The organism is Gardnerella sp. KA00771 (assembly GCF_049244045.1).
GTDB lineage: Bacteria > Actinomycetota > Actinomycetes > Actinomycetales > Bifidobacteriaceae > Bifidobacterium > Bifidobacterium swidsinskii.
In genome coordinates this window covers 1095756-1153426 of the sequence record NZ_CP058368.1, presented here as the reverse complement: position 1 = coordinate 1153426, position 57671 = coordinate 1095756, and the positions used below count along the sequence as shown (strand labels likewise).

Genomic DNA, 57671 nt, shown 5'->3' with positions numbered 1-57671 from the left:
GCATACGTAATCATTCCTCATTGCAGGGTAGTATTGAGCAAACGTATTGAAAATATTGAATGTAGTGAAGAAGATATTTATGGTGGAAAGTAATCAGCAATATGCGAAGCATAAATCTAATATGCGCATAAGTTAGGTTAGTATTCTTGTTATTTCGGCTGTATGCCTAACTGTGTGTGCAATATCGCAAAATTTTGCTGATTTTACTTTAGAACATTCTAAGGCGTATCATCAGGCGTATAATCGCGAATATCATCACGAATATCATCAAAATCCAATAATTCAAACAACTAATTCTGCTTCTTCTGCATCTTTTATTCAGTCAAGTAATGTAGCGCGTTACGTTCTTTCTTCTATTCGAAGCGCAAGATCTAGGCTTTACGATGATCGCAGCACGTATTTTAATGGCGTTCCTTTGCAAGATTACGTGAGCCGCTACGGTCTTACTAAAGAAGCGTATGTTAATAATATTCAGTAGGATTCTGCAAATGAAGAGGATGCTTTCCGTCGCGCGCAAGAAACCGCCAGCATGGGCAGTTTGGCCATTTGGGCCCAGATGGTGTGAGCGAGCCTGATTACACTGGCCGAAAAGCGTGGGGTGAAAATTTAAGTTGGGGTGTGGATCTTGCTGGTTCTATGCAATTGTGGATTCAAGATGAAGAGTCGGCTTTGCGCGCAACCGGCGGAAGTTTTAACGAAGATAATGGTCATTTGTATCAGATTTTGAATCCTAGCAATATTTCTTTCGGTTACGGAGAGGCTTCGGGCGGCCCTTATGGTGTTGTTGGAGCGTTGACACTGTCGGAATATAACGGTGATATTGATTATCTGGATGGCAAGATTGGCCCAGAATCTCCCGAAGAGCAAAAAAAGCGTGCTGAAGAGGAGCGAAAGAAGAAGGAAGAGCAGAAGCGTAAAGACGAGGAAGCTAAGAAGAAAAAAGCTTTGGCTAAAAAGAAGCATTTGAAGCATAAGCATCATAAAAAGTTAGCGAAAGCTATGAAGAAAAATGCTTCAACGTATAAATTTATTGTGATTATTTCTGCGATTTTAAGCGTGCTTGTTTTGTGCACTATTGCAGTGGTGGCTTGGATTTTCTTAAGACGAAGAATGATTTCTAAAAATAGAAAATAATAAGCCTGCAAACGTTTATTAAGCGTCTGCAGGCTTCTATTTTTGACTTATTCGCGACTTATTTGCGATTTATTTGCGATTTATTCGCAACTTACCAAATGTGCACGCGCTCAGCAGGGTCGAGCCACATCTCGTCGCCTTCTTTAACGTCGAAAGCATCGTAGAACAAGTCTACGTTTCGAGCAATGCCGTTAGTGCGGCATTCGGCTGGGGAGTGCGGGTCGATTTGAAGCAGCTGTTCCGCAATTTCATTACGAGCCTTGGAACGCCATACCAACGCGTAGCTTAAGAAGAATCGTTGCAAAGCAGTGAAACCATCAATTTTAGGAGCGTTCAGCAAAGTTTCGCGAATCGCATCTTCACTTCCGTCAATTTCATGCCCTTCACTCTTTTGCAAAGCGAAAGCGTATGCTTTAAGCGCAATAGTTACGCCGCTTAAATCGCCAATATTCTCGCCGATTGTTAAAGCACCGTTTACGTGAGGCATCGCATTGCGCTCTTCTTTGCTCTTTAAGTGAGAGTACTTAACAATCAGCTGCGTTGGTGTAAAAGCATTGTATTGTTCAATAAGCTTCTTAGTGCGCTCAGCAAAGTTAGCTTTGTCTTCTTCAGTCCACCAATTGTTAAGCACGCCGTCGCCGTCGTATTCGCAACCCTGATCGTCAAAACCGTGGCCGATTTCATGACCAATCACGGCACCAATAGCGCCGTAATTTGCTGCGTCTGGAGCGCTTGGGTTAAAGAATGGTGGTTGCAAAATAGCAGCTGGGAACACGATTACGTTCAGCAGAGGATCGTAGTAAGCGTTCACAGTTTGCGGAGTCATCTGCCATTCTTCGCGATCCACAGGATTTCCGGCTTTTGCAGTATTTTTACCAAAGCCAAATCGATAAACTTCGCGCATATTATCAACTAAGTCAGCGTCTTCCTTAATATTTAGCGCAGAGTAGTCAACCCAATGGTTTGTGTAACCAATATTTGGCTCAAATTTACTAATCTTTTCCAAAGCCTTCGCTTTAGTTTCCTCACCAAGCCAGGTGCTGTGCGAAATCGACTCACGGTAAGCGTTAATAAGATTGTCAACTAAGCCTTGCATATATTCCTTAGAAGACTCAGGGAAATGCAATCGCACGTATTCGCGTCCAACTTCCTCACCACAAGCATCGTCAACAACTCCGACTGCTCGCTTCCAACGGTCGCGCTGCTTTGTGGCACCAGAAAGCACCTTGCCGTAGAAGTCGAATCGCGCTTGTGCAAAATCTTCACTAAGTAAGCTTGCCCAGCGCAAAATCACGTGCACGCGCGCCCAAAGCTTTAAATCTTCTAAGTCGGCTTCTTGCCAAATCTTATTCAAACCTTCCATAAAGCTTGGCTCGTGAACTACAACTTTGTTAAAAGCTTCACGAAGATTGATTGGTTGATGTTCTGCTTCTTCTGAGTTATCGTACGCTTTTTGTGCAGCATCTAAGAAGGCGTCGAGATTCAGCGCTTCAAGATTTTTTGCCAAATCAGCATAATTGCAAGGATTATAAGTTTTTTGAGAATCGCGAGTTGCTACGTTATCCCAATGGTAGCTCGCTATTTTAGTTTCAACATTCAAGAAACGCTCGGCTTGCGCTTGTGTAGTAGTTGCGTCTCCGTAGCCTGCTAAGCGCAGCAAAGAAGCTACCATTTTTACATATTCAGTGCGAATTGGAGCGTAGTTATCTTCGCGATAGTATGCTTCGTCTGGCAAGCCCAATCCCGATTGCTCAATATGCATAATATTCGTCTTAGGATCTTTAGGGTCTCCGTAAACGCCAAAATAAAACATTGCATCTGGACCGCCGTACGGATTAAGCGCGCCAATAGTGCGAACCAAATCTTCCTTAGTTTCTGCTGAATCCACAGCGTCTAAATCGCCCTTAATTGGCGTAATTCCAGCTTTTTCAATAGATGCGGTATCCAAATAGTTACGGTATAAGGTTTGCGACTTTTTGGCTGGGCAATTTTCGTTTTCTAAAATATCTCGAATTTGCTTTTCTGCATCTTCTGCAAGCTTGTGGAAAGCACCATACATTGGTTTGTCTTCTGGGAGAGTGTAAGTGTCAATCCAAGGACCGTTTATGTAACGGAACAAGTCGTCTTGTGGACGAATAACCGACGAGAAGGAGGCTGGGTCAAAATCTACAGCAGAAATTTCCTTCTGCGATTCCTTATTATTACTATTATTATTGTTGTTAGACATGTGATTAGCTTACAAGTATTAAGCGACACTATTGGTTAGTATTTTCGCTATATTTTGCTTTATTTTCGTGCCTGCGCGTTAGTCTTGAAGCATGATTGAACTTAAAACTCCATCTGAAATTGAAGCGATGAAGCCTGCAGGTCGCTTCGTCGGTAGTATTCTTAAAGACTTGAAAGCAATGACCAAAGTTGGCACGAATCTTCTTGAGATTGATGATTTCGTTCGCCAGCGTATTATGAGCCGCAAAGGTGCGTCTTCTTGCTATGTTGATTACGCTCCTGATTTTGGTACAGGTCCTTTTGCGCACTATATTTGCACGTCTGTAAACGATGCTGTTCTTCACGGAGTTCCTTTTGATTATAACCTTAAAGACGGCGATTTGTTGACTCTTGATTTGGCAATTAACGTAGACGGCTGGGTTGGAGATTCCGCTATTAGTTTCGTTGTTGGAAAGCATGCAGATCCTGAGGATTTGCGCTTGATTAAGTGCACTGAGGAAGCTTTGGAGGCTGGCATTAACATGGCTCAGCCTGGCAACCGTCTTGGCGATATTTCTGCAGCTGTTGGTTGCGTTGCTCACGAGTACGGCTACAGCGTAAATCTTGAGTTTGGCGGTCACGGAGTCGGTCATATTATGCATGGCGATCCGCACGTTCCTAACGATGGCACTGCTCACCACGGCTACAAGCTTCGCCCAGGTTTAGTTATTGCAATTGAGCCATGGTTCTTAAAGACTACTGACGAAATTTACCAGGATCCTAAGGATGGTTGGACTCTTCGCTCTGCTGATGGTTCTCGCGGTGCTCACAGCGAGCACACGATTGCAATTACGGAAAACGGTCCTGAGATTTTGACCGTGCGCTAAACTTATCAATAGTTGATTTTGTAAGTATTTTGCGAGTAGTAATTGCGTAAAACAGGTATGTAAAGAGGTACTTTAAGTAAATGGCGGAATTTGATTTTTCCCAAGCATTAAATGATGTTGAAGCAAAGTATTCTTCGATTTCTAAAGCACTAGACGTCGATTCGTTGAAGGCTACGATTGCTGATTTAGAAAAGCAGGCTGCAGAGCCTGGACTTTGGGATGATTCTGAGCATGCTCAGCAGGTTACGAGTAAGCTTTCCGCGGCTCAGTCTCAGTTGAAGCGTTTGCAAGCTGTAGATCAGCGCATTGAAGATACTAAGACTTTAATTGAGCTTGGCCAAGAAGAAGGCGATGCTGATTCTATGAGCGAGGCTCAAGAAGAGCTTGGAAATATTGCTCACGAGTTGGACGATATGGAGGTTCAGACTCTTCTTGACGGCGAATATGATGCTCGTTCTGCAGTTGTTACGATTCGCTCTGGTGCGGGCGGCGTGGATGCTGCTGATTTTGCTCAAATGCTTCTTCGTATGTACTTGCGCTGGGCTGAGCGAAACGGTTACAAAACTAAGATGATGGACACGTCTTATGCGGAAGAAGCTGGTATTAAATCCGCTACTTTCCAAGTGGATGCCCCGTACGCGTATGGTCGTCTTTCTGTAGAAGGCGGTACTCACAGAATGGTTCGTATTTCGCCATTCGATAATCAAGGCCGTCGACAGACTGGCTTTAGCGCAGTGGAAGTAATCCCTTTGGTTGAAGCTACAGATCATATTGATATTCCAGATTCGGATATTCGCGTGGATACTTTCCAGGCTTCAGGGCCAGGAGGTCAGGGCGTGAACACTACGTATTCTGCTGTTCGTATTACGCATTTGCCAACCGGCTTGGTTGTTTCTATGCAAGATGAGCGAAGTCAGATTCAGAACCGCGCCGCTGCAATGGCAGTTTTGCAATCGCGTTTGCTTGTGCTTAAGCATGCTGAGGAAGCTGCAAAAAAGAAGGAACTTGCTGGAGATATTAAGGCAAGTTGGGGAGATCAAATGCGCTCTTACGTGCTTCACCCTTATCAGATGGTGAAGGATTTGCGCACTGGTTACGAAACTTCACAAACTCAAGCTGTTTTTGACGGCGATATTGACGGTTTTATTGAAGCTGGCATTCGTTGGCGTCACGAGCAGCGAGTTGCAGCTCAAAAAGAAGCTGAAGCAGAATCTTAAATAAAACTAAAGCTAGAACTAAAAACCAACAATTACACATAATCTTCGGAAGGAATTGAAACAATGTCGCTGATTTCATTAGATCATGTGTCAAAAATATATCCTCGAGGTACACGTCCTGCATTAGACGATGTGTCTTTGCATGTAGATCGCGGAGATTTTGTGTTTCTTGTTGGCGCTTCCGGTTCTGGTAAAACTACATTGCTTAGTTTGCTGCTTCGTGAAGAAGAAGCAAATGGTGGGGAAATTCACGTAGCTGGTAACGATTTGCGCAGACTTTCTAACCGACAAGTGCCGCAGTATCGTAGATCTCTTGGCTTTATTTTCCAGGATTATAAGCTGCTTAATAATAAAACAGTTTACCAAAATGTTGCTTTTGCTTTGGAAGTGATTGGCACGAGTCGGTCTACGATTCGTTCACTTGTTCCTCGTGTTCTTGAAACGGTTGGTTTGACTGGTAAAGAAAATAATTACCCACACGAGCTTTCTGGCGGTGAGGCGCAGCGAGTTGCAATTGCTCGCGCATACGTCAATCACCCTCAAATTATTCTTGCAGATGAGCCTACTGGTAATTTGGATCCAACTACTTCTCTTGGAATTATGGAAGTTTTGGATGCTATTAACCGAACTGGCACAACGATTGTTATGGCTACGCATAATGAGGAAATTGTGAACTCAATGCGTAAGCGAGTTGTGGAGCTTCATGCTGGAAAAATTGTGCGTGATGAGCGTGAAGGATCATATGATTCTGCATTGTATTTCCCAGATAGTGAAGTTGAGCATAATTCTAAAGCACAACAAACTGTTGAAAATTCTCAAGATCAATCAGATCGCGATGCTCAAAAGTCAATTGCTCAATCTGAGCATACTGAACGTCATAAGAGGCTTTCTAAAAAAGCTCAACGTGCTGCTCAGGCGCGTGAAGTTGTTGACATGGTAACGCAATCGTTGAAGAGTGACACTTCAGAAAATGAAGGAATCGCACGTTTGGCTCAGTCTGTTCATTCTGGCAGAACTGGTCGTTACGGCGAAGTGTTCCAGTCTTTGGAAACAACGATGACTTGGGGACGAGGATTGATTTCTTCAAACGATAATGAAGATGTTGAAGAGAATGATTCAGAAGTTGAGATTTCGGAAGATAATAAAGAATCCTCTGAAGTTGCCGGAAATTCTGAAACTGCAGAAACTGCTAATACTACTGAGACTACTGAGACTACTGATAATCACGAAACTGCAGAAACTAATGAATCTCACGAATCTCACGAAACTGCTGAAACTAATGAATCTACTGAATCTACTGAAAACTCTGAAGTGAGCGAAGAATCACAATCCGAAACCGGCGATGAGTTGCAGTCAGAAGCAGAAAGTAAGTTACAATCCGATGTTGAATCTGAGCGTAAATCTCAGCTTCCTCCTATGCCTCCAGCTCCGCCTAAGCCACCTGTTGCAGCTGAAAATACTAATAATGAGAACATTAGTGTTGACGATAGCAATAATGACATTAATAAAACTGAAGGAGCAGAGTAATGCGTTTACGATTTATTTTTTCCGAAACTTGCATTAGTTTGCGTCGTAATGTTTCGATGATTCTTTCGGTTATGCTTGTAACGTTCATTTCTTTCCTTTTTATTGGTGTTTCAGTGCTTATGCAAGCGCAGATTACCAAGGCAAAAGGTGACTGGTATGACAAAGTAGAAGTGGTTGCCTGGCTGTGCCCGGATGGAACTAGCCAATCTCCTTCTTGTGCTTCTGGAAAAGCACCTACTGATGCCGAAATTGTAAAATTGGAGCATATTATTCACCAAGAATTAGGCGATGATGTTTCAAATATCACTTATGTTAGCCGCAATGAATTTTATAAAAACACATTCTTAAAGCAATATCCTAACGGAATGTATCAAGGACGTACTTTAACTGCGGCAGACATGCAAGATTCGTTGCGCTTGAAGCTTACTAATCCTATGAAATATCAGGTTGTCTCAGAAGTTCTTTCTGGACGCGATGGTGTGGAAGAAGTTGTTGATCAGCGTCAGATTTTTGATCCTGTTTTCAGTGTGCTTAATCGCGCTACTGTTGTGACAATTGTGCTTGCAGCAGTTATGGTTGTTGTAGCGATTATGCTTACTGGCACTACGATTCGAATGTCTGCTGCTAGCCGTCGTCAAGAAACCGAAATTATGCGCTTAGTTGGTGCCTCTAACTGGACTATTCGTATGCCGTTTCTTCTTGAAGGAGCGTTCGCGTCGTTTGTGGGTTCTTTACTTGCTGGTGCTGCGCTAAGTTTAGTAGTTAAAGTTTTTGTAACTGATTGGCTTGCGCAGAATGTGCGTTGGATGCCATTTGTTACTCAAACAACTGTGTGGCTATGCGTTCCAATACTTGTAGCTGGTGCAGTAGTGTTATCTATAGTTGCTTCTGCTATTGCTTTGAGGCGATACTTAAAAGCTTAAAATGCAAAATAATAGGTGCGTAATTATTTGCGTTATTTTCGCATGAGCATTGTGAAAGTAATATTTTAGAAGATTTGAAGTAGAAACTCGCGTGATTCCTTGCATTACGGTATAATTCGCAATAGTGATGTTGAAAGGGAAGTGATATGAGCGAAGATCGACATAGCATGTATGCAATTCGACGCACTCACACTGTAGTGAGTTTAATAGTTGCTATTTCAATGATGTTTGCTGGTGTTGCTGGTGCATTATTTAATGCGTCTACAGCAAGTGCTGTCAACATGAAGGAATATAGGCGCAAAATACAACGAAACGAGAATTTGAAGCACCAACTTGCTGGTGTAAGTAAACAACTTGCAAATAAGATCATTGAATTGAATGATTTAAATGAGCATAAAATTCCAAATCAAATACGAGCTGCTCAACAAGCAGAAGAGCAAGCTTCTCAGGCGCGCAGTCTTGTAGAATCAACGCAGCAGCGTCTAGAGTCTGCACAAAAAGATAAGCGTGATTTGGAAGAGAAAATTAAAAAAACTGGTGAAGATTTTGATGATGCTAAGGCTGCTGTAGCACAGCTTGCTCGTAAGAGTTTCCATGGTTCTCAGGCATCTAATGTTATGGATATTGTGACTAAATCAACTACTACAGAACAGTTTGTTGGAAAGTTACAATCCGAGGCTGCTGTTGCTAGAAGTGAAGCAAATGCTGCTAATGATGCTGCTATTAAGTTGAATACTTCTATGAATCGTCGTCAGCGTTTGGCTGCTATTGAAGCAGAAATAACCAAGTTAAAGCAGCAGGCGGATGTTCAAGCGCAAAGTGCTCAAATCGCTGCGAAAGCCGCCAATGATCGCAAAAAGTCCTTGCAAAGTTTGCGAGATCATGGTGAAGAGATTCGTAAGCAGCTGGAAGGTCAAAAGAGTAGTTTGACTTCTCAGTCTGCGCGTGAGGCTGCAGAAATTATAGCAATGAAATCGGCCATCGATGCTCAAGCGCGTGCTCTTGCTAATAAGTCATTCGCTAAAGCTGATCCGAATGCTGGTAATCGCCAGCAATTGAATGGAAGCTCTGGAAAGAATGTTTACCTTCCTCCGATGCAACTTTCTAATGGTGCTGCTAATGGTATGAATTATACTGTTCCTGGAAATTGCGCAGAAGGTTCTAAGTTCTGCTACGGGCATAATACTGGAAACACTGTTGGTGGTTCTGCTTATCCTGCTCGTCAATGCACGTTATGGGCTTATTTGCGTCGTTCGCAACTTGGTCTGCCAGTTGGCTCCTACATGGGTAATGGTGCTGAGTGGGCGAATACTGGTCGTAGGTTTGGATATTTAGTTAATAGAATTCCACATGTTGGTGCTGTTATGGTGTTTGCTCGCGGTCAACGCGTCGGCAACTGGAATGCTGATTGGCAATATGGACATGTTGCGGTTGTGGAACGTGTGAATGCTGATGGATCAGTTCTTATTTCTGAAGGTGGAACTGGTTTTTCGACATTCCCTGCTTATGAAACTATTTATAATCCAGGCGATTACGAGTATGTGCATTATTAAATATAAGCACTTCAAAGTTTTCAATTTGTTGAAATTGAAAACTTTGTAAGTTTACGACTTATTGTTCTTGCCATAAGATAGTAGTATCTTATGGCAAGTTTCTTTTGTGTGTGATGTGTACTGGAGGGGAATTATGGCAAATAAGCCTGCGCAAGATGGCACTGTTACTGTGGCACAAAACCGTAAAGCGCATCATGATTATGTAATTGAAGATTGTTATGAAGCAGGTCTTGCTCTTACTGGTACTGAAGTTAAGTCACTTCGCGAAGGGCGTGCTTCTTTAGCTGAATCATTTGTGAATATTGATCGTCGTGGTGAAATGTGGCTTGAAGGAGCAAATATTCCTGAATATTTAAACGGCACATGGAATAATCATGCTCCTAAGCGCAAGCGTAAGCTTCTGCTTCACGCTGCTGAGATTGCTAAGCTTTCTAGGCAAACTGAGGCGAAAGGCTACACTGTTGTGCCTTTGCGTTTGTATTTTAAGGGAAGCTACGTAAAAGTAGAAATTGCTTTAGCGCGCGGTAAAAAGGAATTTGATAAGCGTCAGGCTTTGCGTGAGGAGCAAGATAAGCGAGAGGCTTTGCGTGAAATGCGTTACCGTAATCTGCGTTCTCGTAGTATTGATTAAGAGTTGACGCTTCTTTTTTATGCGTTTGTGAAACACTTGCTTGCTTCGCACGTGATAAAAAGTGAGGCAATGCGACACGCACATATTATACATTATTGCGAATAATATGCAGTTTTTGTTTATGAAAAGCATAATTATTGTGCAGATGTACCGCATGAGTATCTTTGTATATTCAATAATCGTATAAAAGGCTGTTGAATTTGTAGGGTTATCGTGTATAGTTATACACATTAATGCAAATTATAGATTCTTAGTACATACATGAGGAGAAGAACTATGTTTAAATCTATGAAGCCTGTTGCTATTGTTGCATCTTTAGTAATGATTGGCAGTATTGCTGCATGTGGACCTGCTGATTCTAAAGAAGCAGACCCTGATGTTGCTCGTAGCTATGATGTAAGTCATGTGCAAAAAGATGATGCTGTTGCAGCCTTGGTACCAGCACCAGTTGCAAAAACAGGAGAGTTAACTGTTGGTGTAAACGTAAGTTATGCCCCTGCAGAATTCTTTGCTGCAGACGGTAAAACTCCTGTAGGTTACGAAATTGATTTTTCGAAGGCTCTTGCAAAGGTCATGGGCTTAAAAGCAAAAATTATGCATGCTCAGTTTGACTCAATTATTCCAGCAATAGGAAGCAAATATAATGTCGGTATTTCTGGTTTTACAGTAAATGCTGAACGTATGAAGTCTGTAGACTTTATTACTTATGCAAACGCAGGTTTGTCTTTTGAAGTGCGTAAGGGAAATCCTACTAAAGTAGATCCAAAGAACCTTTGTGGCAAGAAAGTAACTTTGGAAACTGGAACTGTTGGCGAACCTATTATGGAAGAAGCAAAGAAACAGTGCGCAGCTAAAGGAAATAAGCCTCTTGAAATCATGAGCTTCAAGGAGCAAACTGACGCAACTACCGCACTTCTTTCCGGTCGCGCTGATGTTATGTATGCAGATACTCCTGTTGCAGGTTACGCTTCAATTAAGAATCCTGGAAAGCTTGAAATTTTGGAAAACAGCAAGGATTCTGAACCAATGGGAGCGGCTGTTAAAAAGGGTGATGCAGCGATGCTGAAGGCTGTAAAAGCTGGCATTGATAAGCTTATGAAATCCGGCGTCTACAAGGATATCTTGAAGAAGTGGGGCGTTGAAGATGTTGCTATTGAAAAGTCTGTAGTTAATCCAAAACTATAAAACTTTAGCTATGAAACTTTAGCTATCAAATAATTGAATAATTATCTAAAATGATATTGTTAATCTGAGTCGTGATTGAATTCTCGGCTCAGATTGTTTCTTTACTTTGCTGTTTTTGTATAAACGTACTTATTGGAGCATATTTTGAATTCTTTAATTGGTAACTCTGCTAAGAGCAAGTCCGGAGTAACTAACTCTGAACGTATTTTGCCAGTAAAAAAGCCAGGACCTATTATTGCCGGAGTCATTGTAGCTGTAATAGCATGTTCGCTTCTTTACAGTATTATTACTAACCCTCGTTTTGAATGGCAAGTAGTCGGAATATATTTAATAAGCGATAACGTGCTTTCTGGTATTGGCTGGACGTTACTTCTTACGCTAATTGCTATGGTAATTTCAATCGTGTTTGCTGTAGGCTTAGCGATGATGCGCAAGTCAGTTAATCCTGTGCTTCGTGGCGTAAGTTGGTTCTTTATTTGGTTTTTCCGTGGTACTCCTGTTTATACGCAGCTTGTATTTTGGGGCATGTTTGCAGTGCTTGTGCCGAGAATTAGTATTGGCATTCCTTTTACTTCTGTAGAATTTTGGTCTATTGATTCTAATGTAATTATGACTTCTCTTACTGCTGCTGTAGTTGGTTTGTCTTTGAATGAATCCGCTTATTTGTCGGAAATCGTTCGAGCAGGATTGGAAGCCGTTGATAGTGGACAAGTTGAAGCTGCTAAGGCTCTTGGAATGGGTAGAGCTTTAACTATGAGGCGTGTAATTCTTCCTCAAGCAATGCGTATTATTGTTCCTCCGCTTGGTAACGAAACAATCGGTATGCTAAAAACGACTTCGTTAGTTCTTGCAGTTCCGTTTACTCTTGAATTGCAATTTGCTACAAATGCTATTGCTAACCGTATCTATAAACCAATTCCGCTTCTTCTTGTTGCGAGTATTTGGTATTTGATTATTACTTCCATTTTGATGGTTTTGCAATACATGCTCGAGAAGCATTTTGCTAAAGGTTTTGAAGCAAGAGATATTGTAAAGCATGCTCAACTTAATACTGATTCTGATCAGCGCGGCGATCAATCATTAGATGCTAAACGGAAAAATGTTAAAGGACGAAATGATGCTGCTATGCTCGGATTTAATGCTTAAATAAGCGCATAATAGCTTAAATTTTAATATTTTTCTTTGTAAACTTTAAATTTTGCATGAAACAAACAAATTGGATGTGAATAAATGGTAGAAGCAAAATCTAATCTTCCTGCGGTTGCTATTAGCGATGTGCAAAAATCTTTCGGTCAATTGCATGTACTTAACGGTATTAATATGACAGTGAACCCAGGTAGTGTAACAGTTATTTTGGGTCCGTCCGGTTCAGGAAAATCGACATTATTGCGTTTAATTAATCAACTAGAAACTTTGACTGCAGGAAGTATAAGTATTTATGGCGAGCGCATCGGTGTAAAGCAAGTAATGCATAAAGGTGAGAGATGTCTGCAGGCTCTTAACGACAAAGAAATTGCTCAACAGCGTGCGAAGCTTGGCATGGTATTCCAGCGTTTTAATTTATTCCCTCATATGACGGCTTTAGAAAACGTTATGGAAGCTCCTATTCATGTTATGCATATGGAAGCTCAAGAAGCGCGCGATTTAGCTATTGAAGAACTAAAGCGAGTTGGCATGGATGAGCGTATGAACCATTATCCTGCAGAACTTTCAGGCGGTCAGCAGCAGCGCGTTGCAATTGCTCGCGCTCTTGCTATGAAACCGGAAATTATGCTATTTGACGAGCCAACATCTGCGCTAGATCCAGAGCTTGTAGGTGAAGTGTTAACCGTTATGCGAAATCTTGCTAAAGATGGCATGACTATGATTGTAGTAACTCACGAAATTGGTTTTGCGCGTGAGGTTGCAGATCAGGTTGTGTTTATGGATGGCGGTGTCATAGTTGAGCAGGGTAGTGCAGATATTATTACTAGTCCGCAAACTGATCGTTTTAAAGATTTCCTAAATCACGTATTGTAATTTACGTAAGAAATGTATCTTATTTATGTAGTTTTGCGTAGTTTTTGTGTGCTTCTCTGGCGTGCACTCGCTCGCATAACGTACAATAGAAGATTATGTGTGGCATTGTAGGATACGCAGGTTTTGGAAAAGTTTGTGCAAAACCTTTAGAAGTTTGTTTAGGTGGGTTAGAGCGTCTAGAATATCGCGGATATGACTCTTCGGGCGTAGCTTTAGTTGCTCCTGGGATGAAATGTGCGACTGTGCGAAAGAAAGCTGGTCGTTTATCTGTTCTTCGCAACGATATTGATGCAAATCCTATGCCTGAGGCGAGTGCAGCTATTGGTCATACTCGTTGGGCTACTAATGGTGCTCCTTGTGACATTAATGCGCATCCTCATATTAGTGCAGATGGCAAAATCGCGCTTATTCATAATGGCATTATTGAAAATGCTGTTGTATTAAAAGAGCAGCTTCACGAAGAAGGATACGAATTTTCTTCTCAAACAGATACTGAAGTTGCTGCAAAATTACTTGGTAAAATTGCGAATGATATTGTAGACGAAACTGGCAAGCCGGATTTATTTACAGCTCTTCGTCGTACTGCAAAAATGTTAAAAGGAGCTTTCACATTACTTGCTGTTGACGTTCGTCAGCCAGGTATTGTGGCTGCTGTTCGTCACGATTCGCCGTTGGTTGTAGGTCTTGGAGACGGTGAATATTTCCTTGGCTCTGACGTTGCAGCTTTTGTAGCTTATACGGATCGCGTTTTGGAAGTTGGTCAAGATCAAGCTGTGTGCATTGGAGATGTAGATGGCAGCGGCAAAGCATCTTTGCTTCTAACTGATTTTGACAATAATATTGTTGAAAATCCTACTTGTTTTACAGTTGACTGGGATGCGTCTGCTGTAGAAAAAGGCGGTTGGGATTCCTTTATGGATAAGGAAATTCATGAGGATCCGCATGCTGTCGCTGACACTTTGCGCGGGCGTTTTGACGCTCAGGGAAATATTGTTCTTGACGAAGTTCATATTAGCCAAGACGTGTTGCGCGCAATTGACAAAATTATTGTTGTTGCTTGCGGAACTGCAAGTTATGCCGGATTGGTTGCAAAATATGCTATTGAGCATTGGGTTCGTGTGCCTGTAGAAGTTGAATTAGCGCACGAGTTTCGCTACCGTGACCCTATTTTGACGCATCGAACATTGGTGGTTGCAATATCGCAGTCTGGCGAAACAATGGACACTCTTATGGCTTTGCGTCACGCGCGCGAGCAGGGAAGTAGGGTTCTTGCAATTTGCAATACGCAAGGTTCTAGCATTCCGCGCGAATCTGATGCAGTTCTTTACACGCATGCAGGTCCCGAAATAGCAGTTGCATCTACTAAAGCTTTTGTTGCGCAAATAGTTGCAGCTTATATGCTTGGTCTGTTTTTGGCGCAAGTAAAAGGCACTATGTATCGCGACGAAATTCAGCAAATCGTTGCGCAATTAAAAGAGATGCCGGATAAAATTCAGCATGTACTTGATACACAATCTGAATCAATTATGAAAGCTGCTGAGCATACTCTGGAAGCTAAATCTTTCCTTTTCTTAGGTCGACATGTTGGCTATCCTGTTGCGCTAGAAGGTGCGTTGAAGCTTAAGGAAATTGCGTATACCTTTACTGAAGGTTTTGCTGCAGGTGAGCTTAAGCACGGTCCTATTGCGCTTGTAGATGAAGGTGAGCCGGTAGTTGTGATTGTGCCATCTTCTCGCGGTCGTGATGTGCTTCATGCGAAAGTTATTTCTGGAATTGAAGAAGTTAAAGCGCGCGGAGCTTTCACTATAGCTGTTGCAGAAGAGGGTGATCCAGATGCTTCTCGCTATGCAGATATTGTGTTCTGGCGTCCTAAATGTGCAACTTTGCTAAGTCCTCTTGTAGATGTAGTTGCATTGCAATTATTTGCAATGGATATGGCAAAGTTAAAAGGTTATGATGTTGATAAGCCTCGTAATCTTGCAAAGTCTGTAACTGTTGAGTAAGCGCATAACAACGTTGAGTAACACAAAGTAACGGATGGCAAATCTTATGTCTGCATTTGCAAGAATTTTGCAACAACGCAATCATTTTGGACGCTTGCTTTTTTCGATACTTTGTGTTTTTTCTTTGCTATTTTCTTGCGGATGCGGAACTAAAGATTCTAGAACTCAAATTAGTGTTTGGTCTTGGGAACCAAGCATGAAACGACTTGCTGAAGAATTTGAACTACATAATCCGGATGTTCACGTAACTGTAAAGGATACTAGCGGATATAGCAATCTTAATAGCGCTATTCAAGATGGCTATGGTATGCCAGATGTTGTTCAATTAGAATATTTTGCTCTTCCGCAATATGCGGTAAGTGGACAGCTTTTAGATATTACTGATCGTGTGAAAAATACTCGCACTTTCTATACTCCTGGAACATGGTCTTCTGTGCAACTTGGTGGACGTGTTTACGGTTTACCAATGGATTCTGGCCCAATGGCTTGGTTTTATAATGATGACGTATTTAAGCAGGCTGGTGTAGATGCCACAAAAATACACACTTGGGAAGATTACCGTCATGCTGCTCGTAAGCTTAAAGATATCGGTGTGTATATTGCAGCAGACTCAGGTGACGCAAGTTTTTATAACGCTATGATTTGGCTTGCAGGTGGACACCCGTTTATGACTTCTCATGATGGGAAAACAGTTACTGTTAGATTGAGTAAAGATAAGGGTACTGAAGAGTTCACAAAGTTCTGGCAATCAATGATTGATGAAGGATTGATTGACATTAGAACTAGAACTTGGAGTCAACGTTGGAAGAACGGTGTTGGAGCTGGCAAGATTGCTTCTGTTTTCTCAGGAGCCTGGATGCCGTCTTTGCTGCTGGAAAATGTGCCTGGAACTGCAGGATTATGGAAGGTAACGAATGTGCCAACTATGCACGGAGAAAAGCGTAATGCAGAAATGGGCGGTTCTTCGTTATCTGTGCTTAAATCGAGTCGTAAGCCTGAAGCAGCAATGCGATTTGTGAATTTTGTATGCCATGATATGCATGGAATTCGTACTCGTGTCAATGGTGGAGCGTTTCCTGCAGATGTTGTTACGCTTAGAGATAAGTCATTTTTAGATAGAGCTACTATTCGTGATTCACGAGGCATTGATATACCTTATTTTGGCGGTCAGAAGTTTAATCGTGTATTTGCAGATGCTGCTAATCGCGTGGATACGGGATACAGGTATTTACCTTTTGAAGTGTACTCGCGAAGTGATTTTAGAGCAACTATGGGTCAAGCATATGACTGGAGTGTTAAATCTTTAGCTAGATTAAACGTGCAAGCCATGATTGATGCTGGTGTTACTCAAGATGATGGAAGTAAATTGTGGCTTCCAGATGATCCTGGTAAACGTATTTCTTTAAAAGATGGTCTTTTATTGTGGGAAAAAGATCTTCAAGAATATGGTTACAATCAAGGATTTGTAGTTAGATAATTTCGTAACTTATTACAATTAAGTGATTTCGTAAAAGCAGCTTAATTTTGCGTAAAAGTAAGATTATTAACAAAAGTAGTATAAATACAATAGGATAGTATACATACACATACAATACGTGCGCACGTGATTGCAGATTAACTTAATTAATCCGTAAATGCCAATATAGGAAGTAGACACACATGTTATTAGCAGTAGACATTGGTAATACGAATATTGTGCTGGGTTTTTTGGAAAATAACCGAATTGTTGGCACTTATCGTATGACAACAAAGTCTAATCATACATCAGACGAGTATGGCATTATGATTGCGCAATTTTTGCATTTAAGCGGATTTACAATAAACGATGTTGAAGATGTTATCGTTGCTTCTGTTGTGCCGAAAGTTATGCATTCATTCCGCGCTAGTATTATCAAATTTCTTCATATTGATCCTATGATTGTAGGGCCTGGTGTTAAAACCGGTATGAATATTCGTATTGATGAGCCAAGAACTCTTGGCGCGGATTGTTTAGCTGATTGCGTTGGTGCGTTTAGTGAGTATGGAGGATCTGTACTAGTTATTGATTTTGGTACGGCAACAACTTACAACTATATAGATAAAAGTGGTGCTATTACTTGCGGACTTATTTGCACAGGTATTCGTACTGCAGCTGCGGCACTTTGGGATAACACGGCTCAGCTTCCAGAAGTGGAAATAGCTAGACCGCAGTCTGTTCTTGCAAAATCTACTAAACTCGCAATGCAAGCTGGATTATATTACAGCTTCTTGGGTGGAATTGAGCGCACAATAGAACAGTTTAAGACGGAGATTGGTGAGCCGTTTAAGGTAATTGCTACTGGCGGATTGGGTAGATTGTTTGAAAAAGACGTGAAAACGATTGACTTTTACGATCCTGACTTGATTTTCAAAGGTATGGCTGAAATTTATAAGCGCAACCTGCGGTAATGTAATGCGAATTTGCTGTTGCGGATATTCGTCATAGCGATTTCGTTTGTTGCGGCGATTTGTTATAAAAATTTGCTGTATAAATTTGTTATTAGTAAGTTGTTATACCAATTTTTCGCATTTGGGCGTATACTATGAATAGTTATGTGTAAAGATTGCGTTCGCCGGTGAACTTTCTTTGATGCGCACTTGTTTTTTGTGTACCGCTTATACGCCGGTAGGGGATTTGCTCACATGAGAGGAAGATTGATGAAGGAGAGAAGGAGAGATTGTATTCTCTCGACAATTGGTGCCGTTTCATGCGTAGTTTCTATGATTTTAAGCGTAACTGTGTTGCCTGCGATAGCTTATGCCAACGTAACGAAGAATCCATTGTTTGCTGCTGTTTTGGCTGCTGCTGCCGAGAATAATAGGGGTCAAAATAAGTCGGGTGAAGGTGGAGCTGGTAAAGAAGTTAAAGGGGATAAGGCTAAAGAGGTAGATAAAAAAGAAGGTAAGAGAAATGATGGGGCAGCTAATGGGGAAGCTAATGGGGAAGCTGGTAATGAATCTAATGGGGGGGGGTCTGTAGATAACAGCAATGCTGGCAAAGATGCCAGTAAAATTGCTGGAAAAGGTGCTGGCAAAGATGCCAGTAAAGATGCTGTAAAATCTGGTAAATCTGACAAAAATGCTGACAAAGCTTCTAAAAAAGATAGCAAAGACGCTAACAAAGCTAAGGGCAAAGATCGCAGCACTGGTGATGGTGAGAAATTAAGCCTAGAAGAAGTTAAAAAGCTTCCTGCTTGCGTGGTTCATTATCTTCCAGACAACTTCCCTGATACAGTTCTATTCCGCCCTAAATCTGGTTCTGGAAATGCGTGTGCTATTAGTGCTGATGGGCTATCTAGTAATTTTAATAGTATTCGAAAAGCAATTTCAAATCTCAATAATGATGGCACTGGCTCAGTTGATTTTTATGGTGCAGAAGTGTATGCGTATGGGAGTCTGTCCAAGAAAGGTGTGGGTCTTTTTTCAGGGAAAAATATTAGTAGCATTGGTAACATTGACAAGTTTGATGTAAGTAACGTTACAGACATGTCTTATCTATTTAAGGATTCCTCATTAACTGATTTTAGTTTTTTGAGCGGTTGGGATGTGAGCAAGGTTACGAATATGGAGGGCATGTTCGAGGGGTGCACTGGTTTAGAAGATATTAGCGGTTTGGCTAATTGGAAGGTTGACAATGTTACGAATATGGAGGGCATGTTCGAGGGGTGCACTAGTCTGAAATCTCTTAAAGGGTTGGAAGATTGGGATGTGAGCAATGTTAGAAGTATGTCTGGAATGTTCGCGTCTGTTATTAAGGACCAAGATCAACATGATGCTTTGAATCCAGTAGTCGGGTATGCAGGTGAGATGGCGATTGCTTCGGTTAAATCTTTAAGTAAGTGGAAGACTGGCAATGTTAAGAACATGAACAGAATGTTTGAGGGTTGCACCAAGATAACAGATTTTGACGGTTTGAAAAGCTGGAATACTGAAAACGTTTCAGCAATGATCGGTATGTTCGAATACTGCAAGAGTATGAGTTCGCTTGGATTTTTGAGTGGTTGGGATGTTAGAAATGTTACAGATATGAGGGCAATGTTTGCGCTGTGCAGCAACATTGGAAGTACTGAAGGCTTGGGAGAGTGGAATGTTAGTAACGTTAAAAAAATGGATGACATGTTTGTATATTGCTCTAAGCTTAAAAATATCGAAGATTTAGCTAATTGGAATACAAAAGATAAGAGCAGTACAAGCGCATTAACTAGCACGTTTAGAATGTTCTCTAATTGCAGTTTTCTTACTAAACTTGATCCTTTGAAAGATTGGGATGTTAGCAGTGTTGAGAACATGAGCAGCATGTTTAACACTTGCGGCAGTCTTACTAGTCTTGATCCTTTGAAAGATTGGGATGTTAGCAGTGTTGAGAAGATGAGCGACATGTTCAGTAATTGTGGTAGTTTAACTAGTCTTCAACCTTTGAGCAGCTGGAATGTTGGCAGTGTTACGGACATGAGCAGCATGTTTAGCTATTGTACTAACTTGAGTAATCTTAGCGGTCTAGAAAAGTGGAATGTTGGCAGTGTTACGGACATGAGCAGCATGTTTAACAATTGTACTAACTTGAGTAATCTTAAAAGTCTAGAAAAGTGGAATGTTGGCAGTGTTAAGAACATGAGCAGCATGTTCTCCAATTGCTACTTTGAGCATATAAACCATGAAGGTGATGTAGTAGAAATAACAGGGTTGGCTGATATAAGTGCATTGAGCGGCTGGAATGTTGGCAGTGTAACGAATATGTTTAGCATGTTCAGTGGTTGTACTCGCTTGGGTAATCTTAAAGGTCTAGAAGGGTGGAATGTTAGCAATGTTACGGATATGTCTAGCATGTTTTCTGATTGCAAAAAACTTACCGGCGCTGCGGATTTAAGCAAGTGGGATATTTCAAAAGTTACGAATCTTAGTTCGATGTTTTCCAATGCAGGAGCAGAAAGTGGCGACAGTCTTATATTAGATTTCAGCAATAAGAACTTTACAAAACCTACTAATTCTGAGTCTACTACTGTTTCTGTTGATGGTATGTTTGGTGGTTTTAAAGGCACGTTGATTGCGAATAATTTGCAGTCTAGTGGTTTTGAGAATAATCCTGAGGATGATCCTATCAAAAGTCATTTTGCTGATGGCGAAATATTCTCCCTCGATGAGAATGGTCACAGCGATAATATAGTCGTAACTAATAATGTTACGATTTTAGATACAATTTCAAACAATGATGATCTTAAAAATATTGCATACTACATTCCTGTTAAAGCCAAGCTAATGGAGCCTGGCGATATAAAAAATGACAATATGACATGTGATTGCAATAGAGATTCGGGTGGCACTACTTATACTTACTATATTCCTGCACTGTATAATTCGAGTAATTTAGAGAAGAAACAGGATGAAAAATCGCAGGATTATGCGTACAGAATTGTAAAAAATAGTTTCGCTTCAAAGTTTAGAAGTGCTATAGATTCTCAATCGGGCGAAGTTATTGGTGGTGAGGAACCTGGTGGTGAACCTGGTGGTGATGAACCTGGCGGAGATGAACCTGGTGAAGGTGAAGGTGGCGATAAATCAGGTGGTGATACTGATACTGGCTCGCGTAGTGCAACGTTGAAATCGCGTGTAAAGAAACTGCGATCCGCAAGGAAATTGCGATCTGTAAGAGATGGCGATGATGAAGATGAAAATCCTGAACCTGAGCCTGACGAAAAACAGGGTAATACTTATAAAATCATGTTTAAGAAGTCAAGCGAAGGTGGTTGCACTTGGACAGAACTTGGCGATGGTGATGGTGCTGTGCCTGTTAGTAATCCAATTTCGCCTTTAGTGTTCTTTACTACGACGTACTATTTGGAGACATTTGTTCAGCCAGTGCCTTTGCCGCATACTGGCGGCCAGTCGGCTATTATGTTCACGTTCTTGTCTATTGGACTGTTCTCAATATTTGCGGTTGCTGGGGCGTTCGGTCGTCATGGTTGGGTTGCGTCTGTGCTCTCTGGCACTGCTTTGACTGGGTTTGCGAAGGCTTTTGGCGGCGGCGCGCTCGATATTGCAGCTGGCTTTAAGCACTGCTTCGCGCATCCTGTTGTAAGTGGCTCGATGATTAAATCTGCTGTAAGTGCGGCAACCGGCTTCTTTGCTCGGTTCCGAAGTGACGATTCCACCTTCGGCAAGCACACTAAACAGCGCTAAATCGCAGCGCACGCAAAACACAACCGAATTCCCAATGAACTACCACACAAATCTGTCCTGCCTTCGTCAATTGAGACTAAGGCAGACCTCGCTTGCGTTGAAAGCACACTGTGATTTCAACGCTTAGCAACTCGCAGTGCTACTCGTTGAATACGTCTGAGTGTGTTCCCGTGCGAGATGCTGTTAGAACAAGCTCGTTTTCCTTAATTATGTAAATCAATAGCCAGTCTGATTTTACATGGCATTCACGGAAGCCTAAATATTTTCCTTTAAGAGGATGATCTTGGTACGTTTCGTCAAGAATCTCTTCGTTGCGCAACTTATCAAGTAGTATATTAACAAGATGTGTATCGTATCCGCGCTTTCTGATTCTCTTCATGTCTTTTTTAAACTGTGAAGTGTATGTCAAAGTAAGCATAATTAATCTTCCTTAAAAACGTCGTCCATCATCTCGGATACTGAGTTATAGCGTTTTGCTGGAACTTTTCCGGATAGAATATCATTTGCTTCCTTAAACGCGGCGATTGTTTCTTTATTGTATTTTGGCTGTTTTAAGTCGAATGGGAGTCCTTCTACCATAAGTGATTTGTGTAAGAACATGTTTATTGCTTCGCTAAGAGTTATGCCGAAGCTGGCGAATAATTCTTCTGCCTGCGCTTTAACATCCTTGGTGACGCGTACGTTGATGCTCGCGGTTTTCGCTGCAGTGTTTGATTTCGTTGCTGTTGCGCTGATTGCCATAATATGCTTCCTTGATTTTATACTTATAATTTTTGCTTCTATAAGCGCGTTAGTTTTCTTGACTCATTAATTTTGTTTAATTTTGATTTGTTTTTCTAGCTTTTTGTGATATTCAGCTATCAACTTTTATTACATTCTACAATGTGTTACACTGTTTTACAATATTATATAAACGTTTTACTTTGTATTACGATTGCATTACGTTTACCGCATGTATACGTTTACTATGTAAATTACATAAAATTCAAAGTTTTTGACGTCCGCGTTAAAAAAGTGTGTTGTTATTGCAGATTGCGTTCTGCGTGAGTAACGAAAAACAGCCAACGCTCGCGCGAGCGTTGGCTGTTTTATGGGACATTTGCCGGAGTTACGAATCCAATTTACAAATCCAGGAAAAGCTGATGGATTCGCGTATCGTTGTCAAGCTCCGGGTGGAAGGATGTGCCGATTTGCTTTCCTTGGCGCGCGGCGACAACATGACCTTCTACAGTTGCAAGAGCTTTGGCATTAGAGCCTACTTCTGCAATGTAAGGTGCGCGAATAAACGTCATCGGCACATTGCCTAGCTCACCAAACTCAGCCTCGCAATGGAAGCTTCCGAGCTGACGTCCGTAAGCATTGCGCTTAACTGTTACGTCTAAAGTGCCAAAACCGTTTACTTCGTCACCTTCCACGTTTTTCGCAAGCAAAATCAAACCTGCGCAAGTGCCAAGAACAGGCATTCCTCCTGCAATGCGCTCACGCAAAGGTTCGAGCATATTTTGCTCACGAAGAAGCTTAGCTTGCACAGTGCTTTCGCCGCCCGGAAGTACTAAGCGGTCAAAAGACTGCTCCAAGTCGCGCGCTTGACGAAGTTCAATAACGTGTGCGCCTAATTTTTCAAGCATTAAGCGATGTTCAAGAAAAGCACCTTGAACAGCTAAAACTGCTACAGTATGAGCGGAGTTATCAGTATTGGTAGGTGAGTTTGACAAAATTACTCGCCTCGCTCAGCCATTAAAAGCTTGATTTCCTGCTCGTTAATGCCAACCATAGCTTCGCCCAAGTTTTCGGAAAGCTTAGCAATCATCTTGGCGTCCTTGTAATTAGTTACAGCTTTAACGATTGCTGCAGCACGCTTTGCTGGGTCTCCAGACTTAAAGATACCGGAGCCAACGAATACGCCTTCGGCACCAAGCTGCATCATTAAAGCAGTGTCGGCTGGGGTAGCAACGCCGCCGGCTGCGAAGTTAACAACAGGGAGCTTGCCGTTTTGTGCAACGTATTTTACGAGTTCGAAAGGCACGCGCAAATTTTTGGCTTCTTCAAAAAGCTCATCCTCGCGCATGCTTGTAAGCTTACGAATTGCGGAATTCATCATGCGCATGTGACGCACAGCTTGAATCACGTCTCCAGTTCCTGGCTCGCCCTTAGTGCGAATCATGGAAGCGCCTTCGTTGATTCTGCGCAAAGCTTCACCCAAATCCTTAGCGCCGCAAACGAAAGGCACAGCAAAATCGCGCTTATTGATGTGATACACGTCGTCGGCTGGAGAAAGCACTTCGCTTTCGTCGATGTAGTCGATCTCGATAGCCTCAAGCACTTGTGCTTCAACAAAGTGACCGATACGGCATTTTGCCATAACAGGAATAGACACAGCCTCTTGAATGCCGTGGATCATAGCCGGGTCGCTCATACGAGAAACGCCGCCTGCTGCACGAATATCGGCAGGAATACGCTCCAAAGCCATAACTGCGCATGCGCCAGAATCTTCAGCAATTCGTGCCTGCTCTGGGGTGGTGACGTCCATAATCACGCCGCCTTTAAGCATTTGTGCCAGTTGACGGTTCAATGCTGTACGGTCTTCGCCGCTTTTATTTTGCGGATCCGAGGATTCGTTCACAGTTACCGTAGTATTCAAGTTCTCAGCCATCATTCCTCGCTTTAGTTTTAACATATGAGATACGTGTATGCATCTTAATATTTCGTGAATTTGCGCGCTTCTACGCTGTAATCTTATGTCGATTATTGCGTACGTTTGCAAGTTTACGTTCTGTTGGAATTTAACCACATTCGTAGGATATATCTCATATGTATTGGTATAAAAATATTACAAAAATATACAAAATATGATTTGATTTTTTGGACGCGCCATAGGTGAGACTGGCTTGTCAATCGACTACGATTAGTAATGCAGTCGACTTGTATTTGGGTTTATGTGGTATGCAAATAGTTATGTTTGCAAATGTGCATTTCCAATAAAGCGGCGAGCTATAAGACAAAAATAAATAAAGAATAAATAAAGAATAAATAAAAAATAAATAAAAAATAAATAATAACAAATAAATAATGTTTATATGCCATTAAGAAAGGTTTATGGTATGTCTAACAGCAAACCTGAGGAAAGCGTGCACGAAGAAAACGGCGCGACTGAAAAATTCTCCGGTAAAACTAACGATGAAGCTAACAAAAGCACTTCTTTCGCTGCGAGCACTGACTCTTCGCTGAATGAAGCTGAAAAATATGCTTATTCAGGCTCGAAACGCAAAATGGGCAAGATATGGCTATTTAGCTTAGCTATTGTTTTGGTAGTGGTGTTTAGTGCAATTTTTGCAACTCTTACTACATCTAATAAACCAAATAAATCAAATTCAGTATCGGAAATTTCGAACAAAACTGTATCTATAGGTCTAAAGTTAGCTCCTACGAATCTTGATATCCGTAACCAATCAGGTTCATCGCTTGACCAGTTGCTTATTGGTAACGTGTATGAAGGCTTAGTTGCTCGCAATGATATTAATCAGGTAGTTCCTTCGTTAGCTCAAAGCTGGGAAATAAGTAAAGATGGTTTGCGTTACACATTCCACATGCGTAAGGGCGCTGTATTTTCTAATGGCGATAGACTTACTGCGCATGATGCGGAATGGTCGTTTAACGAGCTTATTGCTAAAAAATATCGCGGCTCTAACATGGTTGGAAAAGTTGAGTCTGCTAAAGCAAAAGATGATTACACGTTTGAAATCACTCTTAAAGAGCCAAATGCTAAGCTTTTGTGGGCACTTTGCAGTCGTTCAGGTTTAGTTTTTGATAAAAACGCAAAGTATGATGCAAAAACTCAAGCAGTCGGTTCTGGACCGTATCTAATTGACAAATTTGTGCCAAATGATCGTGTTGTTTTAAAAGCAAATCCGCGTTATAAAGGTATTCATCGTGCGCAAACTAATAAGATAGTAGTTCGCTACTTTGTTGACGATAACGCAGCAGTTGACGCACTTTCTTCCGGCTCTGTGCAAGCGTTGGCTCCTATTTCTGGTCAACTTGCTAAGCCTTTTAAAGATGATTCCAAGCGTTACGATGTAAGTGCAGGTAATGGCACAGATAAATTTGTTCTAGCGATGAATATGAAAGGCGAACGTACTAAAGATAAGCGCGTGCGCAAAGCTATTCGTTACGCGATTGATCACAAGCAAATTATTGCATCTCGTGGCGGAACGGATTTAGCTCTTGGCGGTCCAATTCCTTCTCTTGACCCTGGTTATGAGGATTTAACTAAGCTGTATCCACATGATTTGCATCGCGCTAAGGCGTTAATGAAGGAAGTCGGATTTGACGAATCACATCCTATGGATTTGACGCTTACTTATCCGAATATTTACGGCACGCAAATTGGCGATCAGCTGCGCTCGCAATTGAAGCCTATTGGAATCAATTTGAAAGTTAATATTGTTGAGTTTACTACTTGGCTTCAGGATGTTTATAAGAATAAGCAGTATGATTTGTCGATGGTTGATCACAATGAGAGTCACGATTTTGGGCAGTGGGCGGATCCTACGTATTACTACGGATACGACAATAAGCAAGTCCAGGATTTGTATGCTAAAGCTATGCTTTGTGCGGATCCTAAAGAGTCAAACAAATTGCTTGCTCAAGCTGCGCGAATTATTAGCGAGGATGCTCCTGCTGATTGGCTGTTCAACTATCGCGTTGTAACTGCGAAAGTGAAGAATCTTGAAGGAATGCCTTTTGACATGAATCAAGAGATTTTGCCGCTATACAACCTGCGACTTAGTTGATTTTTATTTGCTAGTCGCCATCTAGTTTCTAATGTAGAAATGAAACTGCGCGCGTGTCCGAAAACCACTAATCAGAGACACTCGCGCAGTATGTAATCTGCGTGAGTGTCCCAAAATGGGCAAAATAAGACACTCGCGCAGCGCGCAAACTGCACTAGTGTCCGAATTTGTGTATTTGTGGTGTGTTTCGACTAGAAGAACATAGAAAGTAGGCATTTTATGTTTCGTATGATTTGCTACAGAGTATTGCTGTTTCTTCTTGCTTTACTTGGCATTTCTGTAGTTATTTTCATATCGTTACGTGTACTTCCAGGCGATGTTGCGCAAGTTATGGCCGGCTTAAACGCTCCTCGCGGAAAAGTAGAGGAGCTTAGAGCAGAACTTGGTATTAATAAGCCACTTTTTACGCAGTATGTTGACTGGATTTGTGGTGTTTTCCGCGGTGACTTTGGCATGTCTATGTTGACTGGTCGTTCTGTAAGTTCAATTATTGCGATGCGTGCTTCTATTACTTTTCCGCTGATTCTTTTGGGTCTGTTTATTGCTTTAGTAGTTGGTATTTCACTTGGATGTTTGCAAATTACTCATGAAGGCAAACTTTCACAGGCAATTACGCGCTTTTTGGCTATTACAGCAGGCTCTGTTCCAGCATTATGGGGTTGCATGCTACTTATTTTGCTATTAGGACGCGGTATTGGCGTGTTCAGCTTGCTGCCAACTCAAGGTTTCCCTACAGATGGCTGGAGCGAATTTCCTGAAGCTTTTGCGTCTCTTCTTATTCCGGCTCTTACAGTCGGACTTATTGTTGGCTCTAGTTTTATGCGTTACACTGCTGCAACTGTTGAAAATATTGTTAAAAGTGAAGTAGCTTCTCAAGCTATGGCTTGCGGAATGACTCGCAAACAAGTTGTGTGGCGTGTTGGTTTGCGACTTGCTCTTCCTCAACTCGTATCTGTTATTGGTTTAACTTTCGCTCATATGGTTATGGGTGTGATGGTTATTGAAAACCTGTTTTCCTTACCTGGTATTGGTACGGGAATGGTTCGAGATGTTGGTTTGCGCGATCTAATTGCAGTGCAAGGTGAGCTTTTTATGCTTGCTGCATTGTTCTTGCTAATCGGCTTTGTAGTTGACATTACGCACCGACTACTTGATCCTAGGTTATCTAAAGATAGTTTGAATTAATTTCCTATTGTTGAATCTAACATGCGAATAAGGGAGTTTTTATGTGCAATATGTCTAAAAAAAGTATCAAAGTAAAATCTACTTTATGTAAGCGCGTATGGAATGCTACTTTCGGTAAATTTGTGTGTTTAACGTTTGCAATATGGTTTTTTGTTGCTTTGCTTTCGCTTTTATGGACTCCGTACTCACTTTTAGAAACTAACGGTTTTAAAGTATGGCAGAAGCCGTCTTTTTCGCATTGGCTTGGTACGGACGGCACTGGTTCGGATATGCTTAGTTGGCTTATGGCAGGTTCAAGAATTGAGCTGATTCTCGTTTTTTCTACTGTTCTAGTTGCTGCTTGTGTTGGGTTTATTGTTTTGAGCTTTATGATTTCTAGTTCACAAATTGTTCGCACAATAAGCATTATGTCTGTTGACGCATTGATTTCTATTCCAACTGTTTTAATTGCGCTTATGCTTGCAGTTCCGTTTGGAGCTAGTGTTGTTGTGATTGTTATTGCTTGTGGAACTGGCTATGGCTTGAATTTAGCACGTATTGTACGACCTAGTGCGCAGCTTGCGTTGCAATCTGATTATGTGACTTCAGCTGTTTTGCAAGGTTCCTCGCGTAAATATGTTCTTATTCATCATGTTTTACCAAATATTATTCCTGTTGCATTTGTTGAGCTTTCTCTTTCTGCAGGAACTGTTATTTTGGCTGAAAGTGGCTTAACATACTTGGGTATTGGAGTTCCTGCTGGAGTTCCTAGCTGGGGGCGCGTGTTGGCTACTTCTGTTTCGTTAATTCACGTAAATCCTTTATCGGTTGTCTGGCCAGGTTTGATTGTGACTGTGGTTGTTGTTGCTCTTAATCTTTTTGGTGACGTATTGCGCAAAGTTTTAGATCCTTCATCAAAAAGTGCGAATAAAGTAGGGGAAAAATGAGCTTAAATATTCAAAATCTCACGCTAAAACTTGGCGGAAAACTAATTCTTGACAACGTATCAATTGAGATTTCTGACGGTGAGCGTGTTGGCTTAGTTGGTTCTTCTGGCTCTGGCAAATCTATGCTAATTCGAGCTATAACTGGATTATTGCCGTCAAATGCTGAAATTTCAGGCTCTTGTATGCTTGGCAATCTTCAAACAGTGAAAGCAAAAGATGAAAATTTAGCTTCTATTCGTGGAAAATACGTTGGTGTAGTATTTCAGCAAGCTAATAGAGCACTTAATCCAATGTTAAGCGTTGAAAAACAAATTTCTTTGCCTTTGCGAATACATTACAATCTAGATGATGACGATATTCACAATCGAGTATGCATGATGCTTGAAAAAGTAGGGTTGTCGAAAAATCTCGCATCTCAACGCACGTTTGAGCTTTCTGGAGGTCAACAGCAGCGAGTTGGTATTGCTACAGCTTTGATTACCTCTCCGCGTCTGATTTTGGCTGATGAGCCTACTACTGCGCTTGACTCGGTTACACAAAGTGAAGTTGTGCGAATGCTTGCTTCACTTGTAGATGATATGGGCGCTTCAATGCTTTTTGTAACGCACGATTTTTCTGTGCTTTCGCATGCTGCTAATCGTTGCTATGTGCTCGATTCTGGGCGTGTGGTCGATAGTGAAAATGTTAAGAATTTGCTTGATAATCCGCGTATTTCTTCTACTAAACAATTAGTGAGTGCTGCTAAAAAGTTGACTTTTAGAGCGCAAAATTTGGGTTCTAAAAATTTAGATTCTGCAAAAGTGGGTTCTGCAAATACTGGTTCTGCAAACGTTGATTCTGAAAACGCTGATTTTAAGAAATTTAATTCCCATATTGGCAACAGTGAAGAAAATTCGCTTATAAATGCAAAAAATATTCACGTTACTTTAGGTCGAGCAAAAACTCGTGCTGAAGTGTTAAGCGGTGTAGATTTAAATCTTAATATTGGCGAATCTTTGGCGATTATTGGCGGATCTGGTTCCGGCAAAACAACTCTTATACGCGCTATGTTGGGGCTTGAAACTCTTTGCGAAGGTAACGTTACTTATTGCGGTGAAATCGTAAATAATGCAAATTTATTAGAAGTAAATAAAAATGCTTGTACGCTTATGAGACGCGAATCGTCGCTTGTATTTCAGCATCCGTTTGCTGCATTGGATCCACACTGGACAGTTCAAAAAAGTGTTGCTGAGCCTCTTAGAATATGGCGAAAATCGCTTAAAATAGACGATGCAACTATTGAACAGCGTGTTTGTGAAATGCTGAAATTAGTAGGCTTAAAACCTGAAGATTTTTTGGAACGTCACCCTCACGAGCTTTCTGGCGGTCAAGCGCAATGTGTTTGTATTGCTCGCGCATTAATCAATAATCCTCGAGTTTTGCTTGCTGATGAGCCTATGAGTGCAATTGACGTTGCTGAAAGAACTCGCATTTTAGACGCTTTTGCATCCATTCGCTCTGAGCGCAAAAACATGTCATGCATATTTGTAAGTCATGATTTGGGTATGATCCGTCATTTAGCAACGCGAGTTATTGTTCTTAATGAAGGAAAAGTTGTGGAATGTGGCAGTGTAAATGATGTGCTCAATAATCCACAAAATGACTACACTCGTGCTCTTGTAAACGCAGCAATCATGTAAATAAATCTTTCAACTAATAAATCTTTCAACTAATTAGGCGACTACCGTCTACTATAGAAGTACTCAGTACGTTAAAGAGTACGTTGTTTATTGTGTAGTTAAGTGAAGGGAATACTTATGAATAAGCAGGATGCGTCTAGACCTAGACCAGAAAGTTTTGAACTAGATCATACTAAAGTAAAAGCACCTTATGTGCGCTATATCAATACGCAAAAAGGTCCTAATGGGGATGTTATTTCCAACTATGATATTCGTTTAACGCAGCCTAATGAGGAAGCGATTCCTACTGCAGCTTTGCATACAATTGAGCATATGATTGCAGTGTTACTTCGCGAGCGTATTGATGGCTATATTGATTGCTCGCCTTTTGGTTGCAGAACTGGTTTTCATCTGCTAACTTGGGGCGAACACAGCACAGAAGATGTGGCACTTGCTTTAAAGGAATCTCTTGAGTTTATTGCGTTTAATGCCACCTGGGATGATGTTCCTGCAACAACTATTGAATCTTGCGGCAACTATAGAGACCACAGTTTATTTGGTGCTAGTCAATGGTGTAAAGATATTCTAGCGAAGGGAATTAGCTCGAATCCTTTTGAGCGCAAACTTGTGTAAGTAATAATTAGCTAGTTTTGCGTAATTTTGCGTAGTTTTATTTGGTTTCTTTTAGAGGTTGGCATGGAAGATATAACATTAAGAAAAGCAACTCTTGGTGACTTGCAAAATATTGAGCATATTTATGAAAATGCTCGCAAATTTATGCGTGTTACAGGCAATCCTCATCAGTGGGGGAATAGTTTTCCACTTGTTTCAAGTGTTATTGAGGATATTCGTTTAAAACGTTTCTATTTGATTGTTGACGAGGATCCAGAATCGCATAACGAGCGTATTCTAGCGCAATTCGCATTATGCGAAGGTGTTGATGAAGTGTATGCCAGTATTGACGGTGCGTGGCTTGATGATATTTCTCCTTATGTAACAATTCACCGCTTAGCATCTTCAGGAATAAAACCCAAAATGGCAACAGCGTGCTTGCATTGGGTGCAAGAAAACTATAATAATGTGCGCATTGACACGCATCCAGATAACGTGATTATGCAAAAAGTAATTACGCGTGCGGGTTTTAGTCGTTGTGGGTTGGTCGTTATTCCAGATCGTGCACACAGTGCAGTACGTATTGCATACCAATGGTTGCAAACGCTTAATCATGTCATATGAATGCGCATGTGTTCTTAAAAAGCTTATAGAGAGTATGCAAAAGAGCATGTAGCATTAAAAGCATACTAAATCGGTTAGGTGAGTTATGAGTACAGATTTAAGTAATGCGGCAAGTAATAGTGCAAGTAATGCGGCAATGTTAGAAGCAAACTATGCTCGCGCGTTAAGCGTATACCCTGGGCAGGTAATTGTTGATTTGAAGGCGCTTCGAGACAATATGCGCACTTTGGTTGCGCGCGTTTCGCAAGATTTGCAGCCTGGTCAGAATGCGCCGGAAGTTATGGGAGTCGTAAAAGCAGGCGGATACGGCCACGGGCTTATTCCTAGTGCGCTCGCGGCTTTAGCTGGAGGCGCTACTTGGCTTGGCACAGCTCAACCGTACGAGGCGTTACGTTTGCGTGCAGTTGGTATTGATTCTAGCCGTTGTCATATTCTCACTTGGCTTACTAGCGCTCCAACTACGAGATTTGCAGATTTGATTACAGCAGATATCGATATTTCTGTAGGCTCTATTGACTCGCTTGATGCTGTGGCTTTTGCTGCACGAAAGTTAGGTAAACCTGCTCGCGTGCACGTAAAAGTCGATACTGGTTTTGGACGAAACGGTTTTACGCCAGAAGGTTTTTGTGCCGCTCTAGAAAAATTGCAACAATACTCTAGTGAAGGCGTAATCGAGGTTATTGGCCAATGGAGTCACTTAGCTGTAGCAGATTCTCCTGACGTTCCAGAATTTGTAGATGCAACCGACCGTCAAATCCAACAATTCCACGAGTTTACGAAACGCATGAAAGAAGCATCGGTTGCTCCTAAAATCCGCCATTTAGCGAATACTGCTGCAACGCTTAACCGTCCTGAAATTCGTTTTGAACTTGTTCGTCCAGGAATTGGTTTGTACGGCTACGAGCCGGATCCTGCAATGGGAAATTCCCAAACCTACGGATTGCAGCCTGCTATGACGCTTCAAGCGCAACTTGGAACTGTAAAAACTGTAGAAGAAGGGCATGGAATTTCCTACGGACGCACGTATTTAACTCCAAATAATACGAGTACTGCTATTGTGCCTCTTGGTTACGCTGACGGCATTTTGCGATCTGCTTCCGGATTCGATATGCAAGGTGCGCGTCATGTTAATAAGCCAGGCGGTCCGGTTAGAGTAGAAACAAAGAATGGTGCTCGAATTGTGAACGTTTCTGGGCGAGTTTGCATGGATCAGTTCATAGTTGATTTAAAAGGCGATGCTTCAGAGTTAGGTGTTCTGGAAGGCAATACTGTAACGCTTTTTGGTCCTGGAAGAGGCTTGGAATTTGCCGAGCCTACTGCAGACGATTGGGCAGAAGCTGCAGGAACAATCAGCTACGAAATTATGACTGGAATTGGCGCTCGCGTGCCGAGGCTTTACCGCAACGCTTACGAAGTGCTATCTTCTAGCGATATTGCAAAACTGGACGCAAAAAGTCTTATATAACTTGTTACTGCTTGTTTTAGAAGGTTAATAATAGCCTTAATTGCAAATAAAAGAGGTGCTGTATGTGCAACGAAGTAATTGCATCGGATAATGAGATCGTTGGCGAATACAATTTGCATGATACTGAGCGCTGGGCGAGTGAGCCTCATCACACTCGTGTGAGAACGCCTTTTGAACGAGATCGTGCGCGAATCATACACTCGTCTGCGCTTCGTCGATTGGGTGCAAAAAGCCAGGTTTTAGTTGCAGGTTCGGATGATTTTGCTCGCACTCGATTGACGCATACTTTGGAAGTTGCGCAAATTGGTAGGCAAATTGCAGCAATGCTTGGATGCGATCCAGATGTTGTTGATTGCGCTTGCTTATCGCATGACTTAGGGCACCCACCATTTGGTCATAACGGGGAACGCGCACTCGCAGAATTAGCGAAAAATATTGGTGGATTTGAAGGAAACGCACAAACTCTTCGCTTACTTACGCGCTTGGAACCGAAAGTTTTTCGTGAAAACGGCAGTAGTGCAGGAGTAAATCTTACGCGCGCAGCATTAGATGCTGCAGTGAAGTATCCGTGGGGATTAGAAGAAGCAAAAGCGCACGATAAAGGCGAGCGTGATTTGAAATTCTGTGTATATCCGGATGATCGAGATGTGTTTGAATGGCTGAAAATTGGTGCTCCATGCGAAGCAAAACCAATGGAATGTCAAATAATGGATCTTTCAGACGACATTGCTTACAGTGTGCATGATATTGAGGATGCGATTGTAACCGGCGCTTTTAATCCGGCTTTAGTTGCAGATTCAAAAGTTGTAGATGAAGTTATTGAAGAAACCCACGCATGGTATGGTGAGCGTTGGGATGTAGATAAACTTTTGGATGCTTTGAAACGTTTGCGCTCGCTTCACATGTTTCCTAATTCTTTCGACGGTTCTCGTCGAGCGCTAGCGCAGTTGAAAAATATTACTAGTGCTCTTATTGGTCGTTTTGCAAGCTCTGTTGAGCACGCTACGCGTGAGCGTTATGGCAACGGTCCGCTTGTTCGCTACCGAGCAAACCTTGTGATTCCGGAAAATACTTCCTACGAAATTGTGATGCTGAAAAGCTTAGCTGTGCACTTTATAATCGCCCCTCGAGAGCGTGAAGTTTATAAGCGCGAACAGAAAATTTTGACAGATTTAGTAGAAGTATTTATGAGCAAGTCGCCGCGCTCGCACGATGCAATGGAGGAAGTATTCGTGGGAGATTGGAACGAGTGCACTAACGATGATGAGCGTCTTCGTGTTGCAATCGACCAAGTAGCAAGTCTTACAGACGGTTCTGCTACAACTCTTCACGCGGCTTTGTGCTAACGAATCCACTAGGAGTTTCCAGCACTGGCGAAGAAATTTACCACTCGCCGCAGATTTGCGATAAGCTAGATAGCATGGTTGGAATGATTGTGAAAGAAGACATTGAGCGCGTGCGCGCTGCGGCAGATTTGTATGACATTGTGTCTGCAACAGTGACGCTTAAGCCTTCCGGAACTGGCACTTTTGTAGGTCTTTGCCCATTCCACGATGAAAAAACGCCAAGTTTTAGTGTGCGACCAAGCTTGGGAGTATGGCACTGTTTCGGTTGCGGCGCTGGCGGCGATGTATTTAAGTACGTTGAGCAAAAAGAGAATATTGATTTTCGTGAAGCGGTCGAGTTTTTAGCAGATCGTTATCACATTGAGATGCATTATAAGCAGGAGCAAAATAATGATTCTCAAGCGCGCGGTTCTAAACGAGCCAGGCTTTTAGAAGCAAATGAAGAAGCGCAAAAGTTTTTCGTTTCAAATCTCGGCACTAAAGAGGCAGCTCCTGCGCGCGAATTACTTGCAGGGCGAAACTTTACTCCGCAACAAAGTGCGCGTTTTTCTTGTGGTTACGCGCCTAAAGGCTGGGATAATTTAGTTAGATATTTGGCAAATAAAGGTTTTACGCGTCAAGAACTTCTTGATGCTGGTCTCGCTAGACTCGGTCAGCGCGGAATATATGACTATTTCCGCGGTCGCTTAACTTGGCCTATTCGCGACTCGACTGGTCGAACTCTTGGCTTTGGTGCAAGAAAGCTTTATGACGACGACTCCATTAGCGCAAAATATATTAACACTCCCGATACTGCACTGTATCGAAAAACGCAAGTTTTGTACGGAATTGACTTAGCTAAAGCAAATATTGTAAAAAAGCGTCAAGTTGTAATTGTCGAAGGCTACACGGACGTTATGGCATGCCATTTAGCTGGTATTGATACTGCAGTTGCAACTTGCGGAACTGCGTTTGGCGTTGAGCATGCAAAAATTGTGCGCCGCCTTATTGCAGACGATTCTTTGGGTGCAATTCAGCTTGTTGGTCCGCTGAAGGTAGATGGACAGTCTGTAAGTTCGCGCATCGTTTTTACTTTCGACGGTGATGCTGCAGGTCAAAAGGCTGCGCTACACGCTTTTGGTTTGGATTCTGCGTTTTTGACGCAAACTTTTGTTGCTGTAGCAGACAATAATCTCGATCCTTGCGATTTGCGTATTCAGCGCGGTGACGACGCTGTGCGTTCGCTTGTTGCACATGCAAGTCCGCTATACGATTTCGTTATTGACACAGTAATTAATCGTTTTGAGACTTCGTACACTACTGGTCAAATGGGCGCTATAAAGGCTGTCGCTCCTCTTATTGCGCAAATTCGAGACCGTTCGCTGCTTGACTTGTATATGCGCAAAGCCGTGCGCTCAATTGGCGTTGATTTAGCTGTTATGCGCAATGAAGTTGAGTCTGCGCGTAGACGTTTGAAAGTGCGTGACGACGATGCTTATGCGCAAAAGCATAACGTTATTCCGCCTTTTGGTCAGCAAATTCATGACGATCGTAATGCAGGTTTTAAAGCTTCTCGCATGGGAATTATTAAAAGTTCTGCTAAAAATCAGCATTATTATCGTGTGGATGATGCTGTATTTATGTGCGAACAACAATTTATGGCGTTACTTTTGCAAGTTCCGCTTGCTTTTGATGAAAAATTATTTGCGCAATTGACTTTGAATAATTTTATTACACCAGTATTTCGTACGCTGTTTCAGGCATTTGTAGCTGCAGGTGGATTGCCAGTTGGCAATGTTTCGCAAGGATTGTGGCTGCACATGATGACAAAAGCTGCAGGTCCTTTGCTTGAATCCGTTATTACAGAACTTTCTGTAATGCCGTTGCCGCTTCCTTCTCCTGCAGATACATTGGAAGATACCGGCAATCGACAGAATCAGCAAGTTTCAAACGGATCTCCTTCAGATTTTTTGCGGAAAGCTACGAGTGCAGAAAGTAAGTATGCAAACGAGCTGCTTATTCGCCTTCTTGATATTGGCTATATGCGTAGGATCGGTGCTGCTAGAGCGCGTATGGCGAAACTCAAGGATGGTCAGGAAAAGCTTGAGCTTCTAGGAAAAATTACTTCAATGGAAGCTGCTCGCAAAAACTTACAATCGCAAATTCTATAAGATGTATCAATTACTTGTTTTGTCTTTATATACCGAGATACGCGATTTATATATAAATGTGTAGCTATGTAAGAAAGAAGTGTAGAAACAATGTTTTTATTACCTGAGCAGCAGTTGAATCGCTGTACAAGAGTTATGCAACAACGCCTATATCCGTATATAAATATTGTTTTATCGCACTGTAAAATTCGAGCATATGAGATTGCTGGAGAACCTATTTCTTCTAACGAATTCTTTTCTAAGCTAAAAAGAAACGATATTGTGTTTAGCTCATTTAATGTTCCAGGTGTTTGGGGAACAACTTGGGGTACAACATGGTTTGAAGTTACAGGGTCGATTGATTTTTCAAAGGTAAAAGGGCGCAAAGTTGAGCTAAATGTTGATTTAGGTTGGATTAGCAATCTTTTTCCTGGTTTTCAAGCTGAAGGATTAGTATATAATCTCGATGGAAGAGTTATCAAAGCTGTAAACCCTTGTAATCATTGGGTTCCATTGATTGATGAACATAATAATCGTTCTGTTAGTATTGATGAAAATGGTAATTTTACTTTATATTTAGAAGCTGCAGACAATCCATTTGTTGAAGGATCTGCTCCATTTTCTCCTACTGATTTAGGAGATTGTGCTACTGGAAAAACCGAATGCCAATATATGTTGAAGTATGTTGACGTTACCGTTTTTAATCGTAATATTTTTGATTATTATATAGATCTTGAGACTGTAAGTTCTTTGATGCGCGAATTAAATGATGATAATCCGCGTTATTGGAAATTAGCTAAAGCTTTACAGCTCTCCTTAAACGCATATGATGAGCATGATTTTTCTACTGTTCAAAATGCTCGTAAAGAGTTGTTTAATGTATTAAGTTGCCCTGCTGCAGCAAGCTCTATAAAGCATACGGCTGTCGGGCATGCTCATATTGATTCTGCTTGGCAATGGCCTGTGCGCGAGACTCATAGAAAGGTTGCACGCACAATATCTAACGTTTTAGCTCTTATGGATGAGGATCCTGATTTTACTTATGCTATGAGTTCTGCTCAACAATACGAGTGGCTAGAAAACGAGCATCCCGATTTGTTTGAGCGTATGAAAAATAGGATTAAGGAAGGACGTTTTATACCTGTCGGTGGTATGTGGGTTGAGTCCGATGTAATGATGCCATGCGGTGAATCTTTAATTCGCCAAATGACTTTTGGTAAGCGCTATTTTAAGGAGCATCTTGGTGTTGAACCTCATGGCATTTGGCTCCCAGACAGTTTTGGCTATACTGGAGCATTGCCTCAACTTGCTCGCCGCGCTGGATTTGATTGGTTTTTAACTCAAAAGATTTCTTGGAACGATACCACTAAATTCCCGCATCATTCATTCCTTTGGGAAGGAATAGACGGTTCTAGGATTTTAGCTCATTTTCCTCCATCTAATACTTATGCTTCAGCTGTGAGCATGCATGAGTTAGTTTATTCTCAACGCAATTTTTTGGATAAAGATTTATCTGATCACGCAATATTGTTATACGGTTTTGGCGATGGCGGTGGCGGACCTACTCGCGAAATGACTGCTCGTATTAGGCGTGATTGTAATTTAGAGGGTGCTCCTAGAGTTGATTTCGGCACTCCTGATGAGTTGTTTGAAAAAATACGAAAAGATATTGTTGACGATTCAAATGGTAATACACCAGTGTTTAAAGGTGAGCTTTATCTAGAGTTGCATAGGAAAACTCTTACTTCTCAGCAAGATATGAAGCGCTATTGCCGCATGGAGGAATCATTGTTGCGCGTAGCTGAATATCTTGTTGTTTTAGCTCGAGTTTATGCGCCAGAATACCGTTTTAATAGCAATGAGCTTACTAGAATTTGGAAGACTTTATTACTGAACCAGTTCCACGATATTCTTCCAGGCTCTGCTATTGCATGGGTTCATAGGCAAGCTAGAGAAGAATATGCTAGAGATATTTCTTGTTTACGTAAGATTATCTCAGATATTGCTCATGCGATTGTAAAAGCTAACAGTGCGACTGGCACTATTAGCGCGATTAGTATGCGTGAAAATGTAAAGTTATTGACTTATACAGGTAAAAATGAGGTCGCTTGGAATTTATATCAATGCAATGAAAGCGGTAAAAATAATAAAACAACTGTAAAACACAAAAATGATGGTGGAATAATTCTTAATAATAGTGTTTTAAGTGTGATTATTGAACGCGATGGCACAGTATCTTCTGTTAAAGATATTAAATTTAATCGCGAGCTAATTCCATCTGGTTATCGCATGGCGCAATACGAGATACTAAAAGATGAGCCGTATCAATGGGATGCGTGGGATGTTGATAGAGATGCATTTATGAGGAATCGTAAGATTGATGATTCCTCAATTGCTGATGTTAAAGAACTTTTATCGGGCGGTGTGTCTGTTGAAATCTTGGCATGTAAAAAAGATATAAAGATTAAAACAAATATAATTTTAGAGCCATGTGTTAAACGACTTGATTTCCATGCACAAGTTGATTGGAAAGCTAAAGAGCAATTTTTGAAAGTAGATATGCCAACATCTATATGTTCAAATAATGCGCAATATGAGTGTCAATATGGTTTAGTTGAACGTCCAATAGTAAAAAATACTCGTAGTGATGACGCAAAATTTGAATCATGCACGCATAGGTTTGTTCGTATAGAAGATTCCTCTTATGCTGTTGCAGTTGCGAATTCGTCTACTTATGGCGCTGATGCTGCTCCTATTGGCGATTATGTTTCATCTTGTGGAACTATGCTCAGATTATCTTTGCTTTCTGCGCCTCTTTACCCAGATCCAAATACGGATCAAGGTAAGCATGAATTTACTTGGTCATTTATTGCTGATGCAAATATGGATTCAGTGCTAAGTATAGCTGATTTTTTGAATTCGCCAATTATTGATAAGCTTCCAGATGTAGATCCGCTGTTTACGATTCATAGAAACTCAGGTCTAATTGCATTAGATTGGGTTAAGCTAGCTGACGATTGTTCTGGAGATATAATTTTGCGTATTTACGAGCCATGTGGTGGCTGCGCAAGTGGGCAAATAAAACTCAATAAAATCTTGCGTGCGGCTTCGATTGAAGAAGTGGATCTTATGGAAATGCCCGTGTTGCACGGTATGCCTGTAGCTTTGCACAAGAATAATGACGTGTTAAATATAGAATTACATCCTTTTCAGCTATGCTCATTGCGCATTCACATTGCATCTTAATATTGATATTTTTGTTTATATTTTGATACTTGTGATTGCACATACATTAATGATTATTGCGATTTGCAATATATTTAGCTAAAGCACATATAGGATTATCTGTATTTATATAGTTAATTTCGAGCGCATTCATTATCTGCACTATGATTGGTTGGTCAATATGCGCGCGTCTTACTATTTCTACATTCTGAAATGCAGATTCGATGCTCCCTTTGTATAGCACATTTCCATTATCAAGTATGAGAGCATTTTGACAATTTTTGTATGCAAATTCCATGTCATGGGTAATAAATAATACTGTTACATTTATCGTATGTAAATAATTAAGTATTTTTACAAGTCGCATTTTTTGTAGCTTATCCAACCCGCCAGTCACTTCATCCATAATAATAATATGTGGTTCTCTTAGCAGTGCAGATGCAATGTTAATAAATTTTCTTTCAGAGAATGACAAATTAAATGGGTTTGTATTTTCTTTATCGTTTAAACCAGTAAGATTCACAATGCGACGGTAAAGATCATTGTTTATATTCTTTATCCCATATGTAATCTCTTTATGCACAGTGCTGTTAAAAATTTGATCATTTGGATTCTGAAAAATATAACCAACGAGTGATGTAATATCGTGTTGCTTTAATGTTTTATATTGTTTTCCTTCGATAGTTATGTCACCAGAAGTTGGCTGTAATAAATTGTCTATTATTCTGGCTAAAGTGCTTTTCCCTGCTCCATTGCTACCTATTATTGCGCATACTTCACCACTTTCGAATTCTACATTTACGTGTTTTAGAATTTTGCATGATTTTTCTTGTTTATTATTGTTCTTATTTTTTATTTTTTCATTTGAAGGATATTGAAAACTTACATCGTCCAATTTAATTGCGGTGCTCATTGCATTTCTCCTTCAATAAAACTATTAATTTGCTTATATCTGTTATGTTAGGCGTTATTTGAATATCAAAATTACGTAACTTTTTTACAATTTTGACGACTTCTGGAATATCAATACAGTCAGAAGGGAAGGTTTCATCATAAAAAACATCATATTTATTCCCATAATGGGTTATAAAACCATTTTGAAGAACAATAATATTATCTGCATATTCTGCTAACAAATTTGTATCTTGTTCACTAATTATTACAGTATGTCCTTCATCTTTGTATTTTTGTAGAAAATTATAAATATTCTTAGTTTCTTTTGGATCAAGTTGTAGAGTAGGTTCGTCAAGAATTAGTATTTCTGGATTATTCACTATAACGCAAGCGATTGCAACGCGTTGAATTTGCCCGCCAGATAGGCTTAGTGGGTTTTGAAGCGCAAGCTGTTCTATGTTAAGTAATTGCATAACTTGTGTAACTCGACTCTCTATTTGTTGAGTAGGGGTGTTGCGATTTTCTAAGCTGAATGCAATTTCTTCAAATACGGTTTTTTTAATATGACTTAACTGTGAAAAAGGATCGCTAAATACAAAGCCTATGCTGCCACTTTCATCAGATTTTACTAAATCAATCGTGTTGTTTAATAGTATTTTTCCAGAATATTCTCCCTTATAGAAATGAGGAATATAACCCTTAAGAGATAAGCATAGACTTGATTTACCTGAAGCGTTAGCTCCAATTACTCCATATATTTTCCCTGATTCTATCTGTATTGTTATGTTACTTAAAGCTGGTTTTGAAGTAAGTGGATAAGTGTATGAAAAATCGCAAATATTATATGAGATAACCATAAATTACTCTTCCTAGAATAAGAAAAACTAGTGTAATTGTTCCTATTGCTAGTACTAATTTTTCGTGACCATTATGATTAACCTGTTTAATATATGTCTTTTTTTCTGAACTAAAAAAATTTCTTGAATCAAGCATCATTATGCGCTGCTCTATGTTTATTAGTGAAGTAATAAATGCTGGAAGCAAAATCGAAGTAAATGTGCCAATTCTACGTATTAAATTTCCATTAAAGTTTATTCCACGACTTTTTTGCGAGATTATGATTGCTTTAATTTGCATTTGTAAATAATCAATAGTTTGGAAAGTAGAAAGTATTATGAAACATATTTTATTGCTCATCCCAAGTTTGCTTAAAGATATTGTAATATCTTCTATATCAGTTATTTGGAAAAACCATATGACTATAGTTGATATGTTTAAGGTATTCATTCCAAGCGTTATAGAATTAGACAATGCTGTATCTGTAATTTGCAAAAAATTAAGATTTAATATTGCATTTCCTTGTCTATAGAAAGCAACTTGAAATATTGCAACAAATAATGAGAACATGGCTATACTTGCTACAAGTTTATATCCATTCTTTTTTATTCCGCATAGAATCATCAGAATAAGTAGAGCAAGAAAATAGGGGAACAATAAAAGTCGTAAATAGTATAATGTGAATGAAAAAGTATTTAATATAATGTCTACTATTATCAAATATATGGTCAATATAAATTTTGTTGTAGGATACAGCGTTACAAACGTATTTGTATTTTTTACTTGATTAATAGTATCTATATAATGCATGTGCATAATTACTTTTATCTTTGTCTGTATATAGTAGACTCGATTTAATTTTTACTATTCAGAATCTGAATTTTTTAAGTAAAGTGAACCTAATGGGAAAAGAAGCAGTAATTTATTGGGCAAGCATTTTATAACGCTTAAACATATAATGATTGTTAATATTCTATCAGCCCAAGTAAAGAATCCTTCAGCAGAGAATACAGAAATCCAAATATTCACTCCAGATGCAGTTATTAAACCCGCTATCATAGATGATCCTCCGCCAGTAAACCCGCTAAATACTATTACTACTATCGGTGCCGCAATAATAATGGATACTATTGCCATGATTATTGAAGAAATAAAAATTTTCATATAATTTGAAAACATTTTATGTTTTGCTAGAATGCCAGCGCATAAGGCCAGAGCAATATTGACCACTATAAATGGAAGCATGGTTGGCATAGTGATTGATGAAACTATTGAAGATAGCATTCCAGTTATTATTCCTACAAGTGGTCCAAAAACCATGCATGCAAATAAAGTGCCTATAGTATCAAGGAAGATAGGTAGTTTTAGTACGCCAGCTATAGTGCCAGAAATATAATTAATAGCAACACATAATGGTATTGTGACAACTGCAGCAGTAGTAAATTCTTCCTTGAATGATTTAATTATCTGTTTCATGCAACTACCTCCTATTTTATTACTACAAATATAATCTTTTCATGGATTATAAGATACCTTTATAAAGTTTGTAAATTAATATTTAGTGTTTTTGATAAATTTTCGCGAGTATATGACATATATACGGCATATACGCGCTTGCGTATATAAATAACATTTGGTTTTATAATGCTTGCAGTATGTGTTGCTTCAGCTGCACGCTAAAGTTAGTTACATCTGAAACTACAGTTTCTATTAATTGATAGGATGTTGAGAGTTTATGGAAAATAAAGGAATTTATTCTAAAAAGAAAATAATAATAGATACAGATTGTGGTTCGGATGATGCTATGGCAATCGCCATGGCTTTAAATGATCCTAGATATGAGATATTAATGTTTTGCACTGTATCAGGAAACGTGTGCATGGAACAAGCGACTATTAATACGCTTACTACTATCGAGCATGCTGGTTCATATGAGCCACCTGTATATAAAGGAAGCAGAAGCATGCTGTTACGCGATTTGGCTTATGCTCATGAAACTCATGGTAGAGATGGAATGGGTGATATTGGTCTAGTTCCTCATCGTTTGAAAGAAAGTAATGGTAATGCTGTTTTGAAAATGATCGAAACTTTGAGAAACAGTGAAGATGGTGAAATAGATATTATTGCATTAGGACCATTAACTAACATTGCTCTAGCTATTAAGGTTGATTATGAAGCGATGAAAAAAGTTGGTCGCATAGTCGTTATGGGATCTGCTGGTTTAGGTCGTGGAAATGTTTCTCCTGTAGCAGAATTTAATATTTGGCAAGATGCAGAAGCTGCAAAGATATTAGTTGATTCTGGTCTTAAAAATATTATGTTTGTTGGATGGGACGCATGCTTGGGAGAATGTATGCTGAATCCACAAGAAATTGCTAATATTCGCAAAAGTGGAGAACTCGGTAAGTTTGTCATTGATTGTAATAGGGAATTAATGGAAATGAATGTTAGCCGTTTTGGGGATGCTTATCTAGATATGGCTGATCCATCTGCTGTTGCCGCTGCGTTATATCCTGAATGTATAAGCGAGTGCACAAAATATTATTGCCAAGTTGATGCAACTCCTGGACCAAGTTATGGCTCAGTTCTTGTTGATGCTAATTTCTTCTCTGGTAAAACTCCGAATGTTGAAATATGTAGTAGGCTTAATCCCGAAAAATATAAAAATTACATTTATCGTACTTTGCATGTTGTAGATTAGCAAAATTTATTTTTACCAACATGCTTTCTATATTGAAATAACATTTAAATACGACCGGGTTTGTTTATGGTTGTTCACAAACTTTCTCGGTCGTATTTATATTTAATGCGTATAAATTAATGCGTATATTTTTTCAGTATAAATATATTTTAGTTACTAAAGTCAATATCGCCGAGCTTTTCAATAAGCTTCATATTCTCGCTGTAATCGACTGGGCAGGAAATCACATCGACACCGTTTTTCTGATTCAGTGCTTCACGCAGCATGTTGTACAAATCCTCCGGCTTTTTAACAGCATGACCGCGCGCGCCAAAGCTTTCAGCTAGTTTTGGCACATCCGGATTATGGAAATCAACGTATTCGTGCTCGCCTGCATGAAGTTCCATCTTCCACTTAATTAAGCCATAAGCGTTATCTTCCCAAACAAGAACTACCATTCGGCTGCCAACGCGCACTGCAGTTTCGATTTCCTGCACGTTCATCATAAAGCTTCCGTCGCCCATCACAGCCAAAACCGGTTTCGTGTTAATTTTGCCGGAATTATCGCGAATAAACGAAGCTCCAACAGCTCCCGGAAGCGTCCAAGCCATAGTTGAAAGACTGTTGTCGATTATGCAAGTATTCGGGTGCATAGTTGGGTACAAGCGTGCCATCCACATTTTCAAAGCACCTGTATCTACAAGTACCTTCGTGCCTTCAGGAACAGCGCGGCGAATATCGTAAACTACGCGCTGCGGTTTCATTGGCATGCTTTCGTCGTTTTCGCAAGAATGTAATTCTTCCGTAAGCAGTTGTCGAATACGTGGGTGGCTTACGTCGAAAGTAATGTTGCGTGTCTTTAATACTTCTGTAAGAGTTTTAAGCGTTTGGCCAATATTCGCCATAATATTCAGCGCAGTAGGGTAGTGCGCATCGGTATCTTCCACAAAAGTATTGATGTGAATAATAGTTTTATCAATATTTGGGTTGATTTTCTTCGGGTCGAACTGCTGAATTGAGAAGCCGACAGCAATAATCAAATCAGCAGTGTCAAACGCGAAGTTCTCGTAATCGCGATGCATGAAGCCAACGACTCCAAGCGCATTCGGATGATTATCCGGGAAAACTCCCTTACCTTCAAAAGTAGTTGCAACTGGAACATTAAGCTGCTCAGCAAACGCAAGAAGCTGATCCTCAGCATGAGAGCGCGCAACGCCGTTTCCAGCCAAAATAATAGGTTGCTTTGCTTGACTAATAATTTTCGCAGCTTCTTCAATAGTGTCCGGCGCTGGCATAATATGCAAAGGATGCGGCAGTGGAAGAGGCTTTGCGTCGTCAGGTGCTGGCATTTCGCTAATATCTTCCGGAATAACAAGGCACGTGGCTCCCGGACGGTTGCGACCGGCAATAGAGAAAGCTTTTCGAACCATTTCCGGCGCAGATTCTGGAGCAAGCATCATAGAAGACCATTGCGTAATCGGTTGGAAGAGCGCAACCAAATCAATAATTTGGTGAGATTCCTTATAAAGCCTAGAAACGTTACCTTGTGCGCAAATCGCTACAAGCGGTGTGGTGCTTGCGTTTGCTTGAGCTACAGGAAGCGTTAAATTCAATGCGCCAGGACCTAGAGTTGCCAAGCATACGCCCGGTTTTCCAGTAATATGAGCGTATGTTGCTGCCATAAAACCAGCACCCTGCTCGTGGCGAGTAAGCACAAAACGAATGCGCCCATCACGCTCAATTGCTTCAAGAAGCGGAATATTTTCCTCACCTGGAATACCGAATACTACTTCAACGCCTTCGTTTACCAAGCATTCAACAACTAAATCTGCAGTATTGCGCTTGTGGTTTTCACGAAGATGCTTTTGACGAGCAAGTTTTTGTTCAAGCTTCTGATCTTCTGTTTTGTTTATTTCTGCCATAATTCGCTTCTTGTGTAGACAACAAATTCTTTGTTTTAATATGATATACGCAATCTTGTCTTTAAACGCAATTTTTGCAATGCGCGTGTCATAAAAAAGGGCGGAATTTTGTGTTAGCTACTTTAGGCTAAATCACGCTATTAATAGTTGCTAATTTATTGTTATTGCAACGATTTTGTCGGGAATTTAACCCGATTGTAGGACTGGGTTTCTAGTACAATAGAACCATTGTGTCTATTGCGTTACGGAGGAATGATGAAGCGCTGGCTGTTGAATCTGGTCAAGTGTGAAACCATTCTTATTGTTGCCGCAATTTTAGCGGTTATTTCTTGTTTTTTTGTACCTCCAGATCCGCAATATTTGAGTTATATTCATGTCAACACTATTTCGCAATTAGTGTGTCTTATGATGGTTGTGTGCGGGTTCCAGCGCATTGGTGTGTTTCGATCTATTGGTGCGCGTTTGCTAAGGCATGTGCGCACTGAGCGCGGCTTGGTGCTCGTGCTTATGTCGTTAACATTCTTTTCAGCAATGTGGATCACGAACGACGTTGCTTTGGTTACTTTTGTGCCTTTTGCGCTATCTGTGCTCGTAATGGCGAATGCTGAAAAGCAGTCAATTCTTGTAATTACGCTTATGACCATTGGTGCCAATGTTGGAAGTATGCTCACTCCTATTGGCAATGCTCACAATCTGTATTTAAAGGCGTTGACTCATATGTCTACGCAAGATTTTTTGAAGATTATGGCTCCTTATACGATTACAGCAGCACTGTTGATGATCGTGTTTGCATTCGTATTCTTTAAGTCGCGCACAGTTGACCAGTTTGCAGGTTTGCACGGTGACGATATTGAGCAAAGCGTGTTGGCTCCTTCGCATGGCCATCCGCAGCCTGATGAAATTCGTGTTATGGGCTATGGTATGAGTTTTACTCGCTGGCGTGTTACTGTTTATAGTTTGCTGTTTGTCGTTTGCTTGTGTGGTGTTAGTGGATGGATTCCTGACTGGATTATGGTGCTTATTATGGTTGCAGCTTTTCTTGTTTGCGACCGCCACGTATTCCGTGTTTTAGATTGGGCTTTGCCACTCACGTTTATTATGTTCTTTGTTTTTATTGGCAATATGCGCCGAGTTTCTGGATTTAGCGATCTTGCGCAAATGTGGGTTGGTGCGCATCCGATGGAAGTTTCTATTGCTTCAAGCCAATTTATTAGTAATGTACCAACGACGATTCTGCTTTCTGGATTCTGTGATCAGTGGAAGCTTCTTATTATTGGCACGAATCTTGGTGGAATGGGTACTTTGATTGCTTCTATGGCTTCGCTTATTTCTTATAAGGGAATTACACACCAGTATTCGCATTACCGTGGGCGTTATTTGCTCACGTATACTATTGTCAATGTGTTCTTCCTTGCAGTGTTGATGTCACTTGCGTGGATTATTGAATAACAATTTTTATATAAACGTTTGATATTTATAATTTTATGGCGCGTTGATAACAGTTTTTTGGTATAATAACCATTTGTTTGCCTCTGTAGCTCAAAGGATAGAGCAACGGCCTTCTAATCCGTTGGTTGCGCGTTCGAGTCGCGTCGGGGGCACGATGAAATCTTGAAATAGCATAGTGCATTTCAAGATTTTTCAGAGTGCCGAGCTTGCTTATGGTTGAAAGCACTGTGTGCTTTCAACGCAAGCTTAGTCTGCCTTATCGGACATTTTGTGGAACATTTGCCGGGGATTTTCCGACATTTTTCTTTACAACGCTGTAAAGTTTCTGTCGCTTTTCGCAGATTTGGAAAACATTTTTCCTAGCGGCGAATGTGCAGAAAACAGATTCGATTACAGCAAAACGCTTGCATTACAAGGTCTAAGACAAGATTTTTTACACACCTTTGGTTTATAACCGAGCTTGGGCTATAACTCCAAAAGTGTGTAAAGCTGAGCTTCTAGATATTCTGTGTTATAAGGCACAGCCCAAACATTGTTGTAATACATATATAAATATATAAACGTTTGCGAAAAATAAAGTAGTGAGTATAATTCACGTTTTAGATATGTAACATTGAGGTTTTTATAGATTTTGTATTCTTCATAAAAATTAAAATATTTAGATTATTGTCAAAATTTTCTCAAAGGAGATTGTGATGGTGAATGATAGCGTATTTGAAGATAGTAATAAAAAAGATAAAGAAGAATTGCTTGATTGTTTGATGAAAGAAAGAGGTTTATTTTTTACTGGATCAGGAATCAGCATTGAATCTGGGGTTGCAAAAGTTGATGATGTCTTACAACATACTTGTAATAAATTCTTGGTGGGATTTGATAAATGTTATACGTGTGTCCCCAAAAAAGAAATGTCTCGTAAAGATTATATTTGTGAAATAGTTCAACCAGAGCTATTTTATTCAGTACTACTGGAATGTACAGGGGATGACCGTGTTTTAGAGATGTGGAATTGTCTTAAAAAAGATCATTTCACGAAGGACTATGAACCGCAACCAAATATAATACATTATTTCATAGTAGCTTATTCATATTTTGCAAAGGTTCCAATTTTTACCATGAATTATGATAAAATGTTCGAATCATCTTGCGAAAAGCTTAGACTGCCCCATCTTGTTTATGTTGATTGTCCAACTGATGAATCACTTGAATCACAAGTAGTAATCTGTAAATTGCATGGAAATTTAAGAGAAAATTCAGGGAATGCAGTAACAAGAGATGATATTGCAACAACAATGCCAGGTATTTCCAAAAAAAGCGATTTTGCAGATTATGTAAAAAGTAATATTAAGACGCATGACGTGTGTATTTGGGGATATAGCGGAAGAGATGTGGATTATTTTCCGATTTTGCGAAATAGTCATTATGAGGACAGAAAATTTTTCTGGACGGTTGGAAATCCTAAAGAATCTGAAATTGATAAGCTAACAGAAGAAAATGCTTCATCATTGCATAATGTAGTCAAGATAACAGGATATCCATCCAATATGAAAGATGAGTTGATGAATGTGTTATCAACTTTTGATGGCGGCAGTGATATTGTTGATCATATTCGTGAACTAACTAAGGACAGCTCAGTTTCTACAGAAGAAAAAGAAAAATTTTTAAAAGAAATTGAGTCAAACATTGATGCGAAAAATATATCTTTTAATAAAGAAATATTCTGGATGTTGCTTTTGCAAAGAACTGGGCAAAATAAAGATTTGAAATGTATGATTGAAAAGTTGTCTGAAAAATACGATGATGATGATGATTGTAATTCATTAACTAGTAAAGAAAGAATTATATTGCTAAAAGCGAGGATTTCCCTTGCAAGAGAAAGTGCGGATTTTGATAAATATCGTCAACTTGCGAAAGAACTAAAGAAAACAGCAAAGAAATACGGATTGTCATCTATAGACAGGCGCCAATATTTAGCAGATTCAAAAATCGAATATGTGTCTTCGTTGCAAATGCGTGTTCCATCGAGCCTTTCTTTAAAAGTTCCGTTATTAAGAAGAAAATACGGTTTATTGCTTTTAGTTAGGATTCGTTTTGCACTTGTGAATAGCATGTTTATTCGTGATGAAGAATTGTATAAGAGTAACGAAGTCATTGCACAAGAATGTGAACTTAGGTCTTTGGCAATAGACTGTAAAATTCCATTTTTAAAGAAACGTGCAAAAAGAAAACTTAGAAGTTTATTGGCAAGAGCTAAGGCTATAGGTAATCACGCAACAATAATTGGAGCTTGTAAGTATCTCTGCAGATTATATCCATACAATAAAGATGAGTATGAGCACATGGTTAAAATCGTTGGAACTATAGGAAGTGATTTGAGTGCATTGTCTATCATTTATAGGGATGAAGATGTCAATAAATCTTTAGAAGAAGCTAAGAAAAATGATAATACTTTGAACATCGTGAAAGCTATTTTTAAAAAGAAGTCTCTTATAAATGATTGTACGGATTTGACAATTAGTGATGAAGAAAAAGAATTGCTATTTAATTCCATCAAAAAGATTACTCCAAAAAGTTTGAAGAAAACGCTTTTGCACATAGGAAAACGAGAGGGTTTATTTTTAAAAAATAGCAAGTAAAAGTCATATACAAAATTTAAGTTGAATGCAACAGAATATAATAAGCTACAAAAGCATAGTTTCAATAAAATTGAGGATTATTTGTTTATTAATAAAATTAAAAAATGAATATGTGGAATAAAGGGTGATGTGAGAGTACTCATCTGCGCCAGTAACGACAAGAACGTAAAAATACGTTATTCGCGCAGAACGTAATCTGCAGGAGTAACGAAAGAACGGTATTGAGTGTTACTTGTGCAGTACGCTGACTGCGTCAGTAACGAAAAAACGTCATTGAGCGTTACTAGCGCAGAAACCAACCTGTACGTGTCTTAAAGACGCGTACAGGTTACTTATCTTCTTCGCGGCAGCTTTCGCATAAGCCAAATACTTCTAGCGTATGATCCACCACAGTGTACCCGTGAGATTCAGCTACTTTATGAATCCATCCTTCGTCGTCAGGCGGCTCAATGTCGACGGTTTTTCCGCAACGTTCGCACACTAAATGATGGTGATGAGTATTTTCATCGCAAATACGGAATAATTGCTGTCCATTAAAGCGCACGGTATCTACTTCGCCGCTTTGAGTTAAAGAATTAAGTTGACGATACACTGTTGCTAAGCCAATAATCTCCCCGTCTTTGGCGAGTATTCGGTGCAAATCTTGTGCAGAAACAAAATTACGAGACTCGCGTAAGTAGGAGAGTACTATTTCTTTTTGTTTTGTATGTCTACGCATAGGCTCACTAGACATTTCGCATCCTTTCGTCGTTTTTAGTCTAGCTCGTCGTCCCAGCAGCCTGTTGCATCTAATGCTGCAGCAGCGTCAACAGGATTATCGCATAGCACAGTAATATGACCCATTTTGCGATTCTTACGAACTTCAGCTTTTCCATAATCATGTATATGCCATTCTGGATGTTCCAAAATCAGCGAACGTGTAGGAGCCACATGTTGCCCAAGAACATTTACCATAACAGCAGGGGAAAGTAGCTTAGGCTTCTTTAAAGGCCAACCAACAATACCGCGAATATGTGCTTCAAATTGATCCATATCGCAAGCTTCAATCGTATAATGCCCGGAATTGTGAGGGCGAGGAGCAAGTTCGTTTACTACTACGCGATTATCTTTAGTGATGAAAAGCTCGATTCCTAATGTTCCTGCTAGTTCGAATCCTTTAGCTAAGCGCAAAGCTAATTCGTGAGCTGTTTTTTCAACTTCAGGATCAACTACTGCAGGAGCTAAAGTCATGTGCAAAATACTATTGTGATGCACGTTTTTTACTAGAGGATAAGTTACGAAATCCTTACCATTTCCAGAAACCAAGATTGATGCTTCAAAAGCAAAATCGACGAAACCCTCGAGAATTGAAGGAGGGAATTTTCCTCCGCGATCCGAGCGATGGTGAATGTTAGCAACGTCTTCTTCTGTGCGCAAAACATCTTGACCATGACCGTCGTAGCCGCCGCGACGAGTTTTAAGAATTGCTGGCAAGCCTATTTCGTCAATAGCAGCATCTAAGTCGTCCAAATTATTTACTTCACGCCACGGAGCTGTTTTGATTTTATGACTATTAATGAACGTTTTTTCACTGACGCGATCTTGAGTTACGCGTAACAGGTCAGTTCCTTGTGGGATTGCGGTTAAATGACGAACTTTATCAAGTGCGTCTGCGTTAACATTTTCAAATTCGTAGGTTAATACATCGCAACGTTCAGCAAGCTCACGCAAGCCTTCAGGATCGTCGTAATTAGCTTCAACCTGCAAATCTGCTACTTGGAACACAGGGCAGTCAAGCGTAGGGTCAAGAACACCAATACGAAAACCCATATGGCGAGCTGCAATAGCCATCATGCGCCCTAACTGGCCGCCGCCAATAATTCCAATAGTGGATCCTGGCATTAAACGTTCAACAGCGCCATTAGTTACTTCAGATAAGGTTGGCATTTGATTCCTCGACTTTTTCTTTTAGCTCATTGCGATATTCTGCTAGTTCTTTAGCAAGACGATTATCAGTTGTACTTAGAATGCTTACAGCAAGCAATCCAGCATTTGTCGCACCAGAGTTTCCAACTGCAGTAGTTGCAACAGGAATACCTCCTGGCATTTGTACTATTGAAAGCAATGAATCCCAGCCTGATAGCGCATGCGAGCGTACTGGCACTCCAATAACAGGAAGCGTGGTTTGTGCCGCAATCATGCCAGGCAAGTGGGCGGCTCCGCCGGCTCCAGCAATAATAATGTGGAAACCGTTTGAGCGAGCATTATGCGCAAAATCTGCCATTAATTCCGGTGTACGATGTGCGGAAATAACTCGTTTCATATACGGAACTTGGAATTTATCTAGAATTTCACAAGCATGACGCATGGTTTCCCAATCACTTGAGGATCCCATTACGACAGCGACGGTTGGCTTTACTTCTGACACGATGAACCTCCCTGACGTGCACTTGTTACTTTACGCAACACTAGGGAGAACTCGCCGAAGTTTATCTAAAACTTAACAAATTATTTGTTCGCTTCATTGCTTTTTGGTCGCAACGATTTTACCATTTCTAGTATTTGTTTAGGATTAGCTTCCGGTAAATAGGCGTGAGTTACAGCTAGTGAAATCTGAGCTAATTTTGCAGAATCCATATAGCAAACATATACGGAACTTGCGGATGGCTGGAATTTTTTCTTGAAGAAATATAGCGATTTGAACCCATAAGCTGGTTCCAAAATGTCAGACATCATTTCTAGCGCATGATTAATAACGTTAGAAGATTTTTGACCATTTTCGTTCAATATGTCTTCGTTTATGCCAGCTAGAGGTGCTGCAGAAAGGCTCATAAATTCTACAGAACAGTCTGGGTTTTCTAATCCTTCATCTCTTAAACGTTCTGCCATTCTAGCAATTAATAATTCCATAATCCCATTAGGACTATCTGTGCGGTGACGCATAAAATCAAGTGTCCAACCAATAATTCGATTATTTCTATACGTTGGCATCCAGCTTGTTACTCCAAGTACCCTGCCGTCTTCATTAATAGCGTATAAAATTTTGACGCGGCTATCTTGAAGTTCGTCAAGTCCTCCGAGAGTAAATTTCATTTCTGGAAGAGCTTTTAACTCTGCCCATTCTTCTGAAATTTCTACAATTTGTTGCCGTACGTCCCAAGAGGCTTCGTTATAAGTTGTAAGTACGTCGGCAATTCCATCTCGTTTTGCTTTGTTTATAGCTGTACGAATATCTTGCCATTTTTTCCCTCGCGTCTGCCAAGTATTAGGGTCTACTAGCATGTCTGTTCCGACTTTAATAGAAGTAAATCCAAGTTTTTCTAGTTCTTGACGCGTTTTATCGTGCACAGCATAGAATGCTGGAGACCACGAATTTTGTTCGCAGAATTTAATAAATCCTCGAATATCTTGTGAATACTCTTTTTCATCTCCAAAAGGTTCTGTAAGAGTGAGCGCAATACCGTAATTTAGTCTATAGGCAATTGCAGATTGCCCGCTTTGAGAGAACCAATAATGGTTATTCGCCCAAGTTGTCATAAAGCTCATTGTGTTTCCACCAAGTTCTACTAATGAGCTTGCTTTTTTTCTATCGTTTTCGTTTGTAGAGATGCTGCTGCGGAACCACGTAAAGCAGACAATAAACAATATTGTCCAGAATATCACGCCCACGCTTTGTGCTAGTAAAGAAGATAGGGGTGTTTCAGTGCGAAGCATTGCGTTAGATCTGTTTCCAAATCCCATAGGCATCCAGCGCCCTGGTAAATCTCGCAATAAGTGGTAAATATCAGCAGATGGAGTAAATTCTTCAGGTATCATAAGACCAAAAGCAACATATCCAGCACCAGTTATATACAATGCTATAAAAATTGCTATTAGTCCCAAACGTGCCTGTAGTTTGCTCGTATGAACAGAAAAATGCTTTAAATTAATTATCAACAAAATAGTAAGCAATAATGGTGGGAGAGCGGTAAGCATAAAAGCAACAGCAACAGCATTATGTTGATGTTCCAAAATATTTTGTTTTGTGGCAATTAAAGGCAAAACAGTGAAATACATTCCTGCATATAGCACAGTCAGTGCGTTTATAAATATAGAAGTTAATGCAGCTAGTCTACGCCCTCGTAACATTCCCCACGCAATAATCATCAGTGTGATGCTTGGTAATAGAATGCGAATCCATAATTCGCCAATTGCAGCGTGATGTAGACCTGAATGAAGAAAACAATTATTTGTGCTGTAATTTGTCATGCATCGCGTAAGCCATGTCTTAGAGCCTAGTTGCGGTGACATAAACAAACCAAGAGTAGTAAGAATTCCTGCGTGAGAGCGTGAAGATAATGCCAACACTGGACCTAATGCAATAATGCTCTGAGCTACTGCAAAAAGCCTACGAATTTCGTAATCTGTACCTTCCCACCAGTTTACACTTCGTCTAACGCCTTTTGTTTTGCTCATAATATTGCCGATGATGTGTCCTGTAAGGGCTGCAATAATAGTGCAATAATCGCCTGGATTTCCACTATAAAGAAGCATTGCTGAAGTAGTAGCGTATCCAATTACTAAAGTTCTTCTGCGCCACAAAATAGATTCGTAAGATGCAGAAGCCATAAAAGCGCCAATAAACAGTGTGAATGGAGATAGTCGAATAGGAATCTTGGTAATCCAATGCATGTTTCGAATAATGATTGAAAGATTACCTATGATTGTTAATCCTACAATTATGCCAACAAGTGTGCTAAATATTGCAATATAAATAATATTAAGTCTACTTATACGAGTTTCTGCAACGCCAATAAGTACGGCAACAAGTAAACAATTAACCATAAGAGATGGCATATTATTTACGAAAATAAGCGAATGGCACACTTTTATCAGCAGCTCTGTGACGTTTCCGTGCCCGAAGAATAGGCTTGGACCTTTTGAATGATGATGTCGCATAAACAATTGTGCAAGAGTAGCGCTTGTGCCATAAGTATAAAAATGCATAAGTGCTAATACGAGCCAGTGTATGCAATTTATAACAATAAAAATGCATGTAAGCGTTAATGCAAAAACTTTATGTTGCATCCAGGTTATGAAATCGTGCATCAATATTTTTGTATGCCGAATTGCTGAATGTTTAGAATCAGAATCATTTTTCTTACAACGTTTATGAAAGAAAGACAGCATCATATTAGTCTCGATTCACTTGCTGGTTGATAAGAATTTGTACATTTTGGTAGGTATTAAGTTTTGGTGCAGTGCTTGAAATACCTGTTTTTTTGCAGAATTGATCAATTGCTATTTTTAATCCAGCTTTTACTGTGTGCCAATCATGACCATTGCCTTGAGAAAGCATGGTTATAACATTCATTCCAGCGCGATGTGCGCTTAGTGCGATGGTTGCCTGATTCGCTTGAGATTTAGTATCCCATGAGCCCGCAATAGCGTAATAATTTTGTTTCAAAGGAGCATTTTTACGCATTATCACTCTAGGTATATGTCGCTCATATTCTGATGTGTTTCCATTGAAATAATGATTAATTGTTTCTTGGCGATTCTTATATGTTGGTTCTAGTTCCCCTCCGGCAGAAAAAATGTTTCCAAATATATCAGGGTGAGATGGAACTAGTTGCGTTGAGCAAGTGCCTCCTTGTGAGAAGCCGCCCATAAGCCACATTTTAGGATCTTTGCTTACTGGCAAATGTTTGCGTATCCATTTAGGAACATCATTAATTAAATATGTTTCTGCTTTGCCGAACACATGTGTATCCGCACACAGAGAATTATGCGAAGATTCACCATTTTGGTCAGGGGCTACAACAATAGGTGCAAGACCGTAGTGATTTTTCGCGTAATTGTCTAAAGTATTTGCAATATCGCTTGCTGCAAAAAAGTGATTAGGGCTACCAGGTTGTCCTGCAAACATGACCATAACTGGCAGTTTTGGTGGTTTTTTAACAAGTGCAGCAGGTGGCAAGTATACGTTTGCTATTCTGGCATTGAAATGTGAAGCAGTGTTAGGGATATAAACTGAACGAACAATACCTTTTTTAGGCAGTTTTGGCAGTTTTTGTTGTGCTGCTAACTCTCTCCATTGTTTAATACTAGAGGATGCGGATTTTTGCTTATTAACTTCTAGTTTTGGAAAACCGCCCATTCCAAATATTGAACCTATTGTCGTGTATTCCCCATAAATCATGTCTACATGAAGAGCTGTGCTTGCTAACGTCAAGATAATAGCTATTACTGCAACTAGTTTTCTCCATTTGTGTAAGAAAACAAATGCTGTTGCTGCAAAACCTATAAGCCCGAAGCCGCATGCAATAGAAAAAATAACGAGCCATCCAAGACTTACTTCGAATACAAGAAACACGTCAGAAATAAGCCAAGCAATTATTCCACCGACAAAAAATGTTATGACACCTATTGCAAGTTGTATTAGTAAGTGGAACATTTTCTTGCCGCGTTTTGTTTTCATAAAAAGCAACAAGACTAAAGAAATACCATTTACGCTAAAAAGGCTTACTGGTAGCCATCCTTGCAAAAGACTCACTTTTGCCAATTGCAGCATGTTTGACTCCTATACTTTCTAGTCTAATTTGCGTACCAGTTACTAATCTAAGCGACATATACGCACAGTAATTGCCCAACCTAGTAATGTAATGCTAGTATCTGAAATTTTCCTCAATATTTGTTTTATTTTTTATTATTTATTCTATTTAAATAATAAATATCGAAACATATATTGTAATCAGTCCTAAGTATTAAAATTGCTATTTTTTTCTTGTTTCAATGCATTGTTAAAAATTTATGACGATAGCAATAAGTAGACTTGCACATTATTAGTAATAATTAGTACGTGTGTGATTTATTGAGGATAGTATGAAGTCATTTTTGCGCTTGAAAGTTCCGTATTGGCTGTATGCATTTCTTTTCTTTGTTATTGACGGCATGTCGGTAATTATTGTGCAAATGGGTGTGCAGCGCGCTGGAAGAGTTGAGATGACTTCTGCAATGTCTGGTGGACGTTGGGGATTAATAACTAAAACTTGGAGAGAGCTTAATTTTGTTATTGTTCTTAGTGCGCTCGTTGTTGCGATGATATACGGTTTAATTCTTTTGATTAGTAACCGATTTTGGATATCAAGTGCAATAATTCTAAGTGTTTCATTGCTTATTGCTGTTATTGAATATATGAAAGTAAATGTTCGTTATGAAACTATTCTTCCTGCGGACTTAAACTTTTTAAAAAGTAACACTGGTAATGTCGCTTCATTTTTGCCAGATAATGCTCCTATGGTCATTGGTGTTGCTTTAGGCGTTTTTATTTTGCTTTTAGTTACAACTGTTTGCTTACACATATTTGATACAAATCATGGAAAGATTGTGCGATTTAAAGATTGGCGTTATTCTGCTGGTATTCGTGTTGCAATTGCGTTGATTTTAATAGGGAATTTAAGCTGGTATATTGGCGGCGTTGGCACAGTTGACTCTTCGGCTAATGTTTTTTCTAAAATGCTTGGTGACAGTCCTGCTATGTGGGATTCTGTTTATGACGCTCAACGCAATGGTGCTATTGTGGCATTTTTGCGTAATGTAAATCCTAAAATTATGGATAGGCCGGCTGATTACAGTGAAGAAACTATGAAGGCTGTATACAAGCGTTATAACGATGAAGCTAAACGTATAAATCGTTCTCGTACAACAAATATGAACGATAATACTTTTATTCTTATCTTGTCTGAATCGTTCTCTGATCCTACTCGTGTTCCTGGTTTGAAGTTGAACAAGAATCCAATACCATTTATTAGCAATTTAAAGAAGCATACGGATAGTGGTTTGATGCTTTCTTC

44 protein-coding genes and 1 tRNA gene (1 of these 45 only partly in view) are annotated in these 57671 nt (G+C 40.1%); 30 read left to right on the top strand and 15 right to left on the bottom strand.

Annotated elements, in window-relative coordinates; genetic code table 11:
* Positions 1 to 172 precede the first annotated feature (172 nt).
* Positions 173 to 478 carry a hypothetical protein gene (locus HXT57_RS04880; RefSeq protein WP_421783474.1) on the top strand — a complete coding sequence of 102 codons (306 nt, stop codon included), beginning with the start codon at positions 173 to 175 and terminating at the stop codon, positions 476 to 478.
* Between the two features lie 68 nt (positions 479 to 546).
* Positions 547 to 1134 carry a hypothetical protein gene (locus tag HXT57_RS04875; RefSeq protein WP_244261706.1) on the top strand — a complete coding sequence of 196 codons (588 nt, stop codon included), beginning with the start codon at positions 547 to 549 and terminating at the stop codon, positions 1132 to 1134.
* Positions 1135 to 1225: 91 nt separating this feature from the next.
* On the opposite strand, the gene HXT57_RS04870 is transcribed toward HXT57_RS04875, so the two are convergent.
* Positions 1226 to 3361, bottom strand: coding sequence for a M13 family metallopeptidase (locus tag HXT57_RS04870; RefSeq protein WP_421783472.1), 2136 nt, complete (start codon positions 3359 to 3361; stop codon positions 1226 to 1228).
* A 91-nt stretch (positions 3362 to 3452) separates the two neighbouring features.
* On the opposite strand from HXT57_RS04870, the gene map reads away from it, so the two are divergent.
* The 13 genes from map (at position 3453) to HXT57_RS04805 (ending at position 21479) form a co-directional block, all read left to right on the top strand.
* The gene (map, locus tag HXT57_RS04865; RefSeq protein WP_004120872.1) at positions 3453 to 4226 is read left to right on the top strand and encodes a type I methionyl aminopeptidase; all 774 of its coding nucleotides are present in this window, start codon (positions 3453 to 3455) and stop codon (positions 4224 to 4226) included.
* Between the two features lie 80 nt (positions 4227 to 4306).
* On the top strand, positions 4307 to 5443 hold the full coding sequence (gene prfB, locus HXT57_RS04860; protein ID WP_012914383.1) for a peptide chain release factor 2: 1137 nt from the start codon (positions 4307 to 4309) through the stop codon (positions 5441 to 5443).
* 63 nt (positions 5444 to 5506) lie between these two features.
* Entirely contained in the window at positions 5507 to 6970 is a 1464-nt protein-coding gene (ftsE, locus tag HXT57_RS04855; protein WP_012914382.1) for a cell division ATP-binding protein FtsE, read from the top strand.
* Positions 6970 to 7893, top strand: coding sequence for a permease-like cell division protein FtsX (ftsX, locus tag HXT57_RS04850; RefSeq protein WP_012914381.1), 924 nt, complete (start codon positions 6970 to 6972; stop codon positions 7891 to 7893). Before ftsE ends, ftsX begins: the two co-directional genes overlap by 1 nt.
* 146 nt (positions 7894 to 8039) lie before the next feature.
* On the top strand, positions 8040 to 9446 hold the full coding sequence (locus tag HXT57_RS04845; RefSeq protein WP_012914380.1) for a CHAP domain-containing protein: 1407 nt from the start codon (positions 8040 to 8042) through the stop codon (positions 9444 to 9446).
* A 133-nt stretch (positions 9447 to 9579) separates the two neighbouring features.
* The gene (smpB, locus tag HXT57_RS04840) at positions 9580 to 10077 is read left to right on the top strand and encodes an SsrA-binding protein SmpB (RefSeq protein ID WP_004107461.1); all 498 of its coding nucleotides are present in this window, start codon (positions 9580 to 9582) and stop codon (positions 10075 to 10077) included.
* Between the two features lie 276 nt (positions 10078 to 10353).
* A complete protein-coding gene (locus tag HXT57_RS04835) occupies positions 10354 to 11262 on the top strand; it encodes an ABC transporter substrate-binding protein (RefSeq protein WP_004108432.1) in 909 nt (302 codons plus the stop codon).
* A gap of 144 nt (positions 11263 to 11406) precedes the next feature.
* The gene (locus HXT57_RS04830) at positions 11407 to 12408 is read left to right on the top strand and encodes an amino acid ABC transporter permease (protein WP_102155694.1); all 1002 of its coding nucleotides are present in this window, start codon (positions 11407 to 11409) and stop codon (positions 12406 to 12408) included.
* Positions 12409 to 12492: 84 nt separating this feature from the next.
* Positions 12493 to 13281 (top strand): amino acid ABC transporter ATP-binding protein, encoded by a 789-nt coding sequence (locus tag HXT57_RS04825; RefSeq protein ID WP_116773689.1) that lies wholly within the window; start codon positions 12493 to 12495, stop codon positions 13279 to 13281.
* A 95-nt stretch (positions 13282 to 13376) separates the two neighbouring features.
* Complete coding sequence (gene glmS, locus HXT57_RS04820; RefSeq protein WP_076002970.1) at positions 13377 to 15284, top strand: glutamine--fructose-6-phosphate transaminase (isomerizing); 1908 nt, start codon at positions 13377 to 13379, stop codon at positions 15282 to 15284.
* 46 nt (positions 15285 to 15330) lie between these two features.
* A complete protein-coding gene (locus HXT57_RS04815; RefSeq protein WP_421783753.1) occupies positions 15331 to 16761 on the top strand; it encodes an ABC transporter substrate-binding protein in 1431 nt (476 codons plus the stop codon).
* A 182-nt stretch (positions 16762 to 16943) separates the two neighbouring features.
* Positions 16944 to 17711: a type III pantothenate kinase gene (locus tag HXT57_RS04810; RefSeq protein WP_004108421.1), complete on the top strand. Its 768-nt coding sequence runs from the start codon at positions 16944 to 16946 to the stop codon at positions 17709 to 17711.
* Positions 17712 to 17960: 249 nt separating this feature from the next.
* Positions 17961 to 21479: a BspA family leucine-rich repeat surface protein gene (locus HXT57_RS04805; RefSeq protein WP_415693681.1), complete on the top strand. Its 3519-nt coding sequence runs from the start codon at positions 17961 to 17963 to the stop codon at positions 21477 to 21479.
* 139 nt (positions 21480 to 21618) lie between these two features.
* Here the strand turns inward: HXT57_RS04805 and HXT57_RS04800 are convergent, their stop codons facing one another.
* The 4 genes from HXT57_RS04800 to pdxS all read right to left on the bottom strand — a co-directional run bounded on the left by HXT57_RS04800 (position 21619) and on the right by pdxS (position 24030).
* Complete coding sequence (locus HXT57_RS04800) at positions 21619 to 21897, bottom strand: type II toxin-antitoxin system mRNA interferase toxin, RelE/StbE family (protein WP_174182538.1); 279 nt, start codon at positions 21895 to 21897, stop codon at positions 21619 to 21621.
* A gap of 2 nt (positions 21898 to 21899) precedes the next feature.
* Positions 21900 to 22220 carry a type II toxin-antitoxin system RelB/DinJ family antitoxin gene (locus HXT57_RS04795; protein ID WP_050770715.1) on the bottom strand — a complete coding sequence of 107 codons (321 nt, stop codon included), beginning with the start codon at positions 22218 to 22220 and terminating at the stop codon, positions 21900 to 21902.
* A 380-nt stretch (positions 22221 to 22600) separates the two neighbouring features.
* Positions 22601 to 23194 (bottom strand): pyridoxal 5'-phosphate synthase glutaminase subunit PdxT, encoded by a 594-nt coding sequence (gene pdxT / locus HXT57_RS04790; protein ID WP_004108408.1) that lies wholly within the window; start codon positions 23192 to 23194, stop codon positions 22601 to 22603.
* 2 nt (positions 23195 to 23196) lie between these two features.
* A complete protein-coding gene (gene pdxS / locus HXT57_RS04785) occupies positions 23197 to 24030 on the bottom strand; it encodes a pyridoxal 5'-phosphate synthase lyase subunit PdxS (protein WP_421783751.1) in 834 nt (277 codons plus the stop codon).
* A gap of 550 nt (positions 24031 to 24580) precedes the next feature.
* Here pdxS and HXT57_RS04780 point away from each other — a divergent pair.
* The 10 genes from HXT57_RS04780 to HXT57_RS04735 all read left to right on the top strand — a co-directional run bounded on the left by HXT57_RS04780 (position 24581) and on the right by HXT57_RS04735 (position 39463).
* Positions 24581 to 26272: an ABC transporter substrate-binding protein gene (locus HXT57_RS04780; RefSeq protein WP_033888460.1), complete on the top strand. Its 1692-nt coding sequence runs from the start codon at positions 24581 to 24583 to the stop codon at positions 26270 to 26272.
* Between the two features lie 219 nt (positions 26273 to 26491).
* Complete coding sequence (locus HXT57_RS04775; protein ID WP_033888459.1) at positions 26492 to 27457, top strand: ABC transporter permease; 966 nt, start codon at positions 26492 to 26494, stop codon at positions 27455 to 27457.
* Between the two features lie 41 nt (positions 27458 to 27498).
* Positions 27499 to 28383 carry an ABC transporter permease gene (locus tag HXT57_RS04770; protein ID WP_082915472.1) on the top strand — a complete coding sequence of 295 codons (885 nt, stop codon included), beginning with the start codon at positions 27499 to 27501 and terminating at the stop codon, positions 28381 to 28383.
* Positions 28380 to 30062 (top strand): ABC transporter ATP-binding protein, encoded by a 1683-nt coding sequence (locus HXT57_RS04765; RefSeq protein WP_004108398.1) that lies wholly within the window; start codon positions 28380 to 28382, stop codon positions 30060 to 30062. The genes HXT57_RS04770 and HXT57_RS04765 overlap by 4 nt, the downstream gene beginning before the upstream one ends.
* Positions 30063 to 30179: 117 nt before the next feature.
* Positions 30180 to 30674 carry an S-ribosylhomocysteine lyase gene (locus tag HXT57_RS04760; RefSeq protein WP_033888458.1) on the top strand — a complete coding sequence of 165 codons (495 nt, stop codon included), beginning with the start codon at positions 30180 to 30182 and terminating at the stop codon, positions 30672 to 30674.
* A gap of 63 nt (positions 30675 to 30737) precedes the next feature.
* Complete coding sequence (locus tag HXT57_RS04755) at positions 30738 to 31277, top strand: hypothetical protein (protein WP_004108394.1); 540 nt, start codon at positions 30738 to 30740, stop codon at positions 31275 to 31277.
* 85 nt (positions 31278 to 31362) lie between these two features.
* Positions 31363 to 32742: an alanine racemase gene (gene alr, locus HXT57_RS04750; protein ID WP_033888457.1), complete on the top strand. Its 1380-nt coding sequence runs from the start codon at positions 31363 to 31365 to the stop codon at positions 32740 to 32742.
* Between the two features lie 62 nt (positions 32743 to 32804).
* Positions 32805 to 34088: a deoxyguanosinetriphosphate triphosphohydrolase gene (locus tag HXT57_RS04745; protein WP_004108389.1), complete on the top strand. Its 1284-nt coding sequence runs from the start codon at positions 32805 to 32807 to the stop codon at positions 34086 to 34088.
* Positions 34082 to 36238 (top strand): DNA primase, encoded by a 2157-nt coding sequence (dnaG, locus tag HXT57_RS04740; RefSeq protein ID WP_415707498.1) that lies wholly within the window; start codon positions 34082 to 34084, stop codon positions 36236 to 36238. Before HXT57_RS04745 ends, dnaG begins: the two co-directional genes overlap by 7 nt.
* A 90-nt stretch (positions 36239 to 36328) precedes the next feature.
* On the top strand, positions 36329 to 39463 hold the full coding sequence (locus HXT57_RS04735) for an alpha-mannosidase (protein ID WP_162863112.1): 3135 nt from the start codon (positions 36329 to 36331) through the stop codon (positions 39461 to 39463).
* A gap of 46 nt (positions 39464 to 39509) precedes the next feature.
* On the opposite strand, the gene HXT57_RS04730 is transcribed toward HXT57_RS04735, so the two are convergent.
* Genes HXT57_RS04730 through HXT57_RS04715 form a run of 4 tightly spaced genes read right to left on the bottom strand, consistent with a single transcriptional unit; the run spans position 39510 to position 42649 of the window.
* Positions 39510 to 40355: an energy-coupling factor ABC transporter ATP-binding protein gene (locus HXT57_RS04730; protein ID WP_012914363.1), complete on the bottom strand. Its 846-nt coding sequence runs from the start codon at positions 40353 to 40355 to the stop codon at positions 39510 to 39512.
* Positions 40339 to 41193 (bottom strand): energy-coupling factor ABC transporter ATP-binding protein, encoded by an 855-nt coding sequence (locus HXT57_RS04725; protein WP_041160522.1) that lies wholly within the window; start codon positions 41191 to 41193, stop codon positions 40339 to 40341. The genes HXT57_RS04730 and HXT57_RS04725 overlap by 17 nt, the downstream gene beginning before the upstream one ends.
* The gene (locus HXT57_RS04720) at positions 41177 to 41983 is read right to left on the bottom strand and encodes an energy-coupling factor transporter transmembrane component T (RefSeq protein ID WP_012914362.1); all 807 of its coding nucleotides are present in this window, start codon (positions 41981 to 41983) and stop codon (positions 41177 to 41179) included. The genes HXT57_RS04725 and HXT57_RS04720 overlap by 17 nt, the downstream gene beginning before the upstream one ends.
* A 54-nt stretch (positions 41984 to 42037) precedes the next feature.
* Positions 42038 to 42649 (bottom strand): ECF transporter S component, encoded by a 612-nt coding sequence (locus HXT57_RS04715; RefSeq protein WP_012914361.1) that lies wholly within the window; start codon positions 42647 to 42649, stop codon positions 42038 to 42040.
* 259 nt (positions 42650 to 42908) lie between these two features.
* Here HXT57_RS04715 and HXT57_RS04710 point away from each other — a divergent pair, with 259 nt between their 5' ends.
* On the top strand, positions 42909 to 43874 hold the full coding sequence (locus HXT57_RS04710; RefSeq protein ID WP_012914360.1) for a nucleoside hydrolase: 966 nt from the start codon (positions 42909 to 42911) through the stop codon (positions 43872 to 43874).
* Positions 43875 to 44023: 149 nt separating this feature from the next.
* Here HXT57_RS04710 and HXT57_RS04705 read toward each other — a convergent pair whose 3' ends face one another.
* On the bottom strand, positions 44024 to 45775 hold the full coding sequence (locus HXT57_RS04705) for an acetolactate synthase large subunit (RefSeq protein WP_421783465.1): 1752 nt from the start codon (positions 45773 to 45775) through the stop codon (positions 44024 to 44026).
* 255 nt (positions 45776 to 46030) lie between these two features.
* On the opposite strand from HXT57_RS04705, the gene HXT57_RS04700 reads away from it, so the two are divergent.
* The 3 genes from HXT57_RS04700 (at position 46031) to HXT57_RS04690 (ending at position 49857) form a co-directional block, all read left to right on the top strand.
* Positions 46031 to 47224 carry an SLC13 family permease gene (locus HXT57_RS04700; RefSeq protein WP_102703190.1) on the top strand — a complete coding sequence of 398 codons (1194 nt, stop codon included), beginning with the start codon at positions 46031 to 46033 and terminating at the stop codon, positions 47222 to 47224.
* A gap of 79 nt (positions 47225 to 47303) precedes the next feature.
* A tRNA-Arg gene (locus tag HXT57_RS04695) sits at positions 47304 to 47376 on the top strand.
* A gap of 543 nt (positions 47377 to 47919) precedes the next feature.
* Positions 47920 to 49857: an SIR2 family protein gene (locus HXT57_RS04690; protein ID WP_421783463.1), complete on the top strand. Its 1938-nt coding sequence runs from the start codon at positions 47920 to 47922 to the stop codon at positions 49855 to 49857.
* Positions 49858 to 50185: 328 nt separating this feature from the next.
* Here HXT57_RS04690 and HXT57_RS04685 read toward each other — a convergent pair whose 3' ends face one another.
* The 5 genes from HXT57_RS04685 to HXT57_RS04665 form a co-directional block, all read right to left on the bottom strand.
* The gene (locus HXT57_RS04685) at positions 50186 to 50590 is read right to left on the bottom strand and encodes a Fur family transcriptional regulator (RefSeq protein ID WP_004106002.1); all 405 of its coding nucleotides are present in this window, start codon (positions 50588 to 50590) and stop codon (positions 50186 to 50188) included.
* Positions 50591 to 50610: 20 nt separating this feature from the next.
* A complete protein-coding gene (gene purK, locus HXT57_RS04680) occupies positions 50611 to 51783 on the bottom strand; it encodes a 5-(carboxyamino)imidazole ribonucleotide synthase (protein ID WP_116431601.1) in 1173 nt (390 codons plus the stop codon).
* Complete coding sequence (gene purE, locus HXT57_RS04675; RefSeq protein ID WP_004108375.1) at positions 51767 to 52231, bottom strand: 5-(carboxyamino)imidazole ribonucleotide mutase; 465 nt, start codon at positions 52229 to 52231, stop codon at positions 51767 to 51769. The genes purK and purE overlap by 17 nt, the downstream gene beginning before the upstream one ends.
* 113 nt (positions 52232 to 52344) lie before the next feature.
* Positions 52345 to 55008, bottom strand: coding sequence for a bifunctional lysylphosphatidylglycerol flippase/synthetase MprF (locus HXT57_RS04670; protein WP_410309270.1), 2664 nt, complete (start codon positions 55006 to 55008; stop codon positions 52345 to 52347).
* Position 55009: 1 nt separating this feature from the next.
* Positions 55010 to 56389 carry an alpha/beta hydrolase gene (locus HXT57_RS04665; RefSeq protein WP_421779380.1) on the bottom strand — a complete coding sequence of 460 codons (1380 nt, stop codon included), beginning with the start codon at positions 56387 to 56389 and terminating at the stop codon, positions 55010 to 55012.
* 311 nt (positions 56390 to 56700) lie between these two features.
* Here HXT57_RS04665 and HXT57_RS04660 point away from each other — a divergent pair, with 311 nt between their 5' ends.
* Positions 56701 to 57671, top strand: partial view of an LTA synthase family protein gene (locus HXT57_RS04660; protein WP_415693051.1) — the start only. 1099 nt of this gene lie beyond the right edge of the window; 971 of the gene's 2070 nt are visible here — the first part of the coding sequence; its start codon is at positions 56701 to 56703; the stop codon falls past the right edge of the window.

Bases quoted from the DNA above. Each gene is read 5' to 3' on its own strand.
- HXT57_RS04870 (WP_421783472.1), bottom strand. From the start codon at position 3,361: ATGTCTAACAACAATAATAATAGTAATAATAAGGAATCGCAGAAGGAA.
- map (WP_004120872.1), top strand. From the start codon at position 3,453: ATGATTGAACTTAAAACTCCATCTGAAATTGAAGCGATGAAGCCTGCA.
- prfB (WP_012914383.1), top strand. From the start codon at position 4,307: ATGGCGGAATTTGATTTTTCCCAAGCATTAAATGATGTTGAAGCAAAG.
- ftsE (WP_012914382.1), top strand. From the start codon at position 5,507: ATGTCGCTGATTTCATTAGATCATGTGTCAAAAATATATCCTCGAGGT.
- ftsX (WP_012914381.1), top strand. From the start codon at position 6,970: ATGCGTTTACGATTTATTTTTTCCGAAACTTGCATTAGTTTGCGTCGT.
- HXT57_RS04845 (WP_012914380.1), top strand. From the start codon at position 8,040: ATGAGCGAAGATCGACATAGCATGTATGCAATTCGACGCACTCACACT.
- smpB (WP_004107461.1), top strand. From the start codon at position 9,580: ATGGCAAATAAGCCTGCGCAAGATGGCACTGTTACTGTGGCACAAAAC.
- HXT57_RS04835 (WP_004108432.1), top strand. From the start codon at position 10,354: ATGTTTAAATCTATGAAGCCTGTTGCTATTGTTGCATCTTTAGTAATG.
- HXT57_RS04825 (WP_116773689.1), top strand. From the start codon at position 12,493: ATGGTAGAAGCAAAATCTAATCTTCCTGCGGTTGCTATTAGCGATGTG.
- glmS (WP_076002970.1), top strand. From the start codon at position 13,377: ATGTGTGGCATTGTAGGATACGCAGGTTTTGGAAAAGTTTGTGCAAAA.
- HXT57_RS04815 (WP_421783753.1), top strand. From the start codon at position 15,331: ATGTCTGCATTTGCAAGAATTTTGCAACAACGCAATCATTTTGGACGC.
- HXT57_RS04810 (WP_004108421.1), top strand. From the start codon at position 16,944: ATGTTATTAGCAGTAGACATTGGTAATACGAATATTGTGCTGGGTTTT.
- HXT57_RS04805 (WP_415693681.1), top strand. From the start codon at position 17,961: ATGAAGGAGAGAAGGAGAGATTGTATTCTCTCGACAATTGGTGCCGTT.
- HXT57_RS04800 (WP_174182538.1), bottom strand. From the start codon at position 21,897: ATGCTTACTTTGACATACACTTCACAGTTTAAAAAAGACATGAAGAGA.
- HXT57_RS04795 (WP_050770715.1), bottom strand. From the start codon at position 22,220: ATGGCAATCAGCGCAACAGCAACGAAATCAAACACTGCAGCGAAAACC.
- pdxS (WP_421783751.1), bottom strand. From the start codon at position 24,030: ATGCTTAAAGGCGGCGTGATTATGGACGTCACCACCCCAGAGCAGGCA.
- HXT57_RS04780 (WP_033888460.1), top strand. From the start codon at position 24,581: ATGTCTAACAGCAAACCTGAGGAAAGCGTGCACGAAGAAAACGGCGCG.
- HXT57_RS04775 (WP_033888459.1), top strand. From the start codon at position 26,492: ATGTTTCGTATGATTTGCTACAGAGTATTGCTGTTTCTTCTTGCTTTA.
- HXT57_RS04770 (WP_082915472.1), top strand. From the start codon at position 27,499: ATGTGCAATATGTCTAAAAAAAGTATCAAAGTAAAATCTACTTTATGT.
- HXT57_RS04765 (WP_004108398.1), top strand. From the start codon at position 28,380: ATGAGCTTAAATATTCAAAATCTCACGCTAAAACTTGGCGGAAAACTA.
- HXT57_RS04760 (WP_033888458.1), top strand. From the start codon at position 30,180: ATGAATAAGCAGGATGCGTCTAGACCTAGACCAGAAAGTTTTGAACTA.
- HXT57_RS04755 (WP_004108394.1), top strand. From the start codon at position 30,738: ATGGAAGATATAACATTAAGAAAAGCAACTCTTGGTGACTTGCAAAAT.
- alr (WP_033888457.1), top strand. From the start codon at position 31,363: ATGAGTACAGATTTAAGTAATGCGGCAAGTAATAGTGCAAGTAATGCG.
- HXT57_RS04745 (WP_004108389.1), top strand. From the start codon at position 32,805: ATGTGCAACGAAGTAATTGCATCGGATAATGAGATCGTTGGCGAATAC.
- HXT57_RS04735 (WP_162863112.1), top strand. From the start codon at position 36,329: ATGTTTTTATTACCTGAGCAGCAGTTGAATCGCTGTACAAGAGTTATG.
- HXT57_RS04730 (WP_012914363.1), bottom strand. From the start codon at position 40,355: ATGAGCACCGCAATTAAATTGGACGATGTAAGTTTTCAATATCCTTCA.
- HXT57_RS04725 (WP_041160522.1), bottom strand. From the start codon at position 41,193: ATGGTTATCTCATATAATATTTGCGATTTTTCATACACTTATCCACTT.
- HXT57_RS04720 (WP_012914362.1), bottom strand. From the start codon at position 41,983: ATGCATTATATAGATACTATTAATCAAGTAAAAAATACAAATACGTTT.
- HXT57_RS04715 (WP_012914361.1), bottom strand. From the start codon at position 42,649: ATGAAACAGATAATTAAATCATTCAAGGAAGAATTTACTACTGCTGCA.
- HXT57_RS04710 (WP_012914360.1), top strand. From the start codon at position 42,909: ATGGAAAATAAAGGAATTTATTCTAAAAAGAAAATAATAATAGATACA.
- HXT57_RS04705 (WP_421783465.1), bottom strand. From the start codon at position 45,775: ATGGCAGAAATAAACAAAACAGAAGATCAGAAGCTTGAACAAAAACTT.
- HXT57_RS04700 (WP_102703190.1), top strand. From the start codon at position 46,031: ATGAAGCGCTGGCTGTTGAATCTGGTCAAGTGTGAAACCATTCTTATT.
- HXT57_RS04690 (WP_421783463.1), top strand. From the start codon at position 47,920: ATGGTGAATGATAGCGTATTTGAAGATAGTAATAAAAAAGATAAAGAA.
- HXT57_RS04685 (WP_004106002.1), bottom strand. From the start codon at position 50,590: ATGTCTAGTGAGCCTATGCGTAGACATACAAAACAAAAAGAAATAGTA.
- purK (WP_116431601.1), bottom strand. From the start codon at position 51,783: ATGCCAACCTTATCTGAAGTAACTAATGGCGCTGTTGAACGTTTAATG.
- purE (WP_004108375.1), bottom strand. From the start codon at position 52,231: ATGGGATCCTCAAGTGATTGGGAAACCATGCGTCATGCTTGTGAAATT.
- HXT57_RS04670 (WP_410309270.1), bottom strand. From the start codon at position 55,008: ATGATGCTGTCTTTCTTTCATAAACGTTGTAAGAAAAATGATTCTGAT.
- HXT57_RS04665 (WP_421779380.1), bottom strand. From the start codon at position 56,389: ATGCTGCAATTGGCAAAAGTGAGTCTTTTGCAAGGATGGCTACCAGTA.